At 61.8% G+C, this 57223-nt stretch carries 48 protein-coding genes and 8 pseudogenes (1 of these 56 cut by a window edge); 23 read left to right on the top strand and 33 right to left on the bottom strand.

All coding sequences use genetic code 11. From position 1 onward, the window contains the following. The 14 genes from virB9 to ACI6S0_RS25405 form a co-directional block, all read right to left on the bottom strand. On the bottom strand, positions 1-843 hold the 5' portion of the coding sequence (virB9, locus tag ACI6S0_RS25470; RefSeq protein ID WP_313326543.1) for a P-type conjugative transfer protein VirB9. It extends 15 nt beyond the left edge of the window; the window shows 843 of its 858 coding nt (coding positions 1-843); it begins with the start codon at positions 841-843; the stop codon falls past the left edge of the window. Then, positions 840-1538 carry a virB8 family protein gene (locus ACI6S0_RS25465; protein ID WP_313326542.1) on the bottom strand — a complete coding sequence of 233 codons (699 nt, stop codon included), beginning with the start codon at positions 1536-1538 and terminating at the stop codon, positions 840-842. The genes virB9 and ACI6S0_RS25465 overlap by 4 nt, the downstream gene beginning before the upstream one ends. A gap of 334 nt (positions 1539-1872) precedes the next feature. Further along, positions 1873-2817, bottom strand: a complete 945-nt coding sequence (locus ACI6S0_RS25460) for a type IV secretion system protein (protein ID WP_434406020.1) — start codon at positions 2815-2817, stop codon at positions 1873-1875. 16 nt (positions 2818-2833) lie between these two features. Continuing rightward, positions 2834-3052, bottom strand: coding sequence for an EexN family lipoprotein (locus ACI6S0_RS25455; RefSeq protein ID WP_376784575.1), 219 nt, complete (start codon positions 3050-3052; stop codon positions 2834-2836). Next, on the bottom strand, positions 3049-3762 hold the full coding sequence (locus tag ACI6S0_RS25450) for a type IV secretion system protein (RefSeq protein WP_313326539.1): 714 nt from the start codon (positions 3760-3762) through the stop codon (positions 3049-3051). Before ACI6S0_RS25450 ends, ACI6S0_RS25455 begins: the two co-directional genes overlap by 4 nt. Positions 3763-3765: 3 nt before the next feature. Further along, positions 3766-6177 (bottom strand): VirB4 family type IV secretion/conjugal transfer ATPase, encoded by a 2412-nt coding sequence (locus ACI6S0_RS25445; protein WP_313326538.1) that lies wholly within the window; start codon positions 6175-6177, stop codon positions 3766-3768. After that, positions 6170-6520, bottom strand: a complete 351-nt coding sequence (locus ACI6S0_RS25440; protein ID WP_313326537.1) for a type IV secretion system protein VirB3 — start codon at positions 6518-6520, stop codon at positions 6170-6172. The genes ACI6S0_RS25445 and ACI6S0_RS25440 overlap by 8 nt, the downstream gene beginning before the upstream one ends. Then, positions 6517-6855 (bottom strand): TrbC/VirB2 family protein, encoded by a 339-nt coding sequence (locus tag ACI6S0_RS25435; protein ID WP_021245259.1) that lies wholly within the window; start codon positions 6853-6855, stop codon positions 6517-6519. The genes ACI6S0_RS25440 and ACI6S0_RS25435 overlap by 4 nt, the downstream gene beginning before the upstream one ends. After that, on the bottom strand, positions 6852-7520 hold the full coding sequence (locus ACI6S0_RS25430) for a lytic transglycosylase domain-containing protein (protein WP_434406019.1): 669 nt from the start codon (positions 7518-7520) through the stop codon (positions 6852-6854). The genes ACI6S0_RS25435 and ACI6S0_RS25430 overlap by 4 nt, the downstream gene beginning before the upstream one ends. Further along, positions 7517-7858: a hypothetical protein gene (locus tag ACI6S0_RS25425; protein ID WP_313326534.1), complete on the bottom strand. Its 342-nt coding sequence runs from the start codon at positions 7856-7858 to the stop codon at positions 7517-7519. The genes ACI6S0_RS25430 and ACI6S0_RS25425 overlap by 4 nt, the downstream gene beginning before the upstream one ends. A gap of 50 nt (positions 7859-7908) precedes the next feature. Then, a complete protein-coding gene (locus ACI6S0_RS25420) occupies positions 7909-8853 on the bottom strand; it encodes a phytanoyl-CoA dioxygenase family protein (protein ID WP_313326533.1) in 945 nt (314 codons plus the stop codon). A 10-nt stretch (positions 8854-8863) separates the two neighbouring features. Next, positions 8864-9475, bottom strand: coding sequence for an acyl-homoserine-lactone synthase (locus tag ACI6S0_RS25415; RefSeq protein WP_313326532.1), 612 nt, complete (start codon positions 9473-9475; stop codon positions 8864-8866). A 72-nt stretch (positions 9476-9547) separates the two neighbouring features. Then, the gene (locus ACI6S0_RS25410) at positions 9548-10291 is read right to left on the bottom strand and encodes a LuxR family transcriptional regulator (RefSeq protein ID WP_313326531.1); all 744 of its coding nucleotides are present in this window, start codon (positions 10289-10291) and stop codon (positions 9548-9550) included. A gap of 16 nt (positions 10292-10307) precedes the next feature. Then, a complete protein-coding gene (locus ACI6S0_RS25405) occupies positions 10308-11069 on the bottom strand; it encodes a helix-turn-helix transcriptional regulator (RefSeq protein WP_313326530.1) in 762 nt (253 codons plus the stop codon). Between the two features lie 222 nt (positions 11070-11291). Between ACI6S0_RS25405 and ACI6S0_RS25400 the strand changes: the two genes are divergently transcribed. Further along, complete coding sequence (locus ACI6S0_RS25400; RefSeq protein WP_069335890.1) at positions 11292-11858, top strand: hypothetical protein; 567 nt, start codon at positions 11292-11294, stop codon at positions 11856-11858. A 42-nt stretch (positions 11859-11900) separates the two neighbouring features. Here ACI6S0_RS25400 and ACI6S0_RS25395 read toward each other — a convergent pair whose 3' ends face one another. Beyond that, the gene (locus tag ACI6S0_RS25395) at positions 11901-12182 is read right to left on the bottom strand and encodes an S-4TM family putative pore-forming effector (protein ID WP_313326529.1); all 282 of its coding nucleotides are present in this window, start codon (positions 12180-12182) and stop codon (positions 11901-11903) included. Between the two features lie 75 nt (positions 12183-12257). Continuing rightward, positions 12258-12827 (bottom strand): recombinase family protein, encoded by a 570-nt coding sequence (locus ACI6S0_RS25390; RefSeq protein ID WP_313326528.1) that lies wholly within the window; start codon positions 12825-12827, stop codon positions 12258-12260. Positions 12828-12967: 140 nt separating this feature from the next. On the opposite strand from ACI6S0_RS25390, the pseudogene ACI6S0_RS25385 reads away from it, so the two are divergent. Both ACI6S0_RS25385 and ACI6S0_RS25380 read left to right on the top strand, forming a co-directional pair. Next, positions 12968-13912 (top strand): annotated as a pseudogene (locus ACI6S0_RS25385) (DUF4158 domain-containing protein); the annotation flags it as partial. Positions 13913-14307: 395 nt separating this feature from the next. Further along, entirely contained in the window at positions 14308-14466 is a 159-nt protein-coding gene (locus ACI6S0_RS25380; RefSeq protein ID WP_419555358.1) for a ribosome modulation factor, read from the top strand. 51 nt (positions 14467-14517) lie between these two features. Here ACI6S0_RS25380 and ACI6S0_RS25375 read toward each other — a convergent pair whose 3' ends face one another. The 4 genes and pseudogenes from ACI6S0_RS25375 to ACI6S0_RS25360 form a co-directional block, all read right to left on the bottom strand. Continuing rightward, positions 14518-15930: a diguanylate cyclase gene (locus ACI6S0_RS25375; RefSeq protein ID WP_036526763.1), complete on the bottom strand. Its 1413-nt coding sequence runs from the start codon at positions 15928-15930 to the stop codon at positions 14518-14520. A gap of 151 nt (positions 15931-16081) precedes the next feature. Next, positions 16082-16786 (bottom strand): SDR family oxidoreductase, encoded by a 705-nt coding sequence (locus tag ACI6S0_RS25370; RefSeq protein WP_017503671.1) that lies wholly within the window; start codon positions 16784-16786, stop codon positions 16082-16084. Between the two features lie 14 nt (positions 16787-16800). Beyond that, positions 16801-17769 (bottom strand): annotated as a pseudogene (locus ACI6S0_RS25365) (quinone oxidoreductase family protein). Positions 17770-17818: 49 nt separating this feature from the next. Continuing rightward, entirely contained in the window at positions 17819-18385 is a 567-nt protein-coding gene (locus ACI6S0_RS25360) for a TetR/AcrR family transcriptional regulator (RefSeq protein WP_004207065.1), read from the bottom strand. A gap of 531 nt (positions 18386-18916) precedes the next feature. On the opposite strand from ACI6S0_RS25360, the gene ACI6S0_RS25355 reads away from it, so the two are divergent. The 11 genes from ACI6S0_RS25355 to ACI6S0_RS25305 all read left to right on the top strand — a co-directional run bounded on the left by ACI6S0_RS25355 (position 18917) and on the right by ACI6S0_RS25305 (position 33052). Then, the gene (locus ACI6S0_RS25355; RefSeq protein WP_017503672.1) at positions 18917-19591 is read left to right on the top strand and encodes a TetR/AcrR family transcriptional regulator; all 675 of its coding nucleotides are present in this window, start codon (positions 18917-18919) and stop codon (positions 19589-19591) included. Positions 19592-19710: 119 nt separating this feature from the next. Next, positions 19711-21462, top strand: a complete 1752-nt coding sequence (locus ACI6S0_RS25350) for a PHA/PHB synthase family protein (protein ID WP_004207062.1) — start codon at positions 19711-19713, stop codon at positions 21460-21462. 3 nt (positions 21463-21465) lie between these two features. Further along, entirely contained in the window at positions 21466-22890 is a 1425-nt protein-coding gene (locus ACI6S0_RS25345; RefSeq protein WP_313326527.1) for a bifunctional enoyl-CoA hydratase/phosphate acetyltransferase, read from the top strand. Beyond that, a complete protein-coding gene (locus ACI6S0_RS25340; RefSeq protein ID WP_004207060.1) occupies positions 22887-24080 on the top strand; it encodes an acetate/propionate family kinase in 1194 nt (397 codons plus the stop codon). The genes ACI6S0_RS25345 and ACI6S0_RS25340 overlap by 4 nt, the downstream gene beginning before the upstream one ends. Next, positions 24077-24850 carry an enoyl-ACP reductase FabI gene (gene fabI / locus ACI6S0_RS25335; protein ID WP_004207059.1) on the top strand — a complete coding sequence of 258 codons (774 nt, stop codon included), beginning with the start codon at positions 24077-24079 and terminating at the stop codon, positions 24848-24850. The genes ACI6S0_RS25340 and fabI overlap by 4 nt, the downstream gene beginning before the upstream one ends. Further along, positions 24847-26082, top strand: a complete 1236-nt coding sequence (locus ACI6S0_RS25330; protein ID WP_036526765.1) for a phospholipase A — start codon at positions 24847-24849, stop codon at positions 26080-26082. Before fabI ends, ACI6S0_RS25330 begins: the two co-directional genes overlap by 4 nt. A gap of 19 nt (positions 26083-26101) precedes the next feature. Beyond that, positions 26102-27079, top strand: a complete 978-nt coding sequence (locus tag ACI6S0_RS25325) for an HlyD family secretion protein (protein WP_004207057.1) — start codon at positions 26102-26104, stop codon at positions 27077-27079. Next, entirely contained in the window at positions 27076-29865 is a 2790-nt protein-coding gene (gene rbbA, locus ACI6S0_RS25320; protein ID WP_004207055.1) for a ribosome-associated ATPase/putative transporter RbbA, read from the top strand. The genes ACI6S0_RS25325 and rbbA overlap by 4 nt, the downstream gene beginning before the upstream one ends. Then, a complete protein-coding gene (locus ACI6S0_RS25315) occupies positions 29862-30989 on the top strand; it encodes an ABC transporter permease (protein WP_017503204.1) in 1128 nt (375 codons plus the stop codon). The genes rbbA and ACI6S0_RS25315 overlap by 4 nt, the downstream gene beginning before the upstream one ends. Positions 30990-31022: 33 nt before the next feature. Then, positions 31023-32429, top strand: a complete 1407-nt coding sequence (locus tag ACI6S0_RS25310; RefSeq protein WP_004207053.1) for an efflux transporter outer membrane subunit — start codon at positions 31023-31025, stop codon at positions 32427-32429. Between the two features lie 281 nt (positions 32430-32710). Further along, a complete protein-coding gene (locus tag ACI6S0_RS25305; RefSeq protein ID WP_004207052.1) occupies positions 32711-33052 on the top strand; it encodes a PAS domain-containing protein in 342 nt (113 codons plus the stop codon). A gap of 31 nt (positions 33053-33083) precedes the next feature. Here ACI6S0_RS25305 and ACI6S0_RS25300 read toward each other — a convergent pair. Next, a pseudogene (locus ACI6S0_RS25300) lies at positions 33084-33422 on the bottom strand (integrase core domain-containing protein); the annotation flags it as partial. 153 nt (positions 33423-33575) lie between these two features. On the opposite strand from ACI6S0_RS25300, the pseudogene ACI6S0_RS25295 reads away from it, so the two are divergent. Next, positions 33576-34869: pseudogene (locus ACI6S0_RS25295) on the top strand (IS110 family transposase). Between the two features lie 213 nt (positions 34870-35082). Here the strand turns inward: ACI6S0_RS25295 and ACI6S0_RS25290 are convergent. From ACI6S0_RS25290 to ACI6S0_RS25280, 3 genes and pseudogenes are all read right to left on the bottom strand, one after another. After that, positions 35083-35921: pseudogene (locus tag ACI6S0_RS25290) on the bottom strand (IS3 family transposase); the annotation flags it as partial. 243 nt (positions 35922-36164) lie between these two features. Beyond that, positions 36165-37655 (bottom strand): glycerol kinase GlpK, encoded by a 1491-nt coding sequence (gene glpK, locus ACI6S0_RS25285; protein ID WP_161735059.1) that lies wholly within the window; start codon positions 37653-37655, stop codon positions 36165-36167. Between the two features lie 31 nt (positions 37656-37686). After that, positions 37687-38547: an MIP/aquaporin family protein gene (locus ACI6S0_RS25280; protein ID WP_047099721.1), complete on the bottom strand. Its 861-nt coding sequence runs from the start codon at positions 38545-38547 to the stop codon at positions 37687-37689. A gap of 196 nt (positions 38548-38743) precedes the next feature. Between ACI6S0_RS25280 and ACI6S0_RS25275 the strand changes: the two genes are divergently transcribed. From ACI6S0_RS25275 to ACI6S0_RS25260, 4 genes and pseudogenes are all read left to right on the top strand, one after another. Then, positions 38744-40273 (top strand): glycerol-3-phosphate dehydrogenase, encoded by a 1530-nt coding sequence (locus tag ACI6S0_RS25275; protein ID WP_037490106.1) that lies wholly within the window; start codon positions 38744-38746, stop codon positions 40271-40273. Between the two features lie 38 nt (positions 40274-40311). After that, positions 40312-41109, top strand: coding sequence for a DeoR/GlpR family DNA-binding transcription regulator (locus ACI6S0_RS25270; RefSeq protein ID WP_004207045.1), 798 nt, complete (start codon positions 40312-40314; stop codon positions 41107-41109). Positions 41110-41411: 302 nt separating this feature from the next. Further along, positions 41412-41774 (top strand): annotated as a pseudogene (locus ACI6S0_RS25265) (IS5 family transposase); the annotation flags it as partial. Further along, on the top strand, positions 41732-42082 hold the full coding sequence (locus ACI6S0_RS25260) for a transposase (protein WP_161735056.1): 351 nt from the start codon (positions 41732-41734) through the stop codon (positions 42080-42082). The pseudogene ACI6S0_RS25265 and the gene ACI6S0_RS25260, both read left to right, overlap by 43 nt. Before the next feature lie 36 nt (positions 42083-42118). On the opposite strand, the gene istB is transcribed toward ACI6S0_RS25260, so the two are convergent. From istB to istA, 3 genes and pseudogenes are all read right to left on the bottom strand, one after another. After that, positions 42119-42934, bottom strand: coding sequence for an IS21-like element helper ATPase IstB (gene istB / locus ACI6S0_RS25255; RefSeq protein ID WP_434406018.1), 816 nt, complete (start codon positions 42932-42934; stop codon positions 42119-42121). Between the two features lie 56 nt (positions 42935-42990). Continuing rightward, positions 42991-44354, bottom strand: a protein-coding gene (locus ACI6S0_RS25250) for an IS3 family transposase (protein WP_139278864.1) whose coding sequence is annotated in 2 segments (ribosomal slippage) — positions 42991-44004 and positions 44007-44354 — 1362 coding nt in all. Because the reading frame shifts where the segments join, the coding sequence is not laid out codon by codon here. Between the two features lie 104 nt (positions 44355-44458). Further along, a pseudogene (istA, locus tag ACI6S0_RS25245) lies at positions 44459-45981 on the bottom strand (IS21 family transposase). A gap of 114 nt (positions 45982-46095) precedes the next feature. Between istA and ACI6S0_RS25240 the strand changes: the two are divergent. Beyond that, positions 46096-46491 (top strand): annotated as a pseudogene (locus ACI6S0_RS25240) (recombinase family protein); the annotation flags it as partial. An 84-nt stretch (positions 46492-46575) separates the two neighbouring features. On the opposite strand, the gene ACI6S0_RS25235 reads toward ACI6S0_RS25240, so the two are convergent. The 4 genes from ACI6S0_RS25235 to ACI6S0_RS25220 form a co-directional block, all read right to left on the bottom strand. After that, positions 46576-47655: a Cj0069 family protein gene (locus ACI6S0_RS25235; RefSeq protein ID WP_185704838.1), complete on the bottom strand. Its 1080-nt coding sequence runs from the start codon at positions 47653-47655 to the stop codon at positions 46576-46578. Positions 47656-47743: 88 nt separating this feature from the next. Then, positions 47744-48412, bottom strand: a complete 669-nt coding sequence (locus ACI6S0_RS25230) for a superoxide dismutase (protein ID WP_017184236.1) — start codon at positions 48410-48412, stop codon at positions 47744-47746. 74 nt (positions 48413-48486) lie between these two features. Further along, positions 48487-49884 carry a chromate efflux transporter gene (gene chrA, locus ACI6S0_RS25225; protein WP_185704840.1) on the bottom strand — a complete coding sequence of 466 codons (1398 nt, stop codon included), beginning with the start codon at positions 49882-49884 and terminating at the stop codon, positions 48487-48489. A gap of 2 nt (positions 49885-49886) precedes the next feature. Further along, positions 49887-50837 carry a chromate resistance protein ChrB domain-containing protein gene (locus ACI6S0_RS25220; protein ID WP_025160483.1) on the bottom strand — a complete coding sequence of 317 codons (951 nt, stop codon included), beginning with the start codon at positions 50835-50837 and terminating at the stop codon, positions 49887-49889. Positions 50838-51005: 168 nt separating this feature from the next. Here ACI6S0_RS25220 and ACI6S0_RS25215 point away from each other — a divergent pair, with 168 nt between their 5' ends. The 3 genes from ACI6S0_RS25215 to ACI6S0_RS25205 all read left to right on the top strand — a co-directional run bounded on the left by ACI6S0_RS25215 (position 51006) and on the right by ACI6S0_RS25205 (position 52699). Then, complete coding sequence (locus ACI6S0_RS25215; protein WP_008603797.1) at positions 51006-51896, top strand: DUF1259 domain-containing protein; 891 nt, start codon at positions 51006-51008, stop codon at positions 51894-51896. Further along, positions 51893-52297, top strand: a complete 405-nt coding sequence (locus tag ACI6S0_RS25210; protein ID WP_235682153.1) for a PepSY domain-containing protein — start codon at positions 51893-51895, stop codon at positions 52295-52297. The genes ACI6S0_RS25215 and ACI6S0_RS25210 overlap by 4 nt, the downstream gene beginning before the upstream one ends. 75 nt (positions 52298-52372) lie before the next feature. Continuing rightward, positions 52373-52699, top strand: a complete 327-nt coding sequence (locus ACI6S0_RS25205) for a Rap1a/Tai family immunity protein (protein WP_223178489.1) — start codon at positions 52373-52375, stop codon at positions 52697-52699. A 226-nt stretch (positions 52700-52925) separates the two neighbouring features. Here the strand turns inward: ACI6S0_RS25205 and ACI6S0_RS25200 are convergent, their stop codons facing one another. Together ACI6S0_RS25200 and ACI6S0_RS25195 are read right to left on the bottom strand one after the other, a co-directional pair. Beyond that, a complete protein-coding gene (locus tag ACI6S0_RS25200; protein ID WP_039996361.1) occupies positions 52926-55415 on the bottom strand; it encodes a heavy metal translocating P-type ATPase in 2490 nt (829 codons plus the stop codon). Between the two features lie 41 nt (positions 55416-55456). Further along, on the bottom strand, positions 55457-57223 hold the full coding sequence (locus ACI6S0_RS25195; RefSeq protein ID WP_017503237.1) for an oleate hydratase: 1767 nt from the start codon (positions 57221-57223) through the stop codon (positions 55457-55459).

The following is a 57223-nucleotide window of genomic DNA, read 5'->3' as shown; positions in this document are numbered from 1 at the left end:
GGAGATGGTGCGCTCGACGTGAGACGATCCGGTATTCGTTCCATGATCGACGCCATAAGGTTCGGGCGCCTGGTTATAGATGCACAGCACCTCGCCGCCCCGGCGCAGGCGCAGTTGGCGCGCCACCAAATGAACGACGACGAATTCGTCGCGAACGTCGAACGGAACCAGCGTTTCGGACCCGTCTGGCCTCACCAGATAAACGGCAGGAACTTCCCGGTTCGCCGGAAACCGCAGCACCGTGAATTGGCCGTTGTCAGAGACCTCCGACGGCTGCAGATCGCTTGAACCCTGAACCTTGTAATTCATGTTGCGCGACCCCTCGATCACCGCATGGTCGAGGGCACCGCGAACAGCCTGGGCCTCCAGCGCCGCCGCTTGCATCGCAGCCTGTGCCGCTCTCAGGCGTTCGGCCCGCGCCGCCTCGTCCCGCGGATAGCGGAAACGGACCTGGAAATAGGCCTGGCTGGTGCGACCGGTGATCGGACCACTGCGAGCCGTGAGTTCAAAGGCATAGCTTCTTAAGCTTCCGCCGCGAGACGTGGTGACGATAAGGTTGGTTGGTCCAGCGCGTTCGCGCGGCTTGAGGAACAGGATGTGGCCGGCCACCGCCACCTCCCAAGAGACGGTGTCGCCCAGCGCTACGTGCTGAATCGTCTCGCCCTCGCTCAGAACTATTTGGGTTGCTGTCCGGAAGGTCCCGACGATGCGATAGACCTGCGCTTCCTCATAATCGACGAACTTGACGCGTGGGTCAGACGCAGCGCCACGCGGGACCTCAACCGCATGGGCTGCAGAAAGGGATGCAAACGCAATGAAAACCGCAGCGACCAATGTTTTCACCGGACCACCTCCGGGTCGGAGCGGTAATTCTCGACCTGGAAGCCAAGCGGGTTTCGGTAGCGATCCCCCTCGGCCATTGGGGCGTTGGCATAGGCGAATGTGACCGTAGCGATCCAATCGCTGCTCTGCGTATCCGTCTCGGTCTGGACGATCCGTGTGAATCGCACATTGGCAACCCGATCATTGATGAAGGCGATGTTGCGCACCCGCGCCTGGACGACTGAGTTTTTCCCCCAGGCGTTCTGGGGACTGGCAGCATTGTTGTTGCTGAAGAAGCGTGCCCAGCGCTGCTGCTCCGCCGGCTGCGACAGGATTATCACGAAGCGGAAATTCTCCTCGGCAGCCGCCGGTATCCAGCTTTCGCGTGTGCGGACATATTGCGCGAGGAAATATTTGGTGACCGCCTCATCATAGCGCATCGGCCGCTGGGTCAGCGCCGTCTGGACATCCACCGCGCCCGTCGTCTGATTGACCCGAATGACATAGGGCACGACGGTCTTGAGCGGGGCCAGCGCGGCGACGGCAAAAATGGATGCGGCCGCAAGGACTGAGGTTACCGCCGCCACGGTCCAAGCCACGCGCGTCGATCGCAATGCCGATCGAACCCTGTCCTGGTCCCAGCTTCGCGCGTCCCGGAAATAGCGCTGTAGCCCCGATACAGGCACAGCCTCCGCGCCATTGTCAGCAACTCGCATATCGAACGTCCCTTGGCGCAAAGGAAACCTTGTCGTCCGGAAGCGCCGGCACTGCAGGCGGAGGCGGTGGATCGCCCACCTGCGGATGAGACAAGGGAGGAATGGGCGGTGCGGGGCGCGGCGCTGTAGTCGCTGGCACCGGCGATCCGGGCAGAACGCTCCCATAGATATTCACGTCACGCAGATGGTGCCCGTTGCAAACGGCCAGCTTCTTGGGTCCGGAGGCGCATGCCGCGAGGCCAAGTAATGGAAGGCTGCCGATCAGGCAGAAGGTAACCTGACGGATGGTGAACGTCCATTTTTGAGGACAGGGCAAGGTCATGGAGATGTCTCGCTATGCCGCTTCGATGGAGCCGCCCCGACGAGCGGCGCGCTCCAGATTGCGGCTGTTGCGCGCAATGCGGCGTTGTCGGAAGGGAGATGCCATTGTCCCCCATGCGGTCCCGGCGAAGGCGCCGACCCCGGCGGCCGCCCCGCCCGCAATGCCAGTGGCAATCGCTGGAGCCTGGAAGAAGAAGATTGTGCCAAGAAAAATGTATGCAGCAAACAGAATGGCGCCGAATGCCGTATCTACGACTCCTTCAGATGCTGCCGTTGCAGCTGCTCCGAGATCGGTAATCAGGGTCGTGACCGCAATGATTACAGCAAGCAAGACAATGTAATTTATGGTTTGGCCAAGCCATCCATGAAAGAAACGCCTTGTCGGTTCGAACAATGCGAGGGCGATGAAAATGGGTCCTAGGGATATAATTATCGCGAGTGCAACTTTGGCAAATATCGTAATTGCGAAGCCGATAGCCGCCGAGAGACCTGCGAGCGCCTTAAGCCCCATGCTCAACGCATAAAGTACCAATTTATAAGGGTTGATATCGCTGTAAGTCGCCGCCTCAGTCTCAATGCGCGCTATAATGACATCGCTTTGGGCGTAGTAATCATCAAAAGCTTGGCCAGCTGTCCCGATCGTCTTCCCCGCGAGAGCCTGCGAGATCGCGTCCGGCATCCCATGAAAAAGCGGCGTGGTGATCCACTCAGAATAGGCGACCGTCGTTGCGGCAATATACAGCAGGCAGAGCTTGATCATCCGATAGAACAGCTCGCCCCAAGGCTCGCTGATGATCCCGCGCATTACCATGTAACCAAAAAGGCCGATATAGATTACGAGGCCGAGTGCCAGCGGCCCGCGCACAACGTCGACCACATTTTGAAGACGCTCATTTAGGAAAAGGTCCAGCTTTCCATCAATGTTCGTGTAAAGTGAGCTGAACAAGTCCGTAGCCATGCCGAATTCCAACGTGCTACCGTGAGAGCGACTGCATTTTGTTGTTGAGTGTTCGAAGGCTTTCGGCGTTCGAGCACTCCTGCTGGTTCGGATGCGAGCCATCGGCGCAAGCCTTGGTAAGCTCGCTCAGTTCCTCGGGATGGGAATTCAGATAGTCCTTCCCGCGCGGCGCTCGCTCACACCCGGTTAAGACAGCTGTCGCCAATGCCGCCAGCAAGAAAACTTTGCCTGTCATTGTGATAGGCTCCCGAGCTTTGAAGCCAATATTGTCTCGCTCTCGCGCTGCGACCGTAGCCGAACGTCGGCTTCCTGCCGCATCCGCAGCGCCTGCAACTGCAGGGCATCATTCTGGATGTGGGCGTTTTCGACCCCCACCCTTGCCTGAATGTCCATGACCTGTTTCGCATCCGACGCCGTATCGAGCGAGGTGCGCAGTTCTTCCAACCCCCCAGTGCGTTGGGCAGAGACGCCATAGGCCGACTCCGCGATCGCGGCATCGCGGGCGGCCAGATCACCATTTCGCAACAGGCTGTCGCGCGACGCCCGCTCATAAGCAGACGCGCCAGGCCGCAGCTCCGGCAGCGCTATGCGGTTGGCATCGCGAATCCGGGTCGCGGCACTGCCGAGCGATCCCAGGCTGGCATTGTCCGACGACATCAGCCTGCCGAGGTCGCGGGCCTCAGGCGGCAGAAGATGGCGCATTCCGTCCGTCGACAGCGATGACGCGATGCCGTTGACGTCGGTGACCTGATTGAAGCTACCGTAAAGCTGTTTTGCCTCGGCGATCTGCTCCTTGCCCTGCTCGATCATCGACAAGGTGTTTTTGACCGTGGCCAGCGCCTGCAAATAGCCGGAGCTGTCATAGACCGGTATGCCCTGGGCAGCTGCCGGACCCGCCGTTCCCAGGATAATTGCACCGATCGCTGCGAATCTGCCTTTACGCATAGCTCATCCTTTCCTGCTCGATGGAGACCGACGCTGCTGGCGAAAGACAGGCAGCCAGTTTTCGGGATCGTCGCCGACCTCGGCGCGGATGGCATCGAGCAGCGTCACCGTTTCCGTGGTGCCCGAGAGAACTGCCAGCTCGTCGGAGAGACCGCCAAGATCGAGCTCGACGACGATTGAGTCATGGCCTTGCTTGACCAGAAACCGGCGGGATTCCGGATTCAGATCGTGGCGGATGAGCTTGAATTCCGCCTGGGTCAGACCCAGTCCATCGACATAGTCCGTTTCGCGGCCATAAGGGTTGGGCAGTAATATCTTGGTCGCAACCTGCTCCATGATGCTGTGCGAAATGTCCGAACGCAGCGCATCCGCAGGGCTTTGCGTGCCGAAGACAAGAAAGGCATTCTGCTTGCGGTAGGTCTTGAGGCCGTCCTGCGCGAAGGCGCGGAAGGCGTCGTCACCCAAGGCCTTCCAGAATTCGTCGATGTCGATCACAAGCCGCCGACCGTCGAGGAGACCGTCGATCCGGTGAAACATGTACATCATGAGCGGCGTGCGGACTTCGGGGTTATCGAGAAAATCCGTCATGTCGAAGCCGACAAACGCCGCCTCGAGCGATAGAGCGTCGATCTCATTGTCGAACACCCAGCCGAGCGAACCGCCCCGCGCCCATTTCTCCAGCCGGGCACCGATGCCTTCCGGGTCGCGCTGACCGAGCAGCTGGCGAAGCGCGAGAATGGAGCGGTCCTCCGGCGCGAGGCGCCCGAGCGAGGCCAACCCCTCGTCGATCATGCGCTCTTGCGTGACGCCGAGCTGACCTCCGACCGGCGTCACCAGCTGCCGGATCAGACGCCCCAGGAAAACAAGATTGCGCGGACCATAGTCGAGTGCCCGCAGAGGAGCGAAACCTGTAGGCTCCCCATTCTTCAGCGTCAGATAGATCCCGCCCGCGGATCGGACATAGATCTCCGCGCCGCGGTCCTTGTCGATGAATATCTGCTGCGCGGCCGTCTTCTCGAGCTGCGCCATCAGAAAATTCTGGACGACGGTCTTGCCCGCCCCGGATGGACCGATGATCAGTGTGTGACCCAAATCGCCGACATGGAAGTTGAAATAATAGGGCGATTGCGCGGCCGTCTTCATCATGGCGATCGCAGGCCCCCAATGGTTCCCCTTGGCCCGGCCCGCAGGATACGTATGGAACGGCGCCAAGGCGGCAAAATTGCGCGAGGTGATCGCCGCCGGCCGCGCCCGCCATGCGAAATTTCCAGGCAGCTGCGCCCAGAACGCCGCTTCAAGCGCTGGTCCTTCGCGCGCCGCCACCAAACCTGCATCGGCCAGTGCCGCGCGCGCGGCCGAGAGATTGTCGGCAAGTCGCCTTTGGCTGTCGGCGAAGACCGCCAACGAGAAATGATGCTCCCCGAGCACGAACCGGTTGCTTTGCAGACCGTCGGCGGCATCGGCGAGATCGAGCGCCTGGCTCGCTGCGGCATCCTCGATCGAGGCCATCTGGTTTTGCCGGCGGCGCAGCCGTTCGGCTGCCCGCGCCTTGCCCATGAAGGTGAAGGATTGCGAGACGACGAAGGCGAAATCCTGGCCGAGCAAGGCATTCATCTGTCCCGGGCGCGTCAGCGCGGGATATTCCCTGATGCCGAAGATCCCCTGCCAGCGGCTCGCGTCATGGGCGCGGATCTCGACCGTCTCGCGTCCGAAAATCACACGCTCACCGTAAAGCGCCGATCCCAGATGACCGCGGACGAGCGGAACCCTGGATCGCGCACCCATCATCACTTGCTCGAGCACCTCAAGCGGGGCGGAGAAGATCAGGCCATTATGCTCGTAGAGGGCGAGGCGCGCCGGGCTGCAGCGGCGGAGCAGCTTCTCGATGTCGCGCGCCTTCTCCTCGAAGCGCGCCAGTTCGTCGGGATCGACTTCCTCCTCCGCGGCCTTGGCTTTCGCGACCCGCTTGAGCAGCAGCCCGGTCCGGTCGGCCGATCCGACGGCCGGACGCATGAGCAGCGTCAGATAATGCTCATTGACGAACATCCGCTTGGCGGTGACGCGCGCCCGATATTTACCGTCGAGCTCGGCGGCGAACTTTGAGCGGAACTGCCCTTCGGGATAGTCCCCTACGGCTGAGCGGACGATGTGGGTCCAGATCGCAAGCCGATCGTCGGCGATGTTGCGCCAGGTGCCGTTGAGCTTCTCGTGCCAATCATTGAGGTGGATCGGATCAGCCGTCTCGAAAGCCAGCCCTTCGAGACGGAACATCATCATGAGATCGCCGCTATCGAGCGCAATCACATCGGGCGTCACATGGCGGGCATAGGGAAGATAGCGCCCGGGCTCCGCTTCTCGGGCCAGAACCCGCCAGGGCGTCTTGCGCGGCGGCAGCTGGGCGGCGGCGCTAGCCACGCGCGAAACCCTTGCGCTTCATCCCCGCGACCGGCAGCGGCGAATAGGAACTGCCGCCCCACCAGCCGCGGTTCCGGCAGCGCGCCTTGGTCAAAGTCCATAACCATAGCAGGCGAAAGGCATTGGCGTCGTGGCGCACGATGAGGCGCGCCACCGCGAGGCACGCGCCGCCGATCGCCACCGCGTGAAGCGGATTTCCGCTAACAATCAGGGTGAGACAGGCAGCAAGCGCGATCGGCAAGGACGCTTCGAGCGGTACGCCCAGCCACATCGTCGGCCGGGTCACCGCAAGGAAAAGCGTTTCCTGGCGCAGCCGCTCGTTCGAGGGCGCTGCCTCCTTCACGCGCCACCTGTGATGGTATCGACGATCCACTGCGCGCTGAAGACGATGAAAATGCCGACGATGACCGTCACCAAAAGGCCGAGGCTCGCCCGTCCGGTGAAGAACATGAAGCCGACGATGACGACGGCGATGACCGCGATCGTCTTGGCGAAAGTTCCCGTCAGCCAGGTCTTGATGTTCTCCGCCATGGACGTGATGCCGTCCGCGCCTTGCGCATGAGCAGGATCACTCAGCAGCAAAGAGAGAAGCATCGCCAGGCCGACGATGCCGGCGATGCGCAGCAGAAGACGCGCCCATTGGGGCTGGGAGCCCAGGCGGGCGGTGATCGCTGTCATGGATGCTGTCCTTTCTGAGAAGTTGCCCCGTCCCCGAAGACCATGAGCGAGGCTTGCCGGGCATCGGCAACGGTGTTCCAACCGGCCGCCTGCGTCGCTGCGAGCCCAGAGGGTCGCCGTTTGGCGATCGCCGCGTCGGCAAGCTGGACGCGCGCCGGCAGGGCCGGCGCTGTTAGCCTGCCGCGGATCAGGGGGATGATGGTCGACGCGCTGGCATAAACCCGGGCGACATAACCATTGCGAAAGCCGCGCCGCCGATCGCCGGTATTGTAGAGCGAGAGCGCTGTTGCGATCGCATGGTCCGAACTCTGGGCGGAGTGCGCCACCGACTGATAGTTGGTCGTCAACACCCGCGCGGCGGCGGCAAGGTTGCGGCACGGCTCGAAGGCATCCTCCACCGACAGACCCAGCCATCCGAGGTTGGCGCTGTTGATCTGCCCCAAGCCCAAGTCGATGTTGTAGCCTTGGCGAATGAGGCGACGCGCGGCGGCAATCGCCTGTGCCCTCGTCGCCGGCACCGGCTTGCGCGCACCCGGACTGTTGACCCCGATCGCCAGCGTGTTGAATCGGCTTTCCGTGTGAACGATCGAGATCAGCGTCTCAGGCGCCACGCTTGGCGCGCATGAGCCTGCAAGGGCGAGAAGACTGGCGACGTCGAGGATCATCGAGCGAGATCCTGCAGCCGCTCGATATGGGCCAGCGAGTAGGTCTCGCGGCGTCCATCGCTGAAGGTCATGACAACCCGGCGCCGCGTTGCGGAATCGCGATCGTAGACCTTGGTACGAGCAACACCGCCGCCGCTACAGGCGGGAAAAGAGCCGCCGGTGGCCAAGCGCTGCCACAACTTGGTCATGGGCGCGACGCACTGGGCATATTGCGTCGCGCCACTAGGATTGGAAAGGCACAGTAGAACCTGGCAGCCCAAGTCATTCGCTCGCGCGGGAGTCGGTCGAAGGGCGGTGCCCATGGCGAGCACCGCCAGGCTGAGAGTCACGCGTTGCATCGGGTCATTCCCCCGCGAGAGACACCTCCCACGTCGGGAATTGGCGTCAGCTATCCGTTGGATTTCACCTCTCTTTTGTTCCGCCCGGCCCCGATTTCGGCAATCCCCCCAGCCGGGGGGAGTTTGCCTGTGCGTTGCTGGTCCAGGAATTCGGCCAGCGCACCTTCCTGATCGGGTCGCAGGGCATCGGTGGCAGCCAGATATTCCGGCGGTTCGCCGCGAAGCAGGATGGACGGACACTGGCCGTCATAATTGCCGAGATTGGGACGGTGCTGCTGGTAGCCGACCAGCGCGGCAAGCTCTGGATCGAACGCACGGGCCGCATTGGGCGGATAGGTCAGCCATTGATTTTCGTAGGGCTTCAGCCAGCCCAAGCAATAGCTGACAATGATGCCACGCCGGATCGCGCCAGTCATGTTGGCGCCGGCGCCATGCAGCGTAGAACCGAGGAAGAGGATCGCCGAACCCGGCTCCGCCTCAACCGCCACGGGCTGCGCGTCCTGCGTGGAGCCGGCATTATGGCTCCCAGGCCAGATCAATGTGGCGCCGTTTTCAGCTTTGAACGGAGAAATCGGCCACATCACGTTGACGAGATATTCGATCTCGCCGGTCGGGCCACGCCACATATCCTGATCCCTGTGAGGAAACTGCGCCGGGGCTCCTGGATGCAGTTCGAGCGCCTGCGTCAGGTTGAGCTGGATGGTATCGCACCAGGGGTCGAGAACCGACCGCACCAAACACATGATCGCGGGATGGCGCACGAGCCGCTCGACAGCAGGTACGCGTTTCAAAAGGCCGCCGAAGCGCTTGGTGCGCGGACCGTAGAAGCCGCCCTGACAAAAGGGTGTGGCGGCAAAACGCGGATCGAGGGCCTGATCGATCTCCGCGATCTCTGTCTTGGATGCGATGTCCCGCAACACGCAGAAGCCCTGCCGCTGCAAATCGTCATCGACCGCAGGTCCGACAGCTTGGCGATAGGTGGAGAGATTTGTCATAGCGCCCTCCTCAAGCAGCCTTAGCTAGATCGGCAAGGCCGACCGAGCGCCAGATGCCGCTGGCCTGCAGCTGCTCGCGGGTGCGGCCGTCAATGTCGATCTGTAAGGCGACAAGGCAGCGTCCGCTTGTCGAGCCGGGGGTGCCGAGGGGACGGCATGCCCAGCCAAAGCTCAGGATCTGTTGGAACCAGGACCACTCAGCGACGCCGGTGTAACTGCCGATATGATTGCAGAGCGCATATTCGACGAGCGCGGACACCAGCCGATTGCGCACCTCCAGGCGCTCTCGTGCGCGCAATCGTCGTGCAAGACAAAAGCGCGTGATCTCGAGGATCGCACCACCCTGGGGAGGCGCTTGTTCACATAGTTCGGAGAAAATGGTGCCGAGAATATGGTCACCGGTCGTGGGAAGCAGCCGCGCCGAGGCAAGATGCTCGCCCTCGGCGTCGGCTATCACGATGTAGACGGCACGGTCATTGTCGAACTGGTCGATTTCATAGCGGCCGGCGACGACCGGCACGTCCCAGCGCAGAAGATCGACAAATACCCGTTTGCGTTCCTCGAACATCGAACGGAACAGGCGGTTCTCCATGGCGCGGGCAGCGCCGGTTTCGATATGCATGACAGCCTCCTTTGGTGAGGCGGTCAGTCGATCAGGCCCGCGTCCTTTCGGTTATCCCCAGTCCTGGGGAGATCATCGGCCGAAAACATCTGCGAAGCTGATCTGTCCATCGAACAATGCGCGGATCGCCAGCAGCGTGCGCTTCGTCACGCCGTAGCGGTCGCGCGCATCCTTTACATGCTGGATCACCGTTTCCTGCCCAATGCCGAGGATTTGGCTAATCTCCCAGTCGGTTTTCCCGCGCGCGACCAGCGCTACACATTCAGCCTGCCGCTCAGTCAGGCTCGGACCTTCGCATGGAGCTTGGGTTTGCCGGGACAGTCTGCGCGCAGCTTCGAATGCGAAGCTGCCGATCAGCTGGACGAGCGGGAGCTGTCGTTGATCGAGCACGTCGTCTGACCCCATGGCGAATGAGCAGGACCCATTCACCTCACCAGGAATATGGGCAGGAACCGTGAAACCATCGCCCAGCCCGGCGTCGTGCGCCTCCGCCAGGATCGACCGATCAGCAGCGCTGAGCGTGATGAGGGATTGCACCGCCGACCAGGCAAAGCCGATATTGGTGCGATGGCTGGCACGGTGGATCGGGTCACTCGCATAGAGGCGACGCGCCTGGAAACGCTCCACCCATTCTGGCGGATAATCGACGATATGGACAGAGCTCACCGCTGGCTTAAGGTCGATATGGTGGACCAGGGCAAAGTACCGAAAACCCATCTCACGCGTGATCTCGGCCATCAGGCCGGCGAGTGCTCGACTGTCCTTGATTGTCGCGGCGACCGCGCAGAATTCCTGAACTTGGCCAAGCCCGATCATTACGGCCCAAGCGAGATCAGAGGAGCGCGTCCATGTTGAGATGACCGTCGCGAACCGCGCGCAGCACTAGCTGCGTTCGGCGTCGAACGCCGTAGCGCCGGCGCGCGGATTCAACATATTCGTGCACGGTGTCGCGGCTAAGCCCGAGGATCTGGGCAATCTCCCAATCGCTCTTCCCCTGGGCCACGAGCGAGATACATTCGACCTGGCGCGGACTGAGGGAAACGAACGCCAAGGTCCGCATCTCTTCGCCGAGCAGTTCGCGCGCCCGGTCATAAGCGACCGAACCCAGCAACCGGGCGGTGAGAATTTCCGCCGCATCCAACGGTTCATCGCGCGATCGGGCGACGGTGAAAATCGCCTCAGGTTCACCCGGCGTCCTGATCGGCAAACTATAGCCCGCTGCAAGATCATGATTCCTGGCGCGTTTCAGGATGCTTCGCTGGCGCGACGAAAGCTCAAGCACGTCGCCCACCCGATCCCAGGCGAGCCCCGATGGCGTGCGGGCGCAGGCCGCGTGGATGGGGTCCTCGATGTAGTGGCGCTCCTCCAACACCTCTTCGAGCCAGGCCGGCGGATAGGTGGTGAGGAACAGGCGCTGCCCGCCTCCGTGCCGAAGATCGACATTGTGGAGCAGCGTGAACCAGCGGAAGCCGAGTTCGCGCACGGCCGCATCGATTGTGCCTTGCAAATCGCCGAGGTTTCCAGCACGCGCACATTCCACTCCAAAACGCGTGAGGTCGTCCAGGCGGCCGCAGTCTCTTATCTTCTTCGCCATAGACGGTCGAAGCTCGTCGCCAAAAGAACTGCTCGTCCAGCGTTAAGCGGCCAGCTCCGCGATTATCACGGTGAGTTGAGAACGATTCGCAACAAACCTGCTTGGAATGAATCGCCTATGACACTTTGCCTGCTGGTAAAGTGTCATAGGCGACAAAGAACGCTTCATGGTGCGGATTCCGGATTCACATTGATCTTTGTATGTGCTTGATTCAGTCGCGTTATGTTTCATCCCACCACGCCTCTCAAGCCTGCCACCAGCTGCGATATCGCAGCCGTGCTCGAGAGATTGGCGCAAGTCTCAAGCCGCCCCCGCTACGCCTTCATGCTGCTCAACCTAATCGCCCAGGTTGCCGGCCCCGACGGGAGCGCCGGTCCCTGGATCAAGCGGGACAACGAGCTTGTTTCGCTGCGCGACTGGCTTTGCGACGCATTGACGCCCATGGCCCAGCGCGGCCTACGTAACGCAACGTTGGCCGAACGAGTGCACAGAGACCTCATCAGAGGTGGATCGCTCCCGCGCGATGCAGAAGATGCACAGCGGGCGATCGCTGAGGAAATGCGCGTGCGCATTCGAACCGCCGGCAAAAGCAATCTCAGCCGTGCGGTTTCCGAGCTCGTGAATGCAGGATTCCTGCGCCGCCACTATCAGGGCTATCGCGTCGACCACCAAAACCGCGGCGGGCAACGCCACGCCGTCTACACATTGGTTGGGGATGCGCGTCTTCTCGGCCCGACAGCTCGCGGGCCGAAAGCATCGGTCCAAGGTGAATTCGCGTTCACGGGATAAGCGAACTTGCATCCCGCCTGCAGCATTTGAACAGGATTGCCATCAGGATTGATTGACTTCGGCTATCCCAGCCTGACGCAGAAAATCAGCGGCCCCTAGGTTCATGTCGATCTCCATTCCGGATCGGAGCCAATGATAGACGAAAGGCAGGAGCAGCGGATTGCTGGTTCTGCGCTGGAATATGCTGTTCTGAAATTCGCGCGACCGTCTTTCGCATTCGCTATCGTCACAACCTCCCGCGAGCGCCAGTTCCCATAGTGCTTCAGCCTCTGCGCGGGCCAGCTTCTGAGCATCCGCCGCATCACGCTGCCGGAAAGAGGGCATAGCGTGGAAAGTACGCTAAACAACGCTAAGCGAGAACGCATGGCGAACGCTCGATGCGAACGGACGGGCGCTTAATCAGGCGGGCCGTTCGATTCCCATCCTACGCATTTCGCGATAAATGGTCGATCGGCCGATGCCGAGTTGCCGCGCTGCTTCGGTAGGCGAGATACGAGCTTCGACCAGCTTGATGGCCGCATCCACTTTGGACATGTCCAGCAGCTGACGGCCAGGCTGTTTGCCCTTAGCACGGGCGGCGGCAATACCATCTCTGGTTCGCTCAGAAATCAGCCGTCGCTCAAAATGGGCGATGGCCCCAAACACATGGAAGATGAGCTCGCCGGCAGCTGACGAAGTGTCGATCTTTTCTTCAAGGCTCAGGAGCGCGATGCCCTGACCGCGTAGCGTCTCAACCGTGGTGAGAAGTTCGGCAAGCGAGCGCCCAAGCCGATCGAGGCGGACCACCGCCAGCGTGTCACCCTTGCGGGCATAGGCGATTAGCTCAGCCAGACCGGGCCGTTCCATGCTCTTACCTGAAATGACATCGGTGAAGATTTTGATGGCGCCAGCCTTCTCCAGACGCATGGTCTGGCCCGCAACGTCCTGATCGCCGGTGCTGACGCGGGCATAGCCCAGAATATCACCCATGCCGCACGTCTCCCAAACGGTCGTTCTGTGGACGCTATGGAGGGCAGCCGCTGCGCCCCACCCATATCCGTCCACATACTATGTCTCTTTACTCCTCGCTGTCCATAGGCCCAGATGACCTTTTGTGGACAGGAAACGGCATGACGAAGCGCAAGCATCAACTCCTGACCGAGAGCGAACGCGATCAGATACTCGCCATCCCGACCGATCGCGACCATTTGGCCCGGCTCTATACCTTCGAGCCTTCCGATATCGAGATCATCGGCGCGCGACGGGAGCGACGGAACCAGTTGGGCGTGGCGCTGCAACTCGCGCTCCTGCGGCACCCGGGCATCACGCTTGCGCAGTTGATACAGGACAGGGGAGCAATACCCCATGATCTCGCCGCTTTCGTCGCGGAGCAACTTGGTCTGCACGTAACCGAGCTGGCCAACTATGCGGCGCGGGATCAGACAATGACGGATCATGCCCGTGAGCTGGCGGCGCGTTTGGGGCTTCGGGGGCCAACCCGCGCCGATATTCCCTTCATGGTCGAGGCGGCCGCGAGAACGGCATGGGCGACCGACAAGGGGATGACGATTGCGATGGGCGTGGTCACCGCCCTGCGCGAGGCCCGAATTTTGCTGCCGTCCATCTCCACCATCGAACGCGCCAGCAGCGCGGGACGTGCCCGCGCGCGCAAGCAGGCCGCCCACGCCCTGATCGCCGATCTCAGCGCCGAACAGGTCCAGGCCCTCGATCAGCTCTTCGACGCCGCCGGCGGCATGAGCCATCTCGCCTTGCTTAAGACCATCCCCGTCGCGGCCAAGCCCGATCACGTCCGCCAGATCCTCGACCGTCTGAGGCAGGTGCGGAAGATCGGCATTTCCCCCGACGTCGCGGGCCGCATCCACGCGGACCGATTTCGGCAATATGTCAGGGAAGGCCGTGCGTCGCCTGCCTATATGATCGAGCGCTATATTCCCTCCCGGCGACGCGCCACGCTCGTGGCCTTCCTGCTCGATCTTGAAGAACGGCTGACGGACAGCGCCCTGGAGATGGCGGACAAGCTGATCGGCGGCATCTTCACCCGCGCGAAGAACGCTTGAGATTTTGCGCGACACACGCGTCGGAATTTCTCTCGACGAACTGCAAAGACTACGGCGTATCGCGAGCCCTAAAGATGCCCGTCTCCTTTCGCTTGTTTTGGGGCGAGTAAGGCAGCACTACGCGCGCAAATCGACAGCGGCAGATCGCACTGACGACGCGCTTGTCCGCACCATAGATTTGGCCATGAGCAAGTTTTCCGGCAATGGCGTAGGCGAAAAGAGGCTCGCCACACTCGCATTGACGAGCTTGCGTCGCAATGTCGTCTCCTGATTTCAGCGAAAACACGGAACTGGAATGCAAAGGAGCGCTTGGCCTGTTCGTTCTGGCAGTCGGCGCGATTATGCTCCGCCGCCGTCGCCGGGCAATCGGTTGATCGGGAAGGAGCCCATCAGTGCAATTCGACCATGCATATCGATGGGGTCTGAAGGCCGCACAGGCCGGCTTGCCGCGTCACGCCAATCCCTACCGTGCCTCCCATGTTCGGGCAGCATGGGAGATTGGTTATGCAAGCCACGCAAGTGGCGGTCTCGAGCGATACCGCCACCGATAAATCCAGGAAACTTGGAGCCTGATGCCCGTAAACATCTGGGTGTAAAGAACGTCATGTGGCAAGCGGCCAAATCCCCTTCCCGCCTTCTCCATAAATCGGGGCGAGTTCCACCGTGTTGCGACCTGCGGCCTTGGCCCGATAGAGTGCCTCATCCGCGGCCTTGATCAGGAATTTCTGATCGGGATGGCCGGAATGCAGGGCAATGCCGATCGACGCGGTGACACTGAGGCCGCCCGAGCTTCCCGTTTCGAAAATATGGCCCTCCATATCTGCCCGAATGCGCTCCGCTATGTTGGCCGCAGCCTCGATGCCTGTCTCGACTAGGACGATCAGGAACTCCTCGCCCCCGTACCGGAAAACGAAGTCCGTCGCCCGGACATTCCCGACGATCACTTGTGCCACCTGCCGGAGGACTTCATCACCGACCTGATGGCCGTGCCGATCATTGATCGCCTTGAAGTGGTCGATATCGACCAGCATGACGCTGAGCGCTGTCCCGTTCTCCTTCGCGAATGTGACCTCGCGGCCAAGTATGGCAGGCAGGAAACGGCGGTTAAGGGCACGGGTCAGCGGATCGCGTCCTCCTTCCATGGTGCTTAATGTCTGGAAGAGATCAGCGACCAGGAAGGAAATTTCGTCAACTGCGGCGCGCAAATCCGCCAAGGCGGATGAGCCATCCTGACGCTTACGGGGAGCATCCAGCTCTGGCAGGAGCATCTCATCGATGCGCTCGACAAGTCGGACCACAGTGCTGAACTGCGCCGATTGCTCAAACATGAACTGTGCCCGATGCCGAAGCCAAAGTCCGAAGGCGGAATCGCCCAAGCGGAGCAACCCGCCACCAGGGCCAGCTTGCAGAAGCGCGAACAGTGTGTTCTGGCTCCACTCCATCAGGCTGGCGCGCTGCGTCTCTTTGTCGACTGCAGCGTCCTGATCCAGAGAGAAGAGCCGATAGGCTTCATCTAGTCTCGCTCTTGCCGTGGTGTCCTTTACATAGGACTGGCTGATGAGCATGACGGCCGTGTCCATTCGCGCATCAGCAAGTTGAAGCGCGCGAATGCCTACCAACGGATCGACTGCCTGACCCTGCAGCAATTCAGCGAGCCGTGTCTTGATCACCAGCGCGCCTGTCATTACGAGATGGACCGGAATCTTGATGCGAGCGTGGACTTCGCCAATGATCTTCTGGCGGGCCTGCTTTTCGGGGGAGTCGCGAATGTCCTGTCCGGAAAACAACTGCGTGAGCCACTCAATGAGGGAAGAGCTGAGCCTCTCCTGCACCACAGCGTGGTTCAGGAACTGGGCAGCCTCCTGGTCACGAAGCAGCGTATCGTAGAACAAAGCGACGAGTTCACGGCCATGTTCGGCAGCCATCTCCGCGAGAAGTTTGAGCGGCGCATGGGAGTGCCGGCTATGGGCGGGCAGCTTCGCCGACCCTTTGATCCGCTCTTCGTCCGTAAACATCAATGTGATCCCTTCCGCGCCCCTTTAAGGGCGATGCCTTACCCAGTCGACGTCCAATAGAATTGAGAGAATGCGCAGAACGTCAATCATGAGAAGGGCGCCCGGCAATTCTCGTCGTCATCGACCGAACTGCAGTATTTCGTGGCGATAGCTAGAGCACATACCCGCCATCGATCGTCAGACTGGCACCCGTCATGTAACCAGCCGCCGGGCTAATCAGATAGGAAACGAGCGACGCGACCTCCTCCGCTTTGCCGACCCGCCCAAGTGGAATGAGGTCGCGCAGGCGCGGAACCATCGCAGCCGTCAGATCGGTTTCGATCGGTCCCGGCTGGATGTTGTTGACCGTGATACGCCGGGGCGCGAGGTCGAGAGCGACGCCCTTGACCATGGTCGCGACGGCGGCCTTGGTCATGGCATAGACGCTGCTGCCCTGCGAGCCAGTTCGAATAGCGGTGTTGCTGCCGATCGTGATCACGCGCCCGCCATCGCGCATGCGCGCGGTCGAAGCCTGGATGGCGAGGAAGACGCCGCGCACGTTGACGTCGAGCATCAGGTCGAGATCCTCGAGCGTGAACGCCTCGATTGTCGCGCGGCGAAGGACGCCGGCATTGACAACCACGACGTCGAGCATGCCCAACCGATCGACCGCATGCGCCACTGATGCGGTGATAGCATCGGCATCGGCGCTATCAGCCTGAATCGCGATGGCGCTGCGTCCCAGGCCGTTGATCGCTTGGACAACCTCAGCGGCGCGATCAGGTTGCGAGACATAGGTCAGCGCCAGATCGAAACCATCTCCGGCGAGCCGGTTTGCGATGGCGGCGCCAATGCCACGCGATCCCCCGAACACCATGGCGACCCGAGCGCTCACGGGATCAGCACCAACTTTCCGGTGGTCCTGCGGCTCTCCATATCCGCGTGGGCCTTCGCCGCATCCGCAAGGGCATATTCGCCGCCGATCCGGACCTTGAGCCTGCCGTCCGCGACCCACTGGAAGAGCTGCGCGGCATGCTTGCGAAGCAGTTCCGGGGTATGGATATGGTCGAAGAAGACGGCGTAGCCGATCTTGATGCTCCTGGGCAGGCTCATGATATCGAGTGGCCCTGGCCCACCCAGCACCGGGCCATACCAGCAGAAGGTGCCCGACCGGCGCAGGACGTCGAGTGAACCCTGAAACGTTGTCGGTCCCGATCCATCATAGACGACATGGACGCCCTCTCCATCGGTCAGGCGCAGGGCCTCTTCGGCAAATCGCCCTTCCGTATCGACAATGACGTGGTCGGCGCCCGCCTCCCGGGCGGTGGCGACCTTTTCTTCAGATGAGACCCGACCGATCACCTGGCCGCCGCGCAACTTGATGATCTGGGTCAGGAGCAGGCCAAGACCTCCTGCCGCAGCGTGAACGAAGGCGATATCACCGGGCAGGACCGGATAGAAGTCGGTCGCGAAATGGCTGGCGGTCAGCCCCTGCATCATGATCGAGGCCGCCGTTCGATCGTCGACCGCATCGGGAACCGGCACCAGCGTCGTTGCCGGGATCGCGACCCGCTCAGCATAACTGCCGGGCGCATAGACCCAGGCGACACGCTGGCCGGGCTGAACAGCCTCGACGCCTTCGCCGACTGCCAGAACTCGACCGACGCCTTCGACGCCCAGGATCTAGGGATTGGGCATGTCAGTCCAGGCAATCCCCTGACGCACGCCGATATCCATGAAGTTGACCCCGGCAACCGCGATCTCGACCAGCGCCTCGCCCGGCCCGGCGACAGGCTCCGGTCGCTCGATCTGCTCCAGCACCTCGCGGCCACCGGTCGCGGTCATCACCACTGCTCGCATGTCTTTCTCCTATCTTGAATGATCGTTCAGTAATTGGTCAAAAAAGGGGTCAGCGCAGCGCGCGCATGACCATCTCCTGCAGGGCAGCCAGGGTTGATCGGTCGGCGCCGCCACGCCCGGCGACGCGGATCCCGGCGATATTGGCGATCAGGAATTGCGCGAGAGCCTCGGGATCGAGGCTGGCTGCAACATCGCCCTCACGCTGCGCGTCGCGCATGCGCGAGGCGATGGCCATGTGCAATGTCCTGCCCAGTGCTGCATGGATATCGACAAGGTCCGGCCGCGATGCGCCGAACTCGCAGGTCGAGCCGACGCCGAGACAGGGCGTGGCTGCTGTCTCCACGACGCGCCGCAGCATGGCCCCGATCCCGTCAATGGCGCGCGCGCCGCTGCGAAGCGCCTCGAAATGCGCCGCGCATTCGCCCATGCCGTAGCGCCGCACCGCCGCGCAATAGAGCTGCCACTTGTCGCCGAAGGCCGCGTAGAGGCTCTGCCGCCCAATGCCCATGGCGTCCACGAGCATCTGCGCCGAACTGCCCTCATATCCATGCTCGCTGAACACGGTGATCGCACCGTCCAGGGCAGCATCCGTGTCGAATTCCCGAGGTCTTGCCATAGGTCATGTATAGCGATTCGGGAACGATCGTTCAAGTATGGATACTCGGTTTCCGTGCGACACCCTCAGCGGGAAGCAGCGACCGTGGCGCCTCCCGAGACGGACGAGAGTCGGCTAGTTTCGCTGGGCTTGGGTTCGCCCGGTCGCCGCGAGGATGAACGGATAGCCCGATGACCTCGGCCGCTGCGTTACCTCTTCGAGCGAGGCGAAGCTCGGGGCGTGCGGGCTTCAGCTTCCGCAGCCTCTCCACTCTGTTCCATATTCTTGAGATCGCGCTCAATGCGGAGCCGCGAGGCGCTGCAGTTCGGTTATGAACTCGTCGCCCCGGCGGCCCGGTTGTGATGGGAGCGAGCACTGCGTGGTAAAGGTGTCTGATCGACGCCAGGCGTCGCGATCACTCACCAGCGGGACTGCCGTATTTTCAGAGGCGCTTCGCCCATCCTCTGCTGATCGTTCGATTTTTCGGCCGAACAGGCATTGTGCAAGTGCAACCCATAATATATGTTCAATTGAACATATCATGGAGTCTACATGCCGACAGAAGTCGCCATTCATCCTCTCCCGTCGCCCCGAGGCCGCAGGCAGAAGGATATGGTTGGTGGCAGACAGGAATTGCTGGCGGCTGCCATCTGCGCATTTTCGCATGACGGGTTCGAGCGCGCAGATCTGAGAGGAATCGCATCGGCCGCTGGCGTCAGTCAAAACCTCATCCGCGTGCATTTCGGAAGCAAAGCTCAACTCTGGAAAGCCTGCCTGGAAGCGATAACACAGAGCACGACCGGAATAATCGCGGAAATTTCCAAGATTGCCTCAGACGATAGCCGTTCGGTTCATGACCGACTTTGCGACGCGATTACGCGCATAATCTATTTTTATTCGGACCATCCCTATGTGAGGGATTTTGTCGTTCGGCACGCAGCGGATAGGTCTGAGCGGTCGACATTGGTTACGGAACAACTGATCCATCCTGCCTATGAAAGTTGTCGGACGCTTTACGAGGCCGGAATCGCTCAGGGCATAATCAGGGCCAGTCACCCTGCGCTCTTTTTCGCGTTGCTGAGCGCCGCTGCCAATCAACCCGCCAGCTTTCCTACTGTCCTGCGATCGCTTGCTCCCGAGATCCCTGAGGACGCCGCCCGAATTCTCATCGCAGAGACCATCGTCGAGACTTTGCTCCACGGCGAGCCATGCGCTCCGCCGCGGTGAACCTCAAAGGGGAGGTACTTAACCTTTCTGCAGGCTGCCGAGCGCCTGCGCAAAGAAACACAGCAGAGGGACTCGCCTGCTCGCAGGCATTGCCGCTCTGCCGCCGCAGGAGATTGAGCATGTCGATCGATGAACACCAAACCGACCCCCTCGACGGCCTCGCCGAGACGCTCGATCACGCAGCGGCTGCGATGGTGGCTCAGGCAACGCATGGCCTGTCTCCCGCAACGCTTGTTCAGGCATGGTCGGACTGGGCGCTCCATCTCGCCATCTCTCCGGGCAGGCAGTTGCAACTGGCTACCAAGCTGGGTCGCAAATATATGCGACTGGCTGATTATGCAGCCCGGCGCGCCGGCGATCCCGACACCCTTCCCGCAATCGAGCCGCTGCCCCAGGACCGCCGCTTCGACGACCCTGCCTGGCGGGAACAGCCCTATGATCTTCTCGTGCAGGCATTTCTGCTGACCCAGCAATGGTGGCACGCCGCCACGACGGGCATAAAGGGCGTGGACCGTCATCATGAAGACATGGTTGCGTTCGCGGCCCGCCAAATCCTCGACATCGTCGCGCCGACGAACATTATCGCGGCGAATCCCGTGCTCCAGAAGCGGATCGTCGAAACAGGCGGGCGCTGCCTCATCGACGGCATCGAGCATCTTTTCGAGGACATGAGCCGCCTTGCACGAGGGGAATCACCGGCGGGAGTTGAGGCGTTCCCGGTTGGCGAGACTGTTGCCGCGACGCCAGGAAAGGTCGTCTATCGCAACGAACTGATCGAACTGATCCAGTATGAACCGACGAGCGGGATGGTCCATCCGGAGCCGGTGCTGATCGTGCCCGCCTGGATCATGAAATATTATATTCTCGATCTTTCGCCGGACAATTCGCTGGTCCGCTGGCTGGTGGGCCAGGGTTACACGGTCTTCGCCATCTCCTGGCACAATCCGGGCAGCGCCGACCGCAACCTCGACATGGACGCCTATCGACGGCTGGGCGCGATGGCAGCGATCGATGCCATCCACGCGATCTGCGGCGACGCGCATATCCACGCGCTGGGTTATTGTCTCGGGGGCACATTGCTGTCCATCGCCGCAGCCGCAATGGCGCGCGATGGCGACGACAGGCTGGCGAGCGTCACCCTGCTCGCGGCCCAGACCGAGTTCAGCGAACCCGGAGAACTTGGCCTTTTCATCGATGAGTCCCAGCTCAATCTGCTCGAGAACATGATGTGGAGCCGGGGCTATCTCGACAGCAGCCAGATGGGCGGTGCGTTCGAGATTCTGCGTTCGAACGATCTCGTCTGGTCGCGGATCCTCACCGAATATCTGATGGGCGAGCGTGCGCCCATGAACGATCTCATGGCGTGGAACGCCGACGGCACGCGCATGCCTTATGCCATGCACAGCCAGTATCTGCGCCGTCTGTTTCTCGATGATGATCTGGCCGAAGGCAAATACAAGGTCGACGGCCGGGCTATTTCCCTGTCGGCGCTGCGCAAACCGATGTTCATCGTAGGAACCGAACGCGACCATGTCGCGCCGTGGAAGTCGGTCCACAAGATCCACATGCTCTCCCCGGCCTCCATCCGCTTCGTGCTGACAAGCGGCGGTCACAATGCCGGCATTGTATCGGAGCCGGGCCACAGGGGGCGTCGCTACAGCGTGCTCGATCGTGTGGAAGACGGCCCCGTGCTCGACGCGGAGGAATGGCTTACGCGCGCCGAGCCGCATGAGGGAAGCTGGTGGACCGCCTGGGGCGAATGGCTGGTCGACCATTCGAGCGAGCCCGTCCCGCCTCCCCCGATGGGATCGCCCGACAAGGGATATCCCGCGCTCTATCCGGCACCTGGCCACTATGTGAAGGAGCGTTGAGCGATGGCCGGTCCAGCGATGATCGAAAACCGCACCTTCGATGAAATCGAAGTTGGCGACACCGCATCGGTCACACGAACGCTCGAGCCGGAAGACATTCAGCTTTTCGCCCTGGTGTCTGGCGACGTCAATCCGGCTCACCTCGACGCGCAATATGCCGCGACCGACATGTTCCGCCACGTCATTGCCCACGGCATGTGGGGCGGCGGCCTCATCTCCGCCGTCCTCGGAACGCAACTACCCGGTCCTGGCACCATCTATCTGGACCAGTCGTTGCGCTTCCGCCGCCCCGTCGCACCGGGCGACACGATCACCGCCTCGGTCACCGTCGTCGAGAAGCGTGCGGAGAAGAAAATCCTGATCCTCGACTGCCGCTGCGCCAACCAGCATGGCGAGGATGTCATCACTGGCCAGGCCCAGGTGATCGCGCCCGGCGAAAAGGTGCTGCGCCCGCGCGCGGAGCTGCCGGACGTTCGCCTCAACGATCATGACAAATATCGCCGGCTGATGGAGCTTGCCGGTGGTAGCGATCCGGTCCCGACGGCGATCGTGCATCCTTGCAGCGAAGCCGCCATCACTGCGGCAATCGATGCGGCGCAAGCCGGATTGATCGCCCCGATCCTCATCGGGCCCGATGCGAAGATCAAGGCCGCAGCCACTGCGGCCTCGCGCGCGATCGACGGTTTCCGGATCGTGCCGGTGGCGCACAGTCATGCCGCAGCGGCCAAGGCGGTGGAACTGGTGCGCACGGGCGAAGCGCAGCTCGTCATGAAGGGATCACTGCACACGGATGAACTGATGGGCGCGGTAGTCTCTTCCGCTACAGGCCTTCGCACCGAACGACGGATCAGCCATGCCTATGTCATGGACGTGCCTGGCCGGCCGACACCGCTCATCATTACCGATGCCGCTATCAACATCGCCCCCTCCCTCGAGGAAAAGGCCGACATCATCCGCAACGCCATCGATCTCGCGCATGTGATCGGCATGGAGGCGCCCAAAGTCGCGATCCTCGCTGCGGTCGAAACCGTCAACCCGGCAATGCCTTCGACGCTGGATGCGGCGGCGCTCTGCAAGATGGCGGATCGCGGGCAGATCAGCGGCGGCATTCTCGATGGACCCCTCGCCTTCGACAATGCGGTCAGCGAGGCCGCGGCCAGGGAAAAGGGTATCGTTTCCGAAGTTGCGGGCCATGCGGAAATTCTGGTCGTGCCCAACCTCGAAGCCGGGAACATGCTGGCCAAGCAGCTCACATTCCTGGGCGGCGCCGACGCGGCCGGTATCGTGCTTGGCGCGCGCGTGCCGATCATCCTGACGAGCCGTGCCGACAGCCTGCGCACGCGTCTCGCGTCCTGCGCAGTGGCGGTGCTGATGGCGCGCGCCGTGACGCCGGCAGCCCCTGGATTGCCCGGGGGCAAGAGTGCATGAAGGCGGTCGTCAGCCTCAATTCCGGCTCGTCGAGCATCAAATTCTCTCTCTTCGCCATGGAGCCGGGAGGCAGCCTCCAACTCGCGGCCGGCGGAAAGATCGAGAAAATCGGGATAGTGCCAGCGCTGAAGGCCCGAAGGACGGACGGTACGATCCTGCTCGATCGCACCTGGCCGGATGGCGCAGGCCTTACCCACGCCGACTTGCTGGCCGATCTTTTTTCCTGGGCGATGCAGCATCCACTTGAAGGCTATGAGATCGCCGCCATCGGACACCGCATCGTCCATGGCGGCACAGAATTTTCCGTCCCGCGGCGCATCGATTCTGAATTGATCGACAAGCTGGAAGCACTTTGTCCGCTGGCGCCCCTGCATCAGCCCCATAACCTGGCTGCCGTCCGGGCGATCACCAAGCTTGATCCCGACCTGCCTCAGGTCGCCTGCTTCGACACCGCTTTCCATCATGACAAGCCAGCCCTCGCCTCTCGTTTCGCAATCCCCCGTGCGCTTCACGACCAGGGCATCCGTCGCTACGGTTTTCACGGCCTTTCCTATGAATATATCGCCCGGCGCCTCGCCGCGATCGACCCGGCGCTGGCCTCGGGCAAGGTCATCGCCGCACATCTGGGCAATGGCGCGAGCCTTTGCGCCATGGCGGCGGGGCAAAGCGTCGACACGACCATGGGGTTCACCGCGCTCGACGGTTTGATGATGGGCTCCCGCTCGGGCAGTCTCGACCCCGGTGTCGTGCTGCATCTCATGACGCAGATGGGCATGGGCGCCAAGACGATAGAGGATATGCTTTACAGGCAATCGGGCCTTCTGGGCGTGTCGGGCATTTCCAGCGACATGCGCACGCTTGCCGCGAGCGACGCACCCGAAGCGAAAGAAGCGATTGATCTCTTCGCCTGGCGGGTAGCCCGTGACACCGGCGCCCTTGCCGCTTCGCTGGAGGGTGTGGACGGGATCATCTTTACTGCTGGCATCGGCGAAAATGACGCGGGCATGCGCAGCCTTATTGGTCGCCGGCTCCAATGGCTGGGCCTTGAGATCGATGATCGCGCCAATGCTGCAGGTGAGACGCTGATCAGCGCCCCCGAGAGCCGGATCAAGGCCCTCGTCATCCCCACCGACGAGGAACGCATGATCGCAATTCACACGCTCAGCCTGCTGCAGGAGACCGCCCAATGACACCGCTTGTAGATCTGACCGGCAAGCGCGGCCTCGTCATCGGGATCGCAAACGAACATAGCATCGCGGCAGGATGCGCGGAGGCATTTGCCCGGTGCGGCGCCCGGCTTGCCGCCACCTATCTCAACGAAAAGGCAAAGGACTGGGTCCAGCCTGTCGTCGACCAGCTCGGCGTCGAATGGACTGCGCCGTGCGATGTACGCATCCCCGGCGAACTCGAGGCGCTTTTCGGCCAGGTGCAAGAACGCTGGGGTGGCCTCGATTTCCTGCTGCACTCGATCGCCTTCGCGCCGAAGGAGGATCTCCACGGTCGGGTGGTCGACAGCAGTGCGCAAGGCTTCTCGACGGCGATGGACGTGTCCTGCCACAGTTTCCTTCGCATGGCGAAGCTCGCCGAACCGCTGATGGCAACGGGCGGATGCCTGCTTTGCGTGACCTTCTATGGTTCGGAGCGGGTGGTCGAACACTATAACCTGATGGGTCCCGTCAAGGCGGCCCTGGAAAGCGCAACGCGCTATGTCGCCGCGGAACTGGGCGCCAAAGCCATTCGGGCACACGCTATTTCACCAGGGCCGATTGCCACCCGCGCCGCAAGCGGAATCGACCGGTTCGACGAGTTGCTCGATCGGGCTGCCGCGCAGGTTCCCGCAGGAAAATTGGTTGACGTAAGCGACGTCGGCGCGCTGGCCGCCTTCCTCGTCAGCGATGCCGCGAAGCGGATCACCGGCACGATCATTCCGGTCGATAACGGGCAGCATCTTTTCGCGTGATCGTTCGGGCTGCCCCTCTTGCCCTCGCAGCCAGCGCCGTACTGGCGTCGCAGGCGCACGCGCAAGCTGCTCTGGAGTATGTCGTCCAGCGCGCAGGCAACCGCGATCAGAGCGGACATATCCTTGTCGATGTGCGCGTTCTCAATGCCGGGGCGGCCGCGCAGGAGGTTCGCCTTCCCGACGAGGTTGCGGCCGATCTGGTCAGCAACGGCACGTATCGAAAGGTCTGGCTGCAACGAGGCGAAAAACAGGCTGCGGTTCTGACGATCCGGGCCAATGGCTTTGCGGCGGCGCGCTACCGGATCGACTTTCAGGACGTCATGGACGGCGCGGCCTTGTCCATTCCCTCCTGGTCAACGCAGCAAATCCTCCTGACGATCGGCGTCGATCCTGAGGCCGACCGCTCTGCCCCGGTCGCCCTGACTGCCGCGCCCTCGCTCACGCCTCCGACCTCTCCGCAGATATCGCCAGACTCCGTCACACCATCGCCGACAGACCGAACCCGGGGCAATGCTTTCATCCCCAATCTCTCGGTCTACGAACCGATCTATGCGGTCTATGGCCCCGGCACCAACACCGACGCACGCATCCAGATCAGTTTCAAATATCAGCTGTTCGGAAGTCGAGCGCGGATGGACCGCTCTCCCTCGCTGATCGACGGCCTCTATTTCGCCTATACCCAGCGCATGTTCTGGGACGTGGCGGCGAAATCCTCGCCCTTCCGCAATATCGATTATCAACCCGAGCTCTTCTATCTCTCGCCTGCCCTGCCCGTGTCAGATAAGGCCACGATCAGCGGCCAGATCGGCCTTCGCCATGAGTCCAATGGACGCGATGGCGCAGCCTCGCGCAGCCTCAACATGCTCTATCTGGCCCCGATGGCCGGCTTCTCGCTCGGCGAGGACCGAAGGCTGACGATCGCGCCGCGGCTGTGGCTCTATCTCGGAAACCTTTCGGACAATCCTGACATTCGCCGATATCGCGGCAATAGCGGGCTTTTCATTGAGGCAAGCGAGGATGATGGGCTGCGCGTCTCGGCTTCTACCCGTCTCAACCTGGGTAGCGGCAAGGGAGCTCTGACCGCCGAGCTCTCCTACCCGTTCCGGCGTATCCTGGGCGGAGGCCCGGACTTCTATCTCTTCGGCCAGGGCTTCACCGGCTATGGCGAAAATCTGCTCGACTATAACAAGCACGTGACGCGCCTGCGGATCGGCGTGGCGCTCGTGCGATGAACGCTCAAGGAGGTATAGCGTGAAGCTGCGGGGCCCTATCGTCATTCCCATTCTGGCCGTCGTCCTCATCGCCCTGGCTTTCGGGCTGTGGTGGATGTTTGGACGCACCGACAAGCTCCCCGATACCATCGTGCGCGGCAACGGCCGTCTCGAGATGACGCGCACCGATATTGCCGCCAAATATCCTGGCCGCCTGATGTCGCTTGACGTCCATGAAGGTGATCTCGTCGGGGCGGGGCAGGTCATCGCCCGGCAGGATGATGTAGACCTCAAAACCCAACTCGCCGGAGCGCTTGCCAAGCGCGAACAGGCAGTATCCGCCCTCATGCGCGCGCAAGGGGAGCTCGCCGCGCGGGACAGTCAGGCTCAGCTCGCCCGCATCGACTGGGTCGAGACCGGCAAGCTGCGGGAGCGTGACATGGTCTCGAACGTCGAGCTGGAGCAGCGTCGCCTGGCCTTGGGTGCTGCGCAAGGTGGCGCCCAGGCGGCGGGCGGCGGTGTCGGCGAGGCACGCTCGGCCATTGCCCAGGCCGACGCCCTGATCGCGCAAACCAGAGCCGGCCTTGCCGACCTGCGGATCATCGCACCGACGCCCGGGCGCGTCGAATATCGGATCGTCGAGCCTGGAACCATGTTGCCACCGGGCGGCAAGATCGTGTCGCTGGTCAATGCCGAGGATGCCTGGCTCACCATCTTCCTGCCCGCTTCGGTCGCCGGCAAGATCAGGATCGGCGACGAGGCACGCATTCTTCCGCAGGGTTTTGGCGACGCCATTCCCGCGCGCGTCAGCTTCGTGGCGCCCGATGCGCAGTTCACGCCAAAATTCGTCGAGACGGCCAGCGAACGCGAGAACCTGTCCTACCGGGTGAAGCTGCAGATCGCGCCTGATCTCGCCCGTGGCCTGGACGGAAGGCTGAAAGCCGGCATGACGGCGGACGGGTTCGTGCGCACCGATACGCGCCAGCCCTGGCCCGACCTCACCAAGATCGACAAATGATCCCGCCCGCTCAGATCCTCCCCGAAGAGGCGATACGGATCGAAAGCCTTTCGCATCGATATGGCGGTATCATCGCCCTGAACGAGGTTTCGCTCTCCCTGCCCAAGGGGAAGACCACCGCGCTGGTCGGGCCCGATGGCGTAGGCAAGTCGACGCTGCTCGGCCTCATATCCGGCGTGAAAAAGCTGCAAACGGGACGTCTTTCGGTTCTCGGCTTCGATCTCACCGAGCGTCGCAAGCGGGAGGAGTTCCTTTCCCGCGTCGCCTATATGCCCCAGGGGCTTGGTCGCAATCTCTACCCGACGCTTTCCGTCCGCGAGAATATCGACTTCTTTGGTCGCCTCTTCGGACTGTCTGCAGTCGAGCGGGAAGCGCATATGCGGCGCTTGCTGGACGCGACGGGGCTTGCACCCTTTCCGGACCGGCCCGCCGGCAAACTTTCGGGCGGCATGAAGCAGAAGCTGGGCCTGTGTTGCTCGCTGGTGCACGATCCGGATCTGCTCATCCTCGACGAACCCACCACGGGGGTAGACCCTCTTTCACGACGGCAGTTCTGGGAACTGGTGGATGCGATGTGCGCGGAGCGGCCGGACATGACCGTGCTGGTCTCCACGGCTTACATGGAAGAGGCAGAGCGCTTTGGCCACCTCGTGGCGATGGACGATGGCAAGGTGATCGCGCAAGGGGATACGCGCGAGATCATGCGTGACGCGGGCGCGGATACGCTCGAAGCCGCCTATGTTCGCCTGCTTCCGCAAGACAAGCGGCCATCGGGCGACGCGCTGGTCGTGCCGGCCTGGCAGGACAAGGGCGAAGCGCCGGCAATCGAGGCGCATGATCTGACGCGGCGCTTTGGTGATTTCGTAGCGGTCGATCATGTGAGCTTTCGCATCGGACGCGGCGAGATATTCGGTTTTCTGGGCTCGAACGGCTGCGGCAAGACCACGACCATGAAGATGCTGACCGGCCTGCTCGATGCGACGGACGGAACGGCCAGCCTTTTCGGGCGGCCGATCGCCCCCGGAGACATGGAGACGCGCATGCGCGTGGGCTATATGTCGCAGGCCTTCTCGCTCTATGAAGAGCTTTCGGTTCGCCAGAACCTGGTCCTTCATGCGCGGCTCTATCGCGTGCCACGCCAGCAGGCAGGCGAACTGGTTTCGGCCGCGCTTGCCCAGTTCGAGCTCGAAGCCCATGCCGATGCCGTTCCCGCCGCTCTGCCGCTCGGCATACGGCAACGCCTGCAACTCGCCGCCGCCTGCCTCCATCGACCCGAGATCCTGATCCTGGACGAGCCCACGTCCGGCGTCGATCCGGCGGCGCGCGACATGTTCTGGCGCCATCTGATCCGCCTCTCGCGCGATGAAGGGGTAACGATCTTCGTCTCCACCCACTTCATGAACGAGGCGGAACGGTGCGACCGCATATCGCTGATGCATCGCGGGCGGGTTCTGACGGTCGGCGCGCCGACGGAACTCACACAGCGATATGATGCGCAGCGGCTCGAGGATGCTTTTATCGCTGTCCTCGAGAAGGATAATGACGAAGCGCCGACTGCTTCCGCCCATCTGCCGGTCGATGCTTCGGTCGCTTCGTCCACTCCTGCCGCCGGTGCGCGATCGACGGCTCCCGGCCGGCCGCGATTACCAACCGCTGCCGGCAGCTGGCCGGGCTTCGCCTGGGCCTTTGCCCGGCGCGAAGCGACCGAACTCATGCGCGATCGCATCCGGCTCGCCTTCGCGCTGATCGGCCCGATCATCCTGCTGTGCATTGCAGCCTACAGCATTTCCTTCGACGTCCAGAATATCCGCCTTGCCGTTCTCGATCATGACCGCAGTGCCGCCAGCCGTGACCTGCAACTTTATTTTGAAGGGTCACGCTATTTCCGGGTTGAGCCCGAACTTGCGAGCGACGCGGCCGCCGATCAGGCGCTGCGCGAGGCATCGACCAAGATGGTGCTGGACATACCCCCCGGCTTCGGACGCGATCTGACCGCAGGGCGGCGGCCCGCGGTCGACGTGCGGATCGACGGCGCGAGTCCTTTCCCCGCGTCGAACGCCCGCGCTTATGCCGAGGCTGTTCTCCTTCGCTACGCAATGGACCAGTTGCGGTCCGCGCAGCCCTTCGCTGTGCCTGATCTCTCGTCCACAATCGAACCGCGCTTCATCTACAATCAGGAGTTTCGCAGCATCTACGCCATGGCGCCGGGCGTCCTGATGCTCTGCATGATCCTCATTCCCGCGATGCTGACGGCCCTTGGGGTCGTGCGCGAAAAGGAAATCGGCTCGATCACCAATCTCTACGCTTCGCCGGCGAGCCTGGGCGCATTCCTGGTCGGCAAGCAGATGCCCTATGCCCTTCTTGCGATGATCAGTTTCGTGACGCTGATCCTGGTGACTGTCTTCATTTTGGGAGTACCGCTCAAGGGGTCCTTGCCGGCCCTTCTGATCGGCGGGTTCCTCTTCATTCTGTCTGTCACCGGGCTGGGGCTGATGATCTCGGCCTTTGTGCGCTCGCAGGTCGCCGCCATCTTCGCGACATCCCTCATCTGTCTTATTCCGTCGGTGAACTTCTCCGGGCTCCTTTACCCCGTTTCCACCCTGACAGGCCCGAGCCATATCATCGGGCTGACCTTCCCCTCCTCCTGGTTCCAGATCGTCAGTCTCGGCACATTCACCAAGGGTCTGGGCATGGCCAGTTTCGGCCAGGCCTATCTGGCCCTGATGGCGCTCGCATTCCTCTTCGTGGGCGGCGCACGCCTGATGCTGGGAAAGCAGGAGAAATGACGCGCTGGATTCTCAACGTTGCGCTTCTGAGCGGCAAGGAACTGCGCAGTGTCATGAAGGATGTGACGCTGATGGCGCTTATCCTCTTCGCTTTCACCGTGGCGATCCAGCTTGTTGCGAACGGGGTACGCGCAGAGGTCATGAACGCTTCGGTCGCGATCATGGACGAGGATCATTCCGAACTGTCGCGCCGGCTGCGCGATGCCATCCAGCAGCCCTATTTCAAACCACCCGAGGACATCGAGCGATCCGCGATCGGCCCTGCGATGAACAGCGGAAAATATATCTTCGTCATCGAAATCCCGCCCCGCTTCGAAGCCGATACGCTCGCGGGCCGGTCGCCTTCCGTCCAGATTCTCGTCGACGCGACCGCCATGACGCAGGCAGGTCTGGGCGCTGCCTATTTCCAGCAGATATTCGCGCAGGAAACGCTCGACTTCCTCCATGCCCGGGGCCTCCTGGAGGCGCTGCCGGTCCAGGTCGAAAGCCGGATGCATTTCAATCCCAACGCCCAGTCGGCCTGGTATACCTCGGTCATGCAGATCGTCACCAACGTGACGGTGCTCTCGATCATCCTCGTCGGCGCGGCGGTGATCCGTGAGCGTGAGCATGGCACGATCGAGCATCTGCTGGTGATGCCCGTGCGCGCCAGCGAGATCGCCTTCGCCAAGATCCTTGCCAACGGCCTCGTCATCCTGCTGGCCTCGATCGCGTCCCTCTGGTTCGTCGTTCATGGCGTTCTGGGCGTGCCGCTGACCGGATCTCTCCTGCTCTTCACTGCCGCGATGTTTCTCTACCTCTTCTCGGTCACCTCGCTCGGCATGTGGATGGCAACGCTCGCGCCATCCATGCCGCAGTTCGGGCTCTTCGCAGTGCCCGTCTACGCCATCGCTTATCTGCTCTCGGGAGCGGCAACGCCGCTCGAGAGCATGCCCTCGGCGATCCGGACGATTGCGCTATGTCTGCCGACCACCCAGTTCGTCAGCCTCTCCCAGGCGATCCTCTATCGCGGCGCGGGCGTGCGAACGATCCTGCCGGAACTCGCGATCATCTGCGGCTCGGGCGTGTTCTTCGTGGCGATGGCCGTCAGCCGCTTCCGTTCGATGCTCTCAAGGCAGGGCTAAAGGTCATGGATGACATCACCCAGGAAAATCAGAATGCATAGCCAATTGCTTCCTCCATCGCTCGCGCTGCTGCTCACCGCTTGCGCCAGCGTCCCGAACACGCCCGCGCACGCGCCACGCATCACTCCGCCCAATCGCCTGGATGCGGCGGCGGCGAACGACGCGGCAATAACCGGGACAGACCGCTGGTGGACGGCGTGGGGCGATCCCGCTCTTGATGCGCTGGTCGAGAAATCGCTCGAAGCAAACGCCGATATCCGCGCTGCAAAAGCCCATGTCGCCGCCGCGCGTGCGCTAGTCACTGTCGCGGAATCGGCGCTTTATCCTACCGTTGCCGCAAATGGCACAGCGTGGGCCAGTCAGAGCGATGCCGGGATCGATGACAAGTGGCAGGCCATGCTGCCGTCGCTGTCCGGAAACAGCGGCAGTGGATATCTGGTGGGTCTTGGAGCCACCTGGGAGGCTGACCTGTTCGGTGGACGCCATGCCGACGCCGAAATGGCGCGCGCGCTTTCCGAAAGCACCGCACGAACGGCCGATGGCGTCAGGCTCATGGTCGCCGCCGATGTCGTCGAAAATTATCAGCAGCTGCAGGGGCTGAGGCGGCGCCTCGATGTCCTCGATCGCAGCGAGGCTACGGCCAGTCGCCTTGTCGATTATGCGGCCGCCCGGCAGCGGACGGGCGCCGCGACAGCGGCCGATGTCACCCGCGCCCGCAATGGACTGGAGGCGCTGCGCGCCTCCCGCCCGGCCCTCACATCCCTCGTCGATGCGCGCAAGCGGCGACTGGCCGTGCTGGCGGGCGACGTCCCCGAACAGGCGCCGGATATGGTCGCCTCCGCCACTTTTGAGACGCCAGATGCGCCCACCGGGCAACTTCCTTCCGACATTCTTGATCGCCGGCCTGATGTCGCGGCGCGATCATGGCTGGTGAACGCGCGTGCGGCGCGCCTCAAGAGCCTGAAGGCCGATCTGCTTCCGCGCTTCGCCATCCATTTTCTGGGGCAGAACGGGCATATCGAACTGGGCGGCCTGCCGGGCTATGGCGGAACCGGAGGTCTGGTCGGCCTTTCCGCATCGATGCCGCTTTTCAATGCCGGAAGGTTGCAGGCCAGTGTCAAGGCGGGCGATGCCGAACTTGAGGCTGCTCTCGCCAATTATGACCAGGCCATGCTGTCGGCGCTCGAGGAAGTTGAATCCGCTTATGGTTTTCGGGCGGGGCTGGACGAACGCCTGGCCGGGCTTATCCGTACATCCGACATGGCCCGCCGACGCGCCGACCAGCTGGCGATATTGTACGATGCCGGACGCACGCAGTTGGGCGATGTGTTGCAGGCCCGATTGGATGCGCTCTCGGACGAGGACAAGATGGAACAGACCCGCATCGCACAAGGAACGGCAACCGTTCAGCTCTATCGTGCGCTGGGGGGCGGCTGGTAAGGTTGCGCCGGGCCGCTCGGCCAGCGTCGAGGTCTGCTTTTCCGCCTTTTGAGGGCCACGCAGATCGACGAACTCAGCTGACCGATCACGACAAAATGCAGGTCGCTGAGTGACGCTGCAGGATCAACCTCATGATGTGACTGGGAAAAATGCGGCCTCGTATCAATTTTCCAGTCATCAATTAGGTGCCAGGCACAGTGGAATAAAATCTAAAGGTCAACTGTGCTATTCCTGCTTTAGAGCTATGAGAGCGCGCATGCGCCGAACAGAATAGGTGAGCCATGAAGGAGTTTCTCGAACGTGCGGCGAAGGCAGGTGCATTGTCGTTTCGTGACTTGCATATCATTCTCGATGCTCTACCGATCCCCCTTTCCTGGGCTACCTTGCCCGAGGGAGAGATCAGATTTCTCAACCGGGCATTCACGAAAACCTTCGGTTATCCGGAAGGGGCATTCCCAACTGTCGACGACTGGATCGACGGTGCCTATCCGCGTGAACATCATAGGAAAGAAACCCGCCGACTTTGGAATGATCTATGGCTCGCGCGCGCCGAGGGCATATCGGAAATCGATGCTTGCGAGATCGAGATATTATGTGCGGACAAAACGATCCGCACAGCCTGATCTGCCCCCACCGAGTGGACCGATTGGTTTGTTAGTGGATTAAGCCCATCGCCGCCATATTCGGACGGAGGTGGAGCGAAGCGGAACCGGAGGCCGGATATGGCGGTGTCGCCGTTTCCGGTGCCGGCGGTCGGTAGCCCAAGCTGCTGTGAGGGCGAACGGTGTTGTAATGCCGCCGCCATGCCTCGATCAGCACCTTGGCCTCAGCGAGGCTGTAGAAGATCTCGCCGTTGAGCAGTTCGTCGCGAAGCGATCCATTGAAGCTTTCGTTATAGCCATTCTCCCATGGTGATCCCGGCGTGATGTAGAGCGTCGTCACGCCGATCTGCCCCAGCCATTTCTGGACGGCGGTCGCGATAAATTCGCTTCCGTAGCACATTGGGAAGCGGCCCCTCGAAGGGGCGCACTGCCTTGATGAAGGCAAGGGCGCGTAGCGCCCGCAGGCTTCATCAAGGCGGTCATGATCGGCCCGCAGGTCTCTAAAGTGAAGTTGTCGACTCAACCCTTTGGAGACAGACCGACCATGACCAAGCGTAGCTCTAATCCCACCGACGCCGTGCTGGTAGCCATCGATATGTCCAAACACCGCCAGGAGGTCCTGATCGAACGTCCAGAAGGCGGACCCCGACGTCGCATGACGGTGATGGCGACAAAGGCAGATTATGATCGCCTGGCCACGGATCTTAGCGACATCGGGCGTCCGATCATCGTCGGCTTCGAGGCTACTGGTAACTACCATCGCACGCTGGCGCATCGCCTGCTGTCCGCCGGCTTCGAGTTGCGCTTGATCTCGTCCGTTGCCTTGGCTCGAACGCGCGAGGCTCTGCACAATGGCTGGGACAAGAACGATTCCAAGGATGCGCAAGTGATCCTGCACATGCTGCGGATTGGCGCCACCCAGCGATACGTCGATCCGCTCGCCGCCGGGATCAACGACCTGCAGGAGATGTCGAAAACGCACGAGGCGATCTCCAAGGCTAAGACGCAGACATGGCATCGCATCCTGACCCACTACCTGCCGCTCTATTTCCCGGAGATTGAACGCTTCGCTGGCAACAGCCGATCCGACTGGTTCCTTGCTCTGCTCGAACGATTCCCGACTCCAGCCAGCATGACTGTGCTCGGCCAGGAGACTTTCTCCCGCGAAGCATGGGACTTGGTCGGCCGCAAAGTGTCCAAAGCCCGGCTGATCAACGATATCTACGAGACCGCCTGCGCCTCCGTGGCGCTACCTGTCGACGAGGATTCCGTCTCGATCGCTATGTTCCGCATGGTGATCGCCCAAGCACGCAACCTGATCCGGCAGCGCGACGAGATCGAGCGAACGGCGCATGCCATGCTGGCCGAAAACCGCGATTATCAGCTTCTGCGCATGATCCCCGGCATTGGGCCCATCAATGCGTTGACCATTCTCGCCGAGGCAGGCGATCTACGCCGCTTCAGCCATCACCGTCAGTTCCTGAAGTTCTGCGGTCTTGATCTTGCGACCCGGCAGTCCGGTACATTCCGAGGCCGCACGATGCTGTCCAAGTACGGTAATGCGCGATTGCGGCGGACCTTTTGGATGGCTGCCCAGGTCGCCGCACGTCAGCGCAACAACAGTTTCCGCGACAAGCTCGGACGATACACTGCCGGGCACGCGGATGATGCCGATCGTCGCCGCAAGGCGATGACGGCGCTCACCGCCAAGATGGCGCGCGTTGCCCATGCCGTCATCAAGACGGGGACAGAGTACCGACCGTTCCTTGAACGGTCGGATGCCAGGTGGAAGGACCCCTCTCTGCAAGTGCCGTGAGGGCGCGAAAGCGACCCTGTAGATAATGTTCGGGCCTTCCACCTGGGTGCGTATCTCGTTCTAAGGACGGTGAGGACCACGGCCGCTTCGGCGCCGCTGGATCCTGTGTTTGCTATGGCAGGGAGCGATCCCGTTGACGGTGGAAGCCATCTGGCTCAGAATGCATGCCTCGCCGCTCAATGCCGGCGCATAGAGATCTGTTGACCAAATCTCGCTTTCCTTCGTGACCCAGGACGTTGTCGGACCGTATATGTACCGGAGGACCGCGAGAAATGAACAGGTCGGCCAGCGCCGCCAGCACATCCTCGTGTTTGAGCTGCCGGGCAACGATGAGTGCCAGGCACTCCCTGCTGGCCTCATCGATGATGGTCAGGATCCGGAACTTGCGGCCATCGTGCGTGCGCCCTTCGACGAAGTCGTAGGCCCACACATGCCCGGGATACTCAGGCCGTAGGCGGATACATGATCCGTCGTTGAGCCACAGGCGTCCCCGTTTGGGCTGGCGCAGCGGGACCTTCAGTCCTTCGCGTCGCCATATCCGCTCGACCCGTTTGTGGTTCACCGTCCACCCCGCATGGCACAGCAACGCCGTCACCCGGCGGTAGCCATAGCGACCATATTGCTTCGCCAACGCGACGATGTCCTCCGTGAGCGCCTGTTCGTCATCCGCCCCACGCGGCACCTTGCGCTGTGTCGATCGATGCTGCCCTAGCACCCGGCATATCCGTCGCTCGGACACTCGGATCGGCAAATCTTGTCGCAACTGATCGATGCAGCGCCGCCGCCGCGCGGGGCTTAGAAGTTTCCCTTGGCAGCTTCCTGCAAGATCAGCTTGTCCAACGTCAGATCCGAAATCGCCCGGCGTAGCCGCTGGTTCTCTTTCTCCAGATCCTTCATCCGCCGCGCTTGGTCGGTCTTCAGGCCGCCATATTCCTTGCGCCAGCGATAGTATGTCTGCTCGCTGACTGCGATCCGGCGGCACGCCTCTGCTGTCGAGGCTCCCTGCGCCAGCACAATCTCAGCTTCACGCAGCTTGCCGATAATCTCTTCCGGCTTGTGCTTCTTGCTCGGCATTCATCGTCCCTTTCGTGGTCCAGACTATCATAGTCTCTGGGCCACTCAGCGGGGGGCAGATCATATCACTGACCTTGCCGCTGCTTCGGGTTCAAGGGGGCTCGCTCAAAACCAGCATTGTTTGCAGGCCGAGACCAGCGTGTTGATGGAGGTGCTGCGCAATCATGGCGACGAAGTGCGACGACGCGTCCGATATCAGATTAGTATGCCACCCTTGAAGCATTGCTGGTTCCGATCGTGTTGCTAACGCAACGTACGGCGAACTGCATCTTGCCATCCGGCGACGAGCGTTTTGCGTTCAAAATTCGCCATTTTCGGTTCAAAAATCTGTCCCTGCGTCCAGGTTTCGGCCAGAGCGTTGAGATCCGCCCAGAGCCCTGTCGCAAGGCCCGCATGAAAGGCAGCGCCAAGCGCTGTCGTCTCAAGATGAACGGGCCGCTCAACCTTCGTTTCGAGCATGTCGGCAAGGAATTGGCAAAGCCAGTCATTTGCGGCCATACCGCCATCGACGCGCAGTTTGGCAGGGGCTGCGCCGCCATCTGAGACCATCGCTTCTGCAAGATCCATAGTCTGGTAGGCGACCGCCTCAAGCGCGGCGCGAGCGAGATGGGCCTGGGTCGCGTCAAGCGTCAGGCCAAAAATCGCACCACGCGCATCAGGATCCCAGTGAGGCGCGCCAAGTCCCACAAAAGCCGGAACCATATAGACACCATGACTGGAGGGAACCCGCGTAGCCATATCGTTCGTTTCACGAGCATGCGTGATGACGCCGATCCCGTCCCGCAACCATTTCACCGCCGCGCCAGCAACGAAAATCGAACCCTCAAGAGCATAGGTCATCTGCCCGTTCAGGCGATAGGCTGGTGTCGTGAGGAGGCGGTTATTTGATTCCAATGCCTCGGTACCCGTGTTGAGGAGCATGAAGCAACCGGTGCCATAGGTCGACTTCGCCATTCCCACGCCAAAGCAAGCCTGACCGAACAGCGCGGCCTGCTGATCCCCGGCAACACCGGCAATGGGGATTGCTGCGCCCAGAAGCGCAGCGTCAGTCGTGCCGAAATGATGCGCATTATCATGCACCTCGGGAAGCACCTGCATCGGCACACGCAGCAGACGACACATTTCCTCATCCCAACGTTGCTCGCGGATGTTGTAGAGCATCGTCCGACCAGCATTGGTCACGTCCGTGGCATGAACCTTCCCACCCGTCAGGCGCCAGATCAGGAAACTATCGATGGTGCCAAACGCAAGCTCACCCCTTTCAGCGCGCTCTCTGGCGCCGCCGACATTATCAAGAATCCAGGCGAGCTTGGTGCCCGAAAAATAGGGATCGACGAGAAGGCCGGTACGCGAGCGCACTTCCGCCTCAAATCCTTCCTCTCCCTTGAGTTCGGCGCATAGTCTGGCGGTACGGCGATCCTGCCACACGATGGCGCGATGGATCACCTTCCCAGTACCGCGCTCCCAAACGACCACTGTCTCGCGCTGGTTGGTGATGCCGATGCCGGCAATGCCGCCGGTACCCACCTCGCTCTTCTCGATAGCTTCTTTGGCAAGACGGAGGGTGTCGCGCCAAATGTCCTCCGGGTCATGCTCCACCCACCCCAGGTCGGGATAATGTTGTTCGAACTCACATTGCGCGCTTGCAACGGGACGCGCGTGCCTGTCGAACACGATGGCGCGCGTCGATGTCGTGCCTTGATCGATGGCCAGAATGTGCACAGGCTGAGGCATTAGGCGGCTCTCCGGGCTTTTCTTCAAAGGTTTACTTGACAGGCATGTCCGTATCGCCCGGCGCACCTGACTTGCTTCGCGAAGGTAAATATGGCTTGACGGCAATTTGATAGAGACCAGCGCCGAGCGTTCCACCAAGTAACGGCGCGGCAATCGGGACCCACCAGTAATTCTCGGGACTTGGAAAAGCGGCCTGATCGTATCCGGCGAGCCAAGCCAGAAGCCGTGGCCCAAAATCGCGAGCGGGATTGAGTGCCCAGGCTTCCAGATATCCTGCGGACGCGCCAATGGTCGCGACCAGCAGACCGATCATGAGAGCGCTCGAATTCGCCCGTGGCGCAACATCGTTGAACTCGTCCGTGATGGCGAAGATTCCCAGCAACAGGAGGCCGGTCAGGATCACTTCATCCCAGAATGCGTGGATCGGGGTGATATGTTCGCCGGGATGAGTGAAGAATACCCCTGCGGCGCCACCTGTCGCACGCGTCAAGCCATGGGCTGCATTATAAGCGTCAATCACCGGATGATAAAGTTGCAGCACCAGGCTGGCACCGATGAACCCACCTATCACCTGCGCTATCCAATAAGGCAAAATCTTGCGTTTGGGGAAACCACGGAAAAAAGCGAGCGCCAGCGTGACCGCCGGATTGGCGTGTGTTCCGGAAACGGCACCCGTGACATAGATCGCGATTGTCACGCCCAGCCCCCAGGCGATGCAAACGCCCCAATAGGCCTGAGCATAGGGACTCGGGTCATAAAGGGTGATCATGGCTGCCGCACCATCACCGATCAGGATTATGATCGCGACCGCCAAGGCCTCGGAGATGAGTTCGCCGATCAGGGCGCGGCGATATTCCACCTTCAAGTCTCCCCACGTTGGAACAATTTTCATCTGAAACTGCCCCATCTGCACACGCTTTCATATTAACGTCAACTCTTTCGTTTGCATTTTCGGTTTTGGCATATTATTTTCTATCGAAAGAAGCCTGGGAAAGATGCCCTTCGGATCGAACCAGGACACTTCCGCCGCCTTCCTATCGAGAGAAGATCGAATGACCGCATGCCCGCCCCCCTCTCCTGCTACCGGTATGCACGTCGAAACCTATGATTTGTTGATCGTGGGGGGAGGCGTGAATGGCGCCGGGATAGCACGCGACGCCGCCGGCCGCGGACTTTCGGTCCTGCTGGTAGAGCAGGACGATCTGGCCAGTTATACCTCCTCATCATCGACAAAACTAATCCACGGCGGGCTGCGTTATCTGGAATACTACGAATTCCGCCTAGTCCGAGAGGCTTTGATCGAACGCGAGCGGTTACTGGCTATGGCGCCGCACATCATGTGGCCGCTGCGGTTCGTCCTCCCGCAATCACTTTCCCCTCGCCCCGCCTGGATGGTCCGACTTGGCCTGTTCCTTTACGATAATCTGGGTGGCCGGAAGAACTTGCCCGGAACCGAAACGATAAACCTCGACCGCAGCCCGCGCGGGATCGGGCTCAAGCCCCAGAAGGGCAAGAAACGGGGCAAGGCTTTCGTCTATTCAGACGGGTGGGTGGAAGACAGCCGGCTCGTCGTACTTAACGCAATGGATGCGGCTGCCCGCGGCGCCCGGATCGAAACACGCACACAGCTAACGCAAGCACAAAACGAAAATGACGAGTGGATTGCAACGCTCGAAACGAAAGCCGGTACAGTCCGTCAGGTGCGCGCAAGGATGCTGGTCAATGCCGCCGGTCCATGGGTCGATAAGGTTCTTGGCCGCATCGGGCGCAGCAACAACAATCGCGGCGTGCGGCTTGTCAAGGGCAGTCATATGATATTGCCGCGCCTCTACGATGGCGACCATGCGTTCATGCTGCAGAATCCGGACCGTCGCATCGTCTTCGCGATTCCTTATGAAGGCGAATTCACACTGATTGGCACCACCGATGAGCCCTGGACGGACGAACCCGGCAAGGCTGAAATCAGCCAGGGCGAAGTCGACTATCTGTGCGCGACGGTGAATCGCTATTTCGAAAAGGAGATTACACCGTCCGATATCGTGTGGAGCTATGCCGGCATCCGCCCGCTTTATGACGATCATGCTGCCGACGCCTCTGCGGTAACGCGTGACTATGTGCTCGATTTCGAGAAACCCGAGAAAACACGGGCGCCACTACTCAGTATCTTCGGCGGAAAGATCACCACTTATCGCAAATTGGCTGAGCATGCGATGGAGCATATAGCTGAAGTGTTCCCAACTGCCGGGAAGGCCTGGACAGCAGGTGAACCGCTGCCCGGTGGAAATCTGCCGGGGCAGGACTTTGATCGGTTTGTGGCTGACCTGTCATCGCGGTGGCCGGACATGCCCTCAAAGTTGCTTCGCCGCCTCGCTCGGGCATATGGCACAGAAGCGATCCAGATTCTTGGCGCCGCAAGCGTTCCGGCTGACCTGGGCGAGGACTTCGGGGCCGGGCTCCACGCCGCCGAGATAGAATATCTGTTCGCGGCCGAATGGGCGCGTACAGCAGAGGATATTCTTTACCGACGCTCGAAGCTGGGCTTGCATGTGCCGCCTGGGACCGAGACTGAAATCGATGCCTATCTCAGCACACTTTCCCGGTGCGTCGCTTCGCTTTAGTGATCAGCAAGATCACAAGGAAACAGGAAGCAGGAGCAATGGAGCGAGGAACCGCGGCTGAAGGCGATGTCGTCGCAGCACGTCGAGAGCATATCCTGGAGATAGCCCGCAGCGCTGGCAGCGTTGCCGTTGAGGATCTGGCCGAGCGGCTTGGCGTAACACCGCAAACGATCCGCAAGGACCTGAACGTGCTAGCCGGACAGTCGCTGCTTTCCCGCATTCATGGCGGAGCGCTGGTGACCTCCGGCGTTGACAACCTGGCCTATGACGCACGTCGGACTGTCGCATCGAATGCGAAGGCTCGTATTGGGGCAGCAGCTGCCGCGCTGATCCCCAATGGCGCTTCCCTGTTCGTGAATATCGGCACCACAACCGAGGCTGTGGCTGCAAATTTTGTGCATCATCGCAACCTCATGGTGGTCTCGAACAATCTCAACGTCGTTGACACCCTTTCAGATCATCAGGCGATGGAACTTGTCTGCGTAGGCGGCAAGGTGCGCACCGGCGATCGTGCCGTGGTGGGGGCGCTCGCAATGCGCTTCATCGAAAATTTTCGCGTCGACTATGCGCTCATCGGCATCTCGGCGATCGACATTGACGGAAGTCTGCTCGATTTCGCGATCGATGAAGTGGAAGTCTCGCAGACGATCATCCGTAACGCGCGCAAGGTGATCCTTGTAGCTGATTCCAGCAAGGTGGGGCGCTCGGCTCCAGTGCGTGTGTGTGGAATGGATGTGATCGATTTCTTCGTCACTGATCGGATCGACGATCCGAAGCTCCGTTCCACATGCGAACGTCATGGCGTCAGTCTGATCGAGACCAGCATTACTTGCTGACCTTCCCAAGCGATAGCCCGGGTACACTTGGTTGCATGGCAATACGTCAAGTGGGCGAACAGCCTCCTGGGGCTGCTTCGGTGATGACCTTCAGAGGGACTGCGCCATCTTTCAGGAGCAACGGATCAGCCCCGACCTAGCCGATGACCAATGCCCTGCCCATAGTCTTTCGTGGCATGCATGCAAACGAGCGCCGCGACGCCCCCGCGCTTCAGGGTCAGGATCTGTAATTGCAGTTGCTAGGTTTCGTGGACAAAGGTTGACAGCAGGATCGGGCGTTGATTCAAGGCTGCCTTTTGGAGGTGGCGTTGGGCGAGCGTATTGGGCTGACGGAGGACGAGTGGGGGATCATCGGCACATTACTGCCATCTGAGCGTGGTCGTGGCTGTCGTCCAGCACAGGACAACCGGCTGTATTTCGAAGGCATGATGTGGATCGCCCGCACAGGTTCGCAATGGCGCCACTTGCCGGATGAATATGGCAAGTGGAACAGCGTTTTCCGCCGCTACCGGCGCTGGGTTACGACCGGGGTGTTCGAGGCGATGCTCGAGACACTGGGCGAAATGGTGGCTCGTGATGCCACTGCGGACATGATCGACAGCACCGTGGTCCGAGCACATCATTGTGCCGTCGGCATAAAAAAGGGACTCAGGAAACCGAGGCGCTTGGCCGATCGCGAGGCGGATTCAGCACAAAGCTCCACGCCCGCTGCGATGCCAAAGGCCGACCGCTCGGCTTTGTCCTGACGCCGGGCCAGAGCCACGATATCCAAGGCTTTGGCCCGCTGTTCCGTTTGATTGCTCATAAGATCGAGGCATTGTTGGCGGACAAGGGCTACGATGCAGATGCCATCCGCGAGGAATTGGCCAATGCTGACGTTGAGGCTGTCATTCCCGCCAAAAGCAATCGGCGCGATCCAATCCCACACGATCGCGAAAAATACCGTTGGCTGTTGATTTCCACTGAGAAGTGACCCGGGTTTTCCATCGAGAAGTGACCCGTCTGCGGATTATGTTTCGGGTGTCACGGGTGGGTCAACCCGTGGTTTTCTCCTTTGGGTTCTGGCCTGCTTGGCAGAGCTGTTTTTGAAGCGGAAGCTATCGTTGCCGGTCTCCAGGATATGGCAGTGATGGGTAAGCCGATCGAGAAGCGCCGTGGTCATTTTGGCGTCGCCGAACACGGTGGCCCATTCGCTGAAGCTCAGGTTTGTGGTGATGATGACGCTGGTGCGCTCGTAGAGTTTGCTCAGCAGATGGAAGAGCAGCGCGCCACCTGAAGCACTGAACGGCAGATATCCAAGCTCATCCAGGATAACGAGATCGGAGTGCAGGAGGCGATTGGCGATCTGACCGGCCTTGCCCTGTGCTTTTTCCTGCTCGAGCGCATTGACCAGTTCGACCGTCGAGAAGAAGCGGACGCGCTTTCGATGATGTTCGATGGCCTGGATGCCCAGCGCCGTTGCCACATGGCTCTTGCCGGTGCCAGGACCGTCGACCAGCACGATATTGTCGGCGATGTCGATGAAGTCGCAGCGATGCAACTGACGCACCAGAGCTTCATTGACCTCGCTACTGGTAAAGTCGAAGCCGGCCAGATCGCGATAGACAGGGAAGCGCGCGATCTTGAGCTGATAGGCCACAGACCGAACCTCCCGTTCTGCTGTCTCGGCTTTGAGCAACTGGGAGAGGATCGGGATGGCGGCTTCGAAGGCTGGAGATCCCTGTTCCATGAGATCGGTGACGGCCTGCGCCATGCCATGCATCTTGAGGCTGCGGAGCATGACGACGATGGCGCCGCTGGCAGGGTCTGTCCGTCGTCGAAACATTTGGCACAGATGGGATCGTGGATTAGCGGAGAGCGGGCCTCGTCTGGGGCTTGATGTTAGGCGGCGAGCTTGCGGTGAAGCAAGCGGCGATGTTCGATGGTCTTTCGCTTGATGGTTTCGCGGCGCCTGATGATGGCGGGAGCCCTGCCGAAGTAGGCGTCTGCCGGGGTCACGTTGCTCAGGCTCTCGTGGTAGCGCTGGTGATTGTAGTGCTCCACGAACGCCTCGATCTGGGCCTCGAGGTCGCCGGGCAGGAAGTAATTCTCCAGCAGGATGCGGTTCTTCAAGGTCTGGTGCCAGCGCTCAATCTTGCCCTGAGTTTGCGGATGCAACGGGGCTCCGCGAACGTGGCTCATCTGCTGGGCCTCGATGTACTCGGCGAGTTCGCCCGCGATGTAGCCGGGGCCGTTGTCCGATAACAGCCGGGGCTTGTGCAGCACCGTGGCACTATCGCAACCCGAGGCCTTGAGAGCGAGGTCGAGCGTGTCGGTGACGTCCTCGGCGCGCATGTTGGTGCACAGCTTCCAGGCGATGATGTAGCGCGAATAGTCGTCGAGCACGGTCGAAAGGTACATCCAGCCCCACCCGATGATCTTGAAGTAGGTGAAGTCTGTCTGCCACATCTCGTTCGGCCGGGTGGTCTTCGTGTGGAACTGGTCGGCGGCCTTGATCACGGTATAGGCCGGACTGGTGATCAGGTCGTGCGCCTTCAACAGGCGGTAAACCGTGGCCTCCGACACGAAGTAGCGCTTCTCGTCGGTGAAGCGCACGGCCAGTTCGCGGGGGGAGAGTTCGGTCGCATCAAGCGCCATCTCGACGATCTGCTCGCGGACATCCTCGGAAATGCGGTTCCACACCCGGCCTGGCGCACAGGGGCGATCCTCCAGCGATTCGGGGCCGCCTTCGAGGAAGCGATCATACCAGCGGTAGAACGTCCGGCGGGGAATGCCGAGCTTATCCAGCGTGTGCTTGGCGGGCAGGTGCGACTGCTCGACGATCCTGATGATCTCCAGCTTTTCTGCGGCAGGGTACCTCATTCGTCGTCGCCCCCATCCGCGATCATGCTTTTTTTGAGCAGACGGTTTTCCAGCGTCAGATCGGCCACGCATTCCTTGAGGGCACGGGCTTCGCGGCGCAGGTCCTGAACCTCGCCCGTTGTCGCACTGCGGGCGGTGTCACCGGCAAGACGGCGCTTGCCGGCTTCCATGAACTCCTTCGACCAGGTGTAGTAGAGGCTCTGGGCAATGCCTTCACGCCGGCACAGTTCGGCGATGCTGTCCTCGCCGCGCAATCCGTCGAGCACGATGCGGATCTTGTCTTCGGCCGAGAAATGCCGCCGCGTCTGTCGGCGAATATCCTTCACCACGGCTTCGGCAGAGGCCTTCGTCGGCGATTTTCGCAAGGAGGGTTTGGGCTTCATCTGCGTTCCTTCGTCACTACGACGAAGCCCAAACCCTCCTTAAATCTCAACCCATAATCTGTGCCATGGGTGCTGACGCCGGACAGATGGCGCCGCTGGCAGGGTCATGACGCATGACGCTTCTCCTTGCGCAGATCATCATAGCGTTCGACATTGGCCATCGGCTCGCTGACCAGCTTGAGCGCCTGGGGCGCCGTCACCGGCGGCGTGGAGATCGGTTTTCCGTCGACCAGCCTATAGAGCAGATTGAGGATATGGGTCTTGGTCGGAACGCCAGCCTCCAGCGCCATGGTGACCGCCGTCAGCACCAGTTGCTCATCATGATGAAGAACCAGCGCCAGTATTTCGACCATTTCCCTGTCGCCGCCGGGATTGCGCAACAGATGTCGCTGCAGACGCTGGAACGCATCGGGTAGCTCAAGGAAGGGCGCTCCGTTGCGCAGGGCGACGGGTTTGCGCTGCACGACCGCCAGATAATGGCGCCAGTCATAAACCGTATGACCTGGACCGTCGTGAGAGCGGTTGATGATGCGCTGATGTGCGCAGATTGGCTGCCCCTCGGCGACGACCTGAAAGCGATCAGGATAGACGCGCAGGCTGACAGTGCGATTGGCGAAAGAGGCCGGTACGCTGTAGCGATTGCGCTCAAAGTGGATGAGGCAGGTCGGCGATACCCGTTTGCGATATTCCACAAAACCATCGAAGGGCCTGCCCGCAACCATCAGACACTCAGATTCATCGGCCCGGGCATTGGCAACCGATCCGGGTTCGATCCCGTGAGGGATGTCCTCCCATAACGCCTTGCAGCGCTCCTCCAGCCACAGGTTCAGCGCATCAAGGCTCTCAGCCTGCGGCGTGGGTTGCCACAGACGGTGCCGCGCATCCTGGACATTCTTCTCGACCTGCCCCTTTTCCCATCCCGCAGCCGGGTTACAGAACTCAGCTTCGAACAGATAGTGGCTGACCATCGTCAGGAAGCGTGCGTTGACGGTGCGTTCCTTGCCACGCCCGACCTTGTCGACGGCCGTGCGCATATTGTCATAGATACCCCGGCGCGGCACGCCGCCCAGCACGCGGAAGGCGTGATTATGGGCGTCGAACAGCATCTCATGGGTTTGCAGAAGGTAGGCGCGCACGATGAATGCCCGGCTGTAACTGAGCTTGAAATGCGCAACCTGCAGCTTGGTCCGAACCCCGGCAATGATTGCCCAGTCCTCACTCCAATCAAACTGGAAAGCTTCCCCGGCGCGAACGACAGGGGCACGAATGTCCCACGCCCGCCAATCTGTTGCTGGCGCCGATAATCTTCGCGCCAGTCCCGAGCAAAAGCGGCAACCCGGTTGTAGGATCCTTCATAACCCAGGCTCACCAAATCGGCGTGAAACTGCTTGATCGTGCGCTTCTGCTTGCGCGATCGGCCCATATCGCGCCGCAGCCAGGCCGCCAGATGCTCAGCAAATGGGTCCAGTTTGCTTGGTCGATCAGGCACCTTGAACCGCGGATCGATCGTCTCGGACCGCAAATATTTGCGGATCGTGTTGCGTGATAGTCCGGTGCGCCGCGCTATCTCCCGGATCGGTAGATGATCGCGAAAATGCCAGCGCCGGATAACGCTCAATAACGCCATGTCCAACACTCCATATACCCTCGCTTGTCAAAGCCAGGGACGAGTTCAACATGGGTCAATTCTCAGCGGAAATTTACGCCCTACCCGGGTCACTTCTCAGTGGAAATCAACAGTGACACCGTCGTGGTCCACAGCATGGATCGATTGGCGCGTAATCTCGACGATCTGCGCAAACTGGTTCAGTCCCTCACCAAAAGAGGCGTCCGGATCGAGTTCGTGAAGGAAAGCCTGGCCTTCTCGGGCGAGGATTCCCCGATGGCCAACCTGATGCTCTCGGTCATGGGTGCGTTCGCCGAATTCGAGCGCGCCCTGATCCGGGAGCGGCAGCGCGAAGGCATTGCGGTCGCCAGACAACGCGGTGCTTATCGCGGGCGGAAACGTTCCCTCTCCGACGAAATGGTCGCCGAGCTGCACCGCCGTGTTGATGACGGCGAGCGCAAGGCCGTCATCGCCCGTGACCTGGGGATCAGTCGCGAAACCCTCTACCAGTATCTCCGCGCTGCCACCTGAGCCGGTTTCACCCATCCTCGCTCACCCTTAGGCTTGTCTGATTGATACGACCAATGTCACGTCTCTTGAATTGCTTGAATCATATCAATGAGGATTGGAGGTCTCCTTCGTCAAACGAATGGCAAGAGCGCGACCGATTGCCGCTGCGGCGACTGGCTGGACGGCGCTTGGCGGAAATGGTGCAACCGAACTAGCATTGATCTCGCAAAGCGCATAGGAGCCATCGCTGATGGCTTCACCAAGGCGAAATAGGAAGTCGGCGTCCCAAAGAAGCGGAAGATCGTGGTCGGCGATCGACAGCAACCTTTGCATCTCTGGAATCCAGCGATCCTCCATCGCTTTCCGTAAGGCTGCGAAGCGCGTCACCTCCGGTCCGAACATAGCGCGGCCCATCGGCTGTGGGGTTGACGACGTTGTATCAATGGCCGTTGGCGTCATCAGCGCAGTGATCAGGTTGTGCCCAAAGCCAACCACTCGGTGCCCGCACACGTAGCAGCGGACCATGCCCTCGGACGACTGCGGCTGATAAGCCTGATCGATCAGCACGCCGCCGTCGTTTAGAAACGGCACCCACCTTTCCAAGCACTCGGCTAGGCTGATGCGCTCCGATTTGCTTCCTTGGCGGGCCTCTTGAACTTTCACCGACGTTTTCAAAGCCGGAGCGTTTCCCGCTTCGTCTAGTTGGACACGCCATACATTCCTGCCGCCGTTGCCGTAGTTCGGCTTCAGCACGCGCGGGCCTGCGGCAAGATGTTCGGGGAAACGAGCGCGAAGGCCTTCAGCGTCCACGTATCGATCGACATCGCTGCCCCATTCCATGGATCGCGTTGTGTAGAGCACTTCCTTGACGCCGATTTTGGCGATCACGTCAGGATGCGCGCTGACGACAACGCCGCACCCCGCGACTTCGCGCAGCATTGGATCGAGCTGCGAGCGGTCGCCTGAAATGTCCAACGGATTCACCCAGACCAGCACTGCGTCGCACGACAGCAGCTCGTCCCGAATCTCGCGAACCGCCTCGTCCCTGTACAGTACAGGCCTTGCGGTCGCCCCGAGCGCCCGCAAGGCCTGCATTATCGGCCACTGCCGGGCTTCATGAAAGCGATGCGTCCACTCGGCTGCTTGCCCACGCCAAAGAAGAGCGATGTTCGGGCCGGATGTCATTGTTGCATCTCCCCATCGGACCTGTCCCCTTTGTGGTCGCGAACTCAGGTGTCGCGCAGCAGTGGGTGTTAAGCCACGGCGGTCGGGTTCAGCCGCCGCCGCGCAAAGCCGCGGCATAGCGCCGGTCGACCACTTCCCAGTCGATGTTGCGGAAGAAGGCGTCGACATATTTGGCGGCGGCGGTGCCGTAATCCATGTGGAAACTGTGCTCGTACATATCGAGCGCGAGCAGCGGCACGCCGGCAATCGCACCGTGCATATGATCCCACGCCCAATGGTTGTGCAGCGAGCGCGTGTGGAGATTGTAGACGAGCACGCACCAGCCCGATCCGCCGGCAAGGCTCATCCCGGTACGGCGGAAGTCGGCTTCCCAGCGGTCGAACGAGCCGAACGCCGCGCCCAGCGCGTCGCGGATGGAACCGGCTGCCTGGCCGTTGCCGCCGAGCCCGTCGAAATAGACCTCATGGAGCACGACCGAGCCGGTGCGGTGCAGCTCCTCGCGCTTCAATCCGCCATAGACCACCGGCGGCAGGTCCGTGTCAGCGAGCGCGGCGGCAAGTCGTGTCTCGATCATATTCAGGGCCTTGACCGAGCCCGCATAATTGTTCTCGTGGTGCGATGTGATCAGCCTTTCGGAGAGGCCGTGAAGCCTGGCGGGATTGAACCTGAGCGGCTTGACCTGATGATTTCCGGCAAAGGCGGGGACAGCCGCCGGCGCTGCGGCCGGCGTCTGCGCAGAGGCTTCGTTGATAGTCATGGCGGCGGCTCCGATGCCAAGAGTTGCGATTGCACTGCGTCGGGAAAGATGGTCGATCGTCACGCGTCACTCCTTCAGATGATCATTACATATGCGGCCCCGAGGACCGAGCAGACGCCGAGCACCGGCAGCATGCCGGCCTTGAACCGGAACATGGCGAGTATCGCACCCACCGCGAGCGCCAGCGCCGGCCAGTTGACGGACGTTAGGACTGGGAGATCGATGGTGCCGGCTGCGAACGGCACTTCGCGGACTTGCTCGAACAGAGTGTGGATACCAAACCAGACCGCCAGATTGAGGATCACGCCGACCACTGCGGCGGTGATCGCCGAAAGCGCGGCCGACAATGCGCGGTTGCCGCGCAGCCGCTCGATGAATGGCGCGCCGGCGAAGATCCACAGGAAGCATGGCAGGAAGGTAACCCAGGTGGTGAGGATTGCGCCGAAGGTCGCGGCGACGAGCGGCGGCAGCCCGGTCGCTTCGCGGAAGGCCGCGAGGAAGCCGACGAACTGCGTCACCATGATCAGCGGCCCGGGCGTGGTCTCGGCCATGCCGAGCCCGTCGAGCATCTCGCCGGGCTGGAGCCAGCCATAGGTCTCGACTGCCTCCTGCGCGACATAGGCGAGCACCGCATAGGCGCCGCCGAAGGTCACCACCGCCATCTGGCTGAAGAAGGTGGCGATGCGGCTGAACACGTCGTCGGGGCCGAACGCGAACAGCAGCGCTGCGACCGGCCCGAGCCAGAGCAGCAGCAGGACGCCGGAGATGCGCAGCGACCAAGAGAGGTTCGGCCGGGCATGGTCGGGAAGGCCCTCGCCAAGAGCGGTGTCGCGGTCGTGGATTATCTCAGCGCCGGCGGGACCATGTCCGCCGCCGCCCTTGAATGCGGCGTAACCAGCGCGGCCACTGAAGAAGCCGATCAGCGCGGCGGCAAGCACGATCAGCGGGAAGGGCACGTCGAGCACGAAGATCGCGACGAACGCCAGCGCGGCAAAACCGCGCATGACGTTGTTCTTCAAGGCACGCGAACCCACCCGGACCACCGTCTGTAGCACCACCGCCAGCACGGCGGCCTTCAATCCGAAGAACAATCCCTCGACCAGCGGCACTTCGCCGAGCAGCACATAGACATAGCTGAGCCCTAAAATCGCGAGGAAGCCGGGCAGCACGAATAGCGCGCCCGCGACCAGGCCGCCCTTGGTCTTATGGAGCAACCAGCCAATATAGACAGCTAGCTGTTGCGCTTCAGGGCCGGGCAGCAGCATGCAATAGTTGAGCGCGTGGAGGAACCGCTCCTCGCCGATCCAGCGCTTCTCCTCGACCAGGATGCGATGCATCACCGCTATCTGGCCCGCCGGTCCGCCGAAGCTGAGCAGCGCGACCCTGATCCAGACGCGCACCGCCTCGCCAAAGCTGATGCCGTGCTCGTGCAGCGTCTCGACTGCGATTTCAGCGCGTGCGCTGGCCTCCATCTTTAGTCCTCTTTTCGCCGGGTGAAGTGAGCATAGAATCCGTCGAGCGCGGTCGATCCGCGCGCGATCCGCTCCTCGTCGTCGTCGGTGCCGGCACAGATGCCGGCGATAAGCGCGCTCACTCCCGGAGTTTCCGGGCGCTCGAACCGAGCATCGGCAATATCAAGGTCGTGAACAATTTCGCCGAGCGCCCGCAGCGCGGGGTCGGTCTCGAGACCGGTGAGGAACACCAAGGTCTCGAAGGAGCAGCGGTCGCCTTCGTGGGTGAACTCAGCGTCCGCCATGTCGAACCTCAGTTCGTCAGGCTCCGGCACATATCCTTTGCCCTCGACGAACTTGAAGCTCGCCTCGGGGTCGATGAAGCGACGAATGAGCCAGGCGGACGCGATGCGATCGACATGGACATGGCGGCGCGTCACCCAAACGCGGCGCTTTAGCTCCGCCGGGGTCAGCTCGGGCGCACCGGGGCCGCTCACATCGGGATGTTGGTGAGAGCGGCGGTCCGCCTCGGTGATGGCGGCCTGTGCCGCCTGCCGACCATGCGCACCGAAAAAGTCGATCGCGGCGACCTCGTTCAGGCGTTTGCGCAGGCGGCCCACATCCGCCGCCGCGACATACTCGCCCTCACACAGCGCGCGCGCCTCGCGTGCCAACTCCTCATAGTCGGCGTCACGCGCAGCGTCGAACACTCCGCGCAGCTCCGCATCGCCCATGCCGCCGACAAGGCGCGCTTCGAGGATCAGCGCCTCGCCGCCATTTTCGGTGATCTCGCGATGCAGTTCTTCGAACAGCGCGCGCGTGTCCTCGCGATTGGGGAGCGCATGGACGGCGTTCTTGAGCGGCGCGGCCCCGATCGCCTGCAAACGCCGCCAGACCTTCACCCGCAAATATGCAGGCTTAGCCGGAAGCTGCGGGATCAGGAGCAACCAAGGGGAAGCTTGTGTGTTTGTCATAGTTGTATCGTCACTAGCCTACAAGTGTAAGGGTTGCATCACAAGCCTCATGAGCATAGGACTGCTTATCCCGAAGAAAGAAACCGGAGCGTAATGTCGCGGCTCGCCGGCGGCGCGCTCGCATGACGTGAGGCTTTCCGTGTCGAGTGCGCTGATGAAGGATCAATTATGCTGAAAAAGACCATCGCCTTGGGATTCGCCAGCCTCCTGCTGGCAAGCCCGGCATGGGCAGCGCCGGACTGGTCGGCTGTCGACCGGGCGATAGGACGAGCGGGGGCCGAACAGCCGGGGGGCGTTCACCGCTACAGCTTCCCGCGTTCGGACCTGAGCGTCACGCTGGATGGGGTGACGATCAAGCCCTCCCTCGCGCTCGGCTCTTGGGCGGCGTTTCAGCCGATGGGCGACGAGGCGATGGTGATGGGCGATCTCGTGCTGACCCACGACGAGGTGAACCCCGTTTTGAGCCGCCTGCTCGCAAGCGGTTTTACGATCACCGCGCTCCACAATCACCTGCTCCGCTCTTCGCCTGCGACCATGTACATGCACATTGCCGGCCACGGCGACCCGGTGAAGCTCGCGGCCGCGCTCCGGCAAGCGCTATCAGCCAGTCGGACCCCGCTCGCCGCGCCGCAATCGCCTTCGGCCAGCGCAGCCGCATCGCGGCTCGACCTCGATGTGGCCGCGCTCAACCGGTTGATGGGCGGTGAGGGCAAGACGGCCGGTGGCATCCTCCAATACAGCTTTCCGCGCGCCGAGCGGCTGATGGACGGCGATATGGAGACTCCGCCGACGATGGGCACGGCGACCGCGATCAACTTTCAGCCAACCGGGGACGGCCGAGCCGCCATCACCGGCGATTTCGTACTTGTCGCAAACGAGGTCGATCCGGTCCTGCGCGTGCTGCGGACGAACGGGATCGAGGTCACGGCGCTGCATAATCATATGCTAAACGACGAGCCGCGGCTGTTCTTCATGCACTTCTGGGCCAACGACGACGCAGCCAAGCTCGCCCGTGGGCTGCGCGCGGCGCTCGACAGGATGAACAATCAGAGGAGTTGAACTCGGACGACGGCTCATTGGGCCGTAACCGCCGCCCGCCCGACCCCACGGCCCTTATGCAGGAAGTGGAATGGAACATGGGTAGCAAACGAACTCTCACTGTTGTCGCAGGCGTGGGCGCGGCCGCGCTGGCGATCGCGGGCGTGGCGATCGCGCAAAACCACGAGGCGAACGAAAACCGGATAATCGGCAAGCACAGCGAACGAGACATCCCGCTTGCTCAGGTGCCCGAGGCCGCGATGAACGCGGCACGCGCGCAACTCGCGTCAATAAGCAAAGCGGAGCAAGTCACCCGAAAGGCGGACGGAAGCACGCTCTATGAAATCAAGGGCAAGAACAGCGACGGAAAGACGATCGAACTGTTCGTCACGCCCGAAGGCCAGGTGCTCGGCCGCGAATGATGGATCAGCACGGGGCGCCGGCCGTCGAGGGCCGTGCGCCCCTTCCGAAATGATACTGCGGAATAGGAGACGAAAATGCGGCCAAGGCGATGGATATTGTTATGCGCCGCTTTGGCCGCCCTGCCTGATAGTGCGATCGGCCAAACCGAACCCGCGTCGGCGACGGGCTCGGCGTTGTTCGTAAGCTGTCAAGCGAATGAGCCGCGATGCGGCGCTTACCTCCAAGGCGTGCTCGACATGATGATCGTCGCGCGAAAAGCGGAATGCCGCGCTCCACGCTATGACCGATCGGCGCTGCGCGCGGCATATTTACGCTGGGCGGAGCAGAATAGCTATTTTATGAGTGTTCATATGGTGGCCGGAGCTGAACGCTCGTTAGCGAAGGCTTGGCCATGTCAGTAGCATCGTACCCCGCGGCGTAGCCTGCCCGGCGGCTGCCTTTGAGGGCAGGCGGAGCGTCCGCCTGGCGGTGAATTCCGCCAGCTCAACGATCCCATGTCGCGCCTCAAGCTCGCTAATTAGCCGATGTTCGCATTATGTCTGCCAAATCGTTGTCTGGCGCACAAACCTTGAGGTGACGCCTAAGACCCCACGCAAGACCCCGCCACAAGGTCGGGGCCTTGGTCCGTCATGCCTTCACTGTCCGGAGCCGCAGCGAATTGCCGATGACGCTGACGGACGACAGCGCCATCGCGGCAGCAGCGATGATCGGCGACAGCAGCAGCCCAAACGTGGGATAGAGCGCACCGGCCGCAATCGGTACGCCTGCCGCATTGTAGATGAACGCGAAGGCGAGGTTCTGGCGGATGTTGGCCATCGTCGCCTGCGACAGGCGTCGCGCGCGGACAATGCCGGTGAGATCGCCCTTGAGCAGCGTCACGCCCGCACTTTCGATCGCAACGTCGGTCCCCGATCCCATGGCGATACCAACATCGGCGGCGGCAAGCGCCGGCGCGTCATTTACGCCGTCACCCGCCATCGCCACCACCTTGCCCTGCGCCTTCAGGCGCTCGACGACCGCGGCTTTCTGGTCCGGCAGCACATCGGCCTCGACCTCATCGATGCCGAGCTTTCTCGCAACGGCTTCGGCTGTGGTGCGATTGTCACCGGTCAGCATGACGATGCGGATGCCTTCCGCATGCAGGGCCTTCAGTGCCTCAGGCGTGGTCGCCTTGATCGTGTCGGCGATGGCGAAGATGCCGCCGATGGCTTTATCGATGCCGATATAGATGGCGGTTGCGCCGTCGCGGCGTAGCTCATCGGCCTGTGCCGCGAGCGGCGCTGTATCAACCCCATGTTCGGCGAGGAAGGTGGTGCTGCCGAGCACCACATGCCGGCCCTCGACACGACCGATCGCCCCCTTGCCGGTCGGCGAGTCGAAGTCGGCGACATCGGGGATGGTGATCTTTCGCTCGTCGGCAGCCGCCACGATCGCCCGCGCAAGCGGATGCTCGGACGCCTTCTCCACGCCGGCTGCAAGCCGCAGGATGGTCTCCTCGACAAATCGCGGGGCCACGACGATCCGGGTCACCGCCGGCTTTCCTTGCGTAAGCGTCCCGGTTTTGTCGACCACCAGAGTATCGATCTTCTCCATCCGCTCGAGCGCCTCCGCGTTCTTGATCAGAACGCCGGCGGCCGCCCCCTTGCCGATACCCACCATGATCGACATCGGCGTCGCGAGCCCGAGCGCGCAGGGGCAGGCAATGATCAGCACGGAAACGGCCGCGATCAGGCCATGCGCCAGCCGCGGCTCCGGCCCCCATACACCCCAGGCCGCGAAGGCGAGCAGCGCGACGGCGATGACGACCGGCACGAACCAGCCCGACACCTGATCAGCCATGCGCTGGATCGGCGCGCGCGAGCGCTGGGCATCCGCGACCATCTGGACGATGCGGGCGAGCATGGTGTCGCGCCCGACTTTTTCAGCCCGGATGACGAGCGCGCCGGTCTGGTTCAGCGTACCTCCTACGACCGCTTCGCCGACTACACGCGTCACCGGCATGGATTCGCCGGTCACCATCGATTCATCGATCGATGAGCGACCCTGCTCGACCACGCCGTCAACCGGCACGGTTTCACCGGGCCGGACCCTGAGCCGATCACCGATGACGACGGCTTCGACAGGAATATCCTCTTCAGCATCGTTCCGCCCGATCCGCCGGGCGGTTTTCGGCGCGAGATTGAGAAGCGCGCGGATTGCGCCGGAGGTCTGCTCCCGGGCGCGCAGTTCCATGACCTGACCGAGCAGCACCAGCACGGTGATCACGGCCGCGGCCTCATAGTAGACCGCGACCGTGCCATCGGCGCCTCGGAAAGCCTGCGGGTAGAGCTGCGGCGCGAATGTCGCGACGATGCTGTAGCCCCAGGCGACCCCGGTGCCCATCGCGATCAGCGTGAACATGTTGAGGCTGCGGTTGACGATCGACGCCCAGCCACGTTCGAAGAACGGCCATCCGGCCCACAGGACCACCGGCGTCGCCAGCGCGAACTGGATCCAGATCGAGATGCGCATCGGCACCAAATGGTGCAGCGCCGGGATCAGGTGACCGCCCATCTCCAGCAGGAACACGGGCAAGGCGAGCACGAGGCCGATCCAGAAGCGTCGGGTCATATCGGCGAGTTCGGGGCTTGATCCGGCATCCGCCGCCGCGATCAGCGGCTCCAGCGCCATGCCGCAGATCGGGCAACTACCCGGCGCATCCCGGCGGATTTCCGGATGCATCGGGCATGTCCAGATCGTCCCTTCCGTTGCGGTTGCCGTTACTGCCGCAACGTGGTGATGCTCATGGGTATCAGGTCCATGCGTGTGGCTATGGTGGGAATGATCGCCATGGGCGGCAGCACCCTCATGGTGATGTGCAGCATGCGCTGCCAGTGCCGCATAATGCACGGGGTCGGCGTCGAACTTCGCCTTGCAGCCGGCCGAGCAGAAGACGTAGCGCTCGCCTTCATACTCAGCATTGTGAGCGGTCCTGGCGGGATCGACCACCATGCCGCAGACCGGATCATGGTCGACGTGACCGGACGGCGTTTCGCCGTCCGGCTCATGATGGTGATGATGGCCGTGCGCCCCAGTCACCTCGGCGGCGCGTTCGCTCTTCTGATCGTCGTCGGCCATTCATCACCTTTCGCACGCCGCGCGTGCCTTCCGGTCTTTGTTCACTCCTCGATCAGATGGAACTCTTCGAGCAGCTTGGCGATCTCGGTGCCTTCGAGCTTCTTCATCAGCAGTTTGCGCAGGAAGGCCGGCCCGGGAAGATCGATGCCCTTGCCGTCCCGCAGCGGACCGATCGCAGCAAGAAGTGTACGGATATCATAGGTCGAGTTGAAGACCTCGGGCACGCCGCGCTCGACATTCATCAGCGTGTAGACGGCCTCCATCGGGGTTCTCACCGAATATTCCGTGGTGAAGATGCAGTCCCGCTGCTTCGACTCCGCGAACTGGCCGATGAAGGCGAAGTTGACCGCGCCCTCCGGCACCACGTCCGGCCGGTCACCCGCCTGGCGCGGCATGAAGAAGGCGGTAATATAGGGCATCATCGTGGGAACGGTGCTGGCGCCGGATGCCGCGAGTTCGGGAATGTCCTCGACCGGCACGCCGAGGTGATAGAGCCATTCCTGGGTGATCTCCTCACCGGTGCATTCCTGCATCGGCTTCTTCACGAAGTCGCCGGGGCAATCGACAAAGAGCGCGTAGAACCAGGCGATCATCTGATCTTTGGGCTGCTTCTTGAAATGCGGCTGGCGATGAACCGTCCAGCTCAGCAGCCACGCCGAGTCCTTCACCGTGACGATACCGGCGGAGACGATCTTGCCGGTAAAGGGGTTCCGCTTCGTGATCTTCTCGACATAGGCCGGAATGCGGGCGTCGAGGGCAGTGATCGACGCGGAGGCCCATTTCGTCTCCGGGATATGGGCGCCGAATACGTCCGGGCGGCCGAAGGCCGGATCCTTCGCCGCGATCCGCCGCCACAGGTCCCAGGCCGGCGCCGGTCCTTCGTTGAGCTTCGCCGGTGTCCTGTGGTCGCCATTGTCGGAATTCTCGGTCAGCGAGCCGATGGTGATGAAGACGAGATCGTCGGGCCCGAGATCAATGCCGCCTTCGACGCCGCGCTCCTTCCAGTGGATGCGCGTCGCCTGCTTGGAGCCGGGCTGGATGTCGAAATCGACATCGGTGACCTCGACGCCGTAGCGGAATTTAACCCCGTGATCGGTCAGCCACTTCACCAGCGGCAGGACCATCGATTCATACTGGTTGTAGCGATTGAACTTGAGCGAGGAAAAGTCGGCGAGACTGCCGATGTGATGGATGAAGCGGTGCAGGTAGAGCTTCATCTCCAGCGCGGAATGCCATTCCTCGAAGGCGAACATGGTGCGCCAGTAGAGCCAGAAATTGCTCTTGAGGAAGTCCTCGCCGAAGACCTCGTTGATGCGCTTGTTCTCCATCTCCTCCCGCGTCGCAAGGAAGACCGAGAGGAGATCCTTCTGCGCCTTGTCGTTGAGCGTTAGCAGCGCCTTGTCGGGCACGTCCTGACCCTGGTTCTGCGTCGTTCGCTGCAGCGAAAAGTTGGGATCGTCCTTGTTGAGCCGGTAGAACTCGTCGAGCACGCTGGCATCCTCGATCTCCAGCGAGGGGATCGAGCGATAGAGGTCCCACAGGCACTCGAAATGCTCCTCCATCTCGCGGCCGCCGCGAATGACGAAGCCCTTTTCGGGCACGTCCAGACCATCGAGCGCGCCGCCGGGGATTTCCAGCTCTTCCAATATGGTGATGCGGTCGCCCGAAACGCCGCCGTCGCGGATCAGGAAGGCGGCGCCGGCGAGCCCCGCGAGGCCCGAGCCGACGAACCACGCCGTCTTTTTGTCGGCGCCTTCCGGCTTGCGTGGACGGACAAAGGCTTCATAGTTTCCACTGCTATAATGCAT

This window comes from Sphingobium sp. DN12, assembly GCF_051058005.1.
Classification (GTDB): domain Bacteria; phylum Pseudomonadota; class Alphaproteobacteria; order Sphingomonadales; family Sphingomonadaceae; genus Sphingobium; species Sphingobium yanoikuyae.
Note: the sequence above shows the minus strand (reverse complement) of the source record. Positions and strands in the feature narration are given on the sequence as shown.

Bases quoted from the DNA above. Each gene is read 5' to 3' on its own strand.
- rbbA (WP_004207055.1), top strand. From the start codon at position 27,076: ATGATCCCGCCCGCTCAGATCCTCCCCGAAGAGGCGATACGGATCGAA.
- ACI6S0_RS25230 (WP_017184236.1), bottom strand. From the start codon at position 48,412: ATGACTATCAACGAAGCCTCTGCGCAGACGCCGGCCGCAGCGCCGGCG.
- ACI6S0_RS25305 (WP_004207052.1), top strand. From the start codon at position 32,711: ATGAAGGAGTTTCTCGAACGTGCGGCGAAGGCAGGTGCATTGTCGTTT.
- chrA (WP_185704840.1), bottom strand. From the start codon at position 49,884: ATGGAGGCCAGCGCACGCGCTGAAATCGCAGTCGAGACGCTGCACGAG.
- ACI6S0_RS25270 (WP_004207045.1), top strand. From the start codon at position 40,312: ATGGAGCGAGGAACCGCGGCTGAAGGCGATGTCGTCGCAGCACGTCGA.
- ACI6S0_RS25370 (WP_017503671.1), bottom strand. From the start codon at position 16,786: ATGGTGTTCGGGGGATCGCGTGGCATTGGCGCCGCCATCGCAAACCGG.
- ACI6S0_RS25405 (WP_313326530.1), bottom strand. From the start codon at position 11,069: ATGGCGAAGAAGATAAGAGACTGCGGCCGCCTGGACGACCTCACGCGT.
- ACI6S0_RS25375 (WP_036526763.1), bottom strand. From the start codon at position 15,930: ATGTTTACGGACGAAGAGCGGATCAAAGGGTCGGCGAAGCTGCCCGCC.
- ACI6S0_RS25455 (WP_376784575.1), bottom strand. From the start codon at position 3,052: ATGACAGGCAAAGTTTTCTTGCTGGCGGCATTGGCGACAGCTGTCTTA.
- ACI6S0_RS25345 (WP_313326527.1), top strand. From the start codon at position 21,466: ATGGCCGGTCCAGCGATGATCGAAAACCGCACCTTCGATGAAATCGAA.
- ACI6S0_RS25465 (WP_313326542.1), bottom strand. From the start codon at position 1,538: ATGCGAGTTGCTGACAATGGCGCGGAGGCTGTGCCTGTATCGGGGCTA.
- ACI6S0_RS25315 (WP_017503204.1), top strand. From the start codon at position 29,862: ATGACGCGCTGGATTCTCAACGTTGCGCTTCTGAGCGGCAAGGAACTG.
- istB (WP_434406018.1), bottom strand. From the start codon at position 42,934: ATGTTTCGACGACGGACAGACCCTGCCAGCGGCGCCATCGTCGTCATG.
- ACI6S0_RS25310 (WP_004207053.1), top strand. From the start codon at position 31,023: ATGCATAGCCAATTGCTTCCTCCATCGCTCGCGCTGCTGCTCACCGCT.
- ACI6S0_RS25390 (WP_313326528.1), bottom strand. From the start codon at position 12,827: ATGGGTGATATTCTGGGCTATGCCCGCGTCAGCACCGGCGATCAGGAC.
- ACI6S0_RS25450 (WP_313326539.1), bottom strand. From the start codon at position 3,762: ATGCGTAAAGGCAGATTCGCAGCGATCGGTGCAATTATCCTGGGAACG.
- ACI6S0_RS25215 (WP_008603797.1), top strand. From the start codon at position 51,006: ATGCTGAAAAAGACCATCGCCTTGGGATTCGCCAGCCTCCTGCTGGCA.
- ACI6S0_RS25430 (WP_434406019.1), bottom strand. From the start codon at position 7,520: ATGATCCTCGACGTCGCCAGTCTTCTCGCCCTTGCAGGCTCATGCGCG.
- ACI6S0_RS25280 (WP_047099721.1), bottom strand. From the start codon at position 38,547: ATGAAAATTGTTCCAACGTGGGGAGACTTGAAGGTGGAATATCGCCGC.
- glpK (WP_161735059.1), bottom strand. From the start codon at position 37,655: ATGCCTCAGCCTGTGCACATTCTGGCCATCGATCAAGGCACGACATCG.
- ACI6S0_RS25235 (WP_185704838.1), bottom strand. From the start codon at position 47,655: ATGACATCCGGCCCGAACATCGCTCTTCTTTGGCGTGGGCAAGCAGCC.
- ACI6S0_RS25355 (WP_017503672.1), top strand. From the start codon at position 18,917: ATGCCGACAGAAGTCGCCATTCATCCTCTCCCGTCGCCCCGAGGCCGC.
- ACI6S0_RS25410 (WP_313326531.1), bottom strand. From the start codon at position 10,291: ATGATCGGGCTTGGCCAAGTTCAGGAATTCTGCGCGGTCGCCGCGACA.
- ACI6S0_RS25435 (WP_021245259.1), bottom strand. From the start codon at position 6,855: ATGACAGCGATCACCGCCCGCCTGGGCTCCCAGCCCCAATGGGCGCGT.
- ACI6S0_RS25205 (WP_223178489.1), top strand. From the start codon at position 52,373: ATGCGGCCAAGGCGATGGATATTGTTATGCGCCGCTTTGGCCGCCCTG.
- ACI6S0_RS25340 (WP_004207060.1), top strand. From the start codon at position 22,887: ATGAAGGCGGTCGTCAGCCTCAATTCCGGCTCGTCGAGCATCAAATTC.
- ACI6S0_RS25220 (WP_025160483.1), bottom strand. From the start codon at position 50,837: ATGACAAACACACAAGCTTCCCCTTGGTTGCTCCTGATCCCGCAGCTT.
- ACI6S0_RS25195 (WP_017503237.1), bottom strand. From the start codon at position 57,223: ATGCATTATAGCAGTGGAAACTATGAAGCCTTTGTCCGTCCACGCAAG.
- ACI6S0_RS25400 (WP_069335890.1), top strand. From the start codon at position 11,292: ATGTTTCATCCCACCACGCCTCTCAAGCCTGCCACCAGCTGCGATATC.
- ACI6S0_RS25275 (WP_037490106.1), top strand. From the start codon at position 38,744: ATGCACGTCGAAACCTATGATTTGTTGATCGTGGGGGGAGGCGTGAAT.
- ACI6S0_RS25460 (WP_434406020.1), bottom strand. From the start codon at position 2,817: ATGGCTACGGACTTGTTCAGCTCACTTTACACGAACATTGATGGAAAG.
- ACI6S0_RS25350 (WP_004207062.1), top strand. From the start codon at position 19,711: ATGTCGATCGATGAACACCAAACCGACCCCCTCGACGGCCTCGCCGAG.
- ACI6S0_RS25200 (WP_039996361.1), bottom strand. From the start codon at position 55,415: ATGGCCGACGACGATCAGAAGAGCGAACGCGCCGCCGAGGTGACTGGG.
- ACI6S0_RS25425 (WP_313326534.1), bottom strand. From the start codon at position 7,858: ATGCAACGCGTGACTCTCAGCCTGGCGGTGCTCGCCATGGGCACCGCC.
- ACI6S0_RS25415 (WP_313326532.1), bottom strand. From the start codon at position 9,475: ATGCATATCGAAACCGGCGCTGCCCGCGCCATGGAGAACCGCCTGTTC.
- ACI6S0_RS25420 (WP_313326533.1), bottom strand. From the start codon at position 8,853: ATGACAAATCTCTCCACCTATCGCCAAGCTGTCGGACCTGCGGTCGAT.
- fabI (WP_004207059.1), top strand. From the start codon at position 24,077: ATGACACCGCTTGTAGATCTGACCGGCAAGCGCGGCCTCGTCATCGGG.
- ACI6S0_RS25360 (WP_004207065.1), bottom strand. From the start codon at position 18,385: ATGGCAAGACCTCGGGAATTCGACACGGATGCTGCCCTGGACGGTGCG.
- ACI6S0_RS25395 (WP_313326529.1), bottom strand. From the start codon at position 12,182: ATGCCCTCTTTCCGGCAGCGTGATGCGGCGGATGCTCAGAAGCTGGCC.